Genomic DNA, 57,671 nt, shown 5'->3' with positions numbered 1-57,671 from the left:
GCTTGCTTCAGCAGTCGAGCCTGGAAACCCTCCACTTGCAAATAACACTAATCCTAAGGTAACTACGCCAACCAATAACCACTTTGTTTTGATAATTAACTCACTCCTAGTTCAATTTTATCTATATACTGTTAATAATATCGTATATATACATAAATTGTTAAGATAAATGAGTAATTATAGCATAAATAGGGTACTAAAAACCTAGGTTATTTCGCTCATACAAGGTAATAGAGCACTACTTAATATAATTCCAAGCAGGTAAATACTAGGTTGTGTATTAATGCATGTTACTATTTAGATAATATGAATCTTCTAGAACCAACAACGAGGGGGAATATATAAATGAAAAAATTAATTCCGTTGCTATTTATACTTGTATTTTGTTCGTTGGACTTGTCACATGCCTATGGTGCTGAAACGGATACGAATTCGAATAGTCAGTACAAATTTATTCCTTCAACCATAAGCCATGAAACAGAACAATTAATTATCCAGTTCAATGGGAGGACAACCTATAATACAAAAGAATCGATTTTAGAATCCATACAAGCAAAAGAAATTCAAACCATCCAAAATGGGCATTTCACGCTCGTCTCCCTTCATAAGGGAACGGATTTGCAAGAAGCGGCTGCCTCTCTTAAGAAATGGGATGAGGTCGAATCAGTAGAGCCCAATTACAAAGTGAGAACGAGCTATACTCCAACAGATTCCGGATATTCTAAACAATGGTATGCAAAGAAAATCAATATGGATACAGCCTGGGATCTATCAAAAGGATCACCGGACATTAAAGTGGCAGTCGTTGATGCAGGCATTCAAGCAACTCACCCCGAACTGCAGGGCCACATTATCATGCCATTCAACGCCGTCGATGGAAGCAACAAAACGCTGCCCGCGAATGATCACGGCACACACGTTGCTGGCATTATCGGTGCTTCCCTTAACAATAAAGGAACTGCAGGGATTGCTCCTGAAGTTAAAATAATGCCAATCAATGTTTTTAGTGGCAATGAAGCGGATATTTTCACAATCGTTGATGGGATTGATTATGCGGTTAAATCAGGGGCAGATATCATTAATTTAAGCCTGACAATGGAAGATTACACAGAAGTATTGGACTATTCTATACAAAGTGCATGGAAGAAAGGCATTCTTATCGTTGCTGCGGCTGGAAATGAAGATATAGAGACAGAACAGTACCCGGCAGCCTTAAACCATGTCTTGGGTGTCAGTGCTACAACAAAACAAGATAAGAAAGCCGATTTTTCGAATTATGGTACATATATCGACTTAGCTGCACCTGGGGTTGACATCTATTCTACCATTCCTTGGAATTCGTATGATTTAATGAGCGGGACATCCATGTCTGCACCAGTAGTCAGTGGCATTTCCGCGTTGATATTATCCAAAAATCCGTTTCTTACTCCTTCAGAAGTAACGAAAATCTTACAAACATCCAGCAAGGACCTTGGAGCAATAGGCCGGGATGATTTTTATGGATATGGCCGAGTTGATGCCCATAATGCATTAACACACACTCCGGCGCCTGTATCTGAGTTGACGAAATCCGGCACCAACCTGATTGAAAATGGAACCAATACCCTTTCCCTCTCATTCAGGGCGAAAAAGGGTACGAATATATCCGTTACTATTCTTGATGCCACCAATAAATCCACTAGGAGTCTTGTCACGAATAAACCATCAGATGGGAATGTCTTTTCAACGAAATGGGATGGGAAAATGGATGATGGATCCTATGCGAACGCTGGAAAAGTGAAGGTCACTGTGAAAATTTCCAATAAGAAACACAGTATCTCTAAGAGCACTTATGTCACCATAAAAGATGAAGTAACACCAGACCTTGATCTCAAGCTGACATCGTCCCGCTATTCCCCACTTGGAGGAGCTCAGTTGAGCATTCCTTTCCACCTGAATAAAAGTGCGGCAATAACGGCAACCCTGGTTGACAGTAAAGGCAAGAAAATAGATACATTATCAAAAGCAAAGACCTTTAAAGGCGGGAAAAATACTCTTATCTGGGATGGAAAAGACAGCAGCAATAAGCAAGTAAAGGACGGAACCTATTCTCTCAAAATTTCTCTAAATGATACGGCAAAACGTCAAGGGAAAAAGAAAATGTTACCGATAGTCGTAGATACTAAATCCCCGCAAGCAACCATGAAAAATTCAGGCACTGTCCTTAAAATGACGGGTACCTCTACAATCGGTACGAAGATCACCATAAATGAAAAGGTTGCCTCTACTATTTCTATTATTGATTCAAAAGGAGATACCGTAAAAAACCTGGAATCCGCACAAACCTATTCAAAAGGGAGCCATACGGTTACCTGGGACGGAATTCTATCCAACAATGTTTATGCAAAGGAAGGAACCTACCAGTTTAAAGGAAAACTGGTAGACAGTGCTGGGAATACCAGCACGATTAAAAGTGCCCCATTTACTGTTCTCGACAAAAGAAAATGAATATAACTGACACAGTTTCCCCTTATAAGAATGGAGGAGATAAAGCTCCAATTATAGAAGAAAAATGGAGATATACAATAGTCATCTTTCAACAAAATAAACCAGTAAAATAAACCCATTTTAACCATGTAACATAAATGTAATATAGTATTTTCCATTTAATTTGTTAGAATAGGGAAAAAGACATGTCAGAGGTGACCAACCGTGAAAAAGAGTATCGTTGCATTTTCGACAATTGCTGTTCTTTCTTCGACTTTCGTTTCTCCTGCACTTGCCAATTCATATACAGTAAAAAGCGGGGATACCTTAAGCAAGATCGCCCATAAACATAAAACGACCGTGAATGAGTTAAAACTACTCAATAACTTAAAAACAGATATGATCAAGGTCAATCAAAAAATCATAACATCAAAATCCAAAACGACAACAACCAAAACGGAAACTAAAACAGCTTCAGTTTCCGTGGAAAAAACTCAAAACTCCACCTATACCATCGTACCTGGGGATACGTTAACTAAAATAGCAAACAAACATGACCTCACACTTGCCGAATTAAAGAAGTTAAATAACTTAACGTCCGATACGATTTATGCCGGTAAAAAACTGATCGTTTCCAGCACCAAAACTACCACTACCATCGATTTACCGAGCAGTGCCAAACCAGCGAATGTCACAACGCCTAAACCTGATGCCACTACGAATACATATATTGTTGTAAAGGGCGACACTCTATCTAAAATCGCTAAAAAGACAAACATAACAGTAGCAAATCTCAAATCATTAAATTCATTGAGTTCCGACTTAATTAGAGTAGGCCAAAAATTATCCTTGGTTAAATCAGCTAATCCAGCTTCTACAGATACAAGCGACGACAAAGAAGTTGTTTCGGGTAATAAATTAGATACACTCATTTCTGAAGCGAAAAAGTTAATTGGCACCCCCTATTCTTGGGCGGGAGCTTCCCCTTCCGGATTTGACTGCAGTGGATTCATTTACTATACGTTTAAAAAAGCGGGTTATGATGTGGCCAGACTATCTTCGTCCACCTATTATGATATGGGCAAAAAAGTGTCTTCTCCCAAATCCGGCGATCTCGTCTTCTTTGCCACTGGTTCGAGTAAATCCGTTGTCAGTCATATGGGCATCTATTTAGGAAGTGGCCAATTCATCCATGCCTCATCAAGCAATGGTATTGAGATTAACAACGTGGCCAATTCTTATTACAAAAGCAAAATCGTAGGCTATAGAAGTTTATAATTCCTTTTACCAGACTTCATATTTGAAAGTCTGGTATTTTTTATATTATATTACATAAATTTTCTAGTTATGTATGGTAATATGGTTATTATTAACTAGAAAAGGTGGCACACCATGTCCAAATCTCATATATTTTTACTTTCTTTTCTCTTCCTCATTGGAACGTTCCTATTCTCGGAATCTACTTATGCGCAATCATCCATTGTAAACCCTAACCAAACCTACTCTTATGCCAACATGCAAAAGGATATAAATAAAATAGAAAAAGCTTATCCGGGCCTCGTCAAAAAGGAAGTCATCGGAAAGTCCGAATACGGCCGGAATATTTACGCACTCTCTCTTGGAAAAGGGGAATCCACAGTCTTCATTAATGGATCTCACCATGCCCGTGAATGGATTACAACCAACCTGACTATGAATATGATAGACCAATACGCCGCTGCCTATAAAAGCAGCACCAACATCAACGGCTATAATGTCAAAAAGCTTCTCAACAACACGACGATTTGGTTCGTCCCGATGGTCAACCCGGACGGAGTCACCTTACAACAATCCGGCCTGAAAAACTTCCCAGCAATGGACCATGCAAAAATCATTAAAATGAACGGTGGCAGCAAGAACTTCAAGCGCTGGAAAGCCAACGCGAAAGGCGTTGATTTAAACCGACAATATAGTCCAAATTGGAATTCCCTTGGCGGACCTAAGAGCCCCTACTATAAAAATTACAATGGACCAAAAGTGGCCTCATCATCTGAAACGAAAACCGTTCTCTCATTCGTAGATAAAATCGATCCGGAAATGGCCATTTCCTACCACTCTAGCGGACAAATCATTTTCTGGAAGTATCAGCAAACAGGAAGCCGCTATACACAAGACGCTAAGTATGCAGGCAAGCTGAGTACAATAACCGGCTATAGCTTGGTCAAATCGAAATCGTTTGGTGGAGGTTTCAGTGACTGGTTTTCCAATGTAGAAAAGAAACCAGCCTTCACCATCGAGGTGTCTCCAGCAGTCGGAGAAACGCATGTCCCACTTAGAAATTACGCAAAAATATGGAGTCAAAATGCAAGTATCGGTCTATATACAGCACAAGAAGGGTACAAGCTTTTCGATACCCGCAACTCTGCAGCCGGTGATAAAGTGACCAAGCAAATCAAAACATACAATAAGACAGCAGCCAAACTGAAAAACTATTATTCTACTGACATTAAAAACGAAAGCAAATTGAAAGTGACTAGTGCTCATAAGTCCCTGTACGACAAAACAAGTAAAGAAATAAAAAAACAAGAAAAGGCCATTGCCAAGCTTCCCGCTAAATACCGGACGAAGCCAAATGCAGCCTTAAAAAGAACTAAAACATACCGTGATAACTCCATAGCCTATATGATTGCTACTCAAGCTGGTGATGATCTTATCAAAACAAATAAGAAACTAACGGAATACCTAACAGCAGGCAAAATAAATAACACAACGTTAACCACCTATGAAAAAATGGTCAAACAGACCACTACTACCGAAAGTAAAGTCAAAAAAATGTACAGTAAGAACATTCAAAAACTGGCCACAGCCAAATATATCATCCCTGCTAAAACCAATAAGAAAAATACAGACTATGATATAGCCAGATATGAACTATTATTGGACATGGAAGAGCAATTAGATCATGAACAATACGATAAAGTGAAGAAAAATATCACTAAATACAAAAAACTAAAATCTACTAACATACACACAAAATTAGAAATTAAGTTCAAAAACATGTTAAAAGCAATTGAAGATGAGCTTCTTCTGCTAGAACCAGAAGTTCCGGAACCAACTCCAGAACCAAACCCTGAAGTACCAGAAGATGGCACAGCTGCTTAATAGGAAATACAAAAGAGCGAAGGAATCTTTGTCATTTTGATACCTTCGCTTTTTCGAATGGAAATAGGTAAAAATCTACTCTATGTACAAAAAGAAACTATTCTATTTTTAGTAAAAAAAAGGTATATTAGACATATTAACTAGGTATTTTTTAACATATTTCCATTTAAGTGGAATGGATTAAGGAGGAACAAACGTGAGATCTGACCGTAAAAAAAAGATGAAGAAACGAAAATCGTTAAAAATATTCGGGTTACTCTTTCTTATCCTATTAATTGGCGGAGGTGCTTATTTAGCATCTGTATATCAATCCGTGGTAGGTGCAATCGACACCATGAAGGGAACAGAACACAAAACCGATAAACGTGTCGAAGATATAACATTTAAAAGGCAGGATCCTTTTTCATTACTTATACTTGGGGTAGATGAAAGGAAAAATGATAGTGGCCGTTCGGATACTATGATTGTCATGACAGTAAACCCGAAAAAGGAATCGATTCAATTATTGAGCCTTCCTCGAGATACACGTACGGAGATTATCGGTAGAGGCACGACAGAGAAAATGAATCATGCCTATGCTTACGGCGGTGTGACCATGTCCATTGACACCGTTGAAACCTATTTGGATACGCCCATTGATTATTACGTTAAGATGAACATGGAAGGCTTTCAAGACATTGTGAATGCTGTCGGTGGCATCACAGTTGATAATGATATGGACCTCGTCTATAAGAATTACAGTTTCGCAAAAGGGACAATTGAATTAGATGGTGAAGAAGCCTTGATTTATTCCCGCATCCGAAAAGAGGATCCTCGCGGTGACTATGGCCGGCAACTGAGACAGCGACAAGTTATACAAGCTGTCATAAAAAAAGGATCAAGCTTGTCCACATTAACCAACTATGACGATATCCTCGAAGCCATCGGGAAAAATGTAGAAACAAATTTAACGTTTAATGAAATAGTAAGCATACAAAAAAATTACAAATCCTCACTCAACCATGTCGAACAATATACGCTTACAGGAGAAAATCAACGAATTGAAGGACTCTGGTATAACATCGTATCTGATGAAACAAAACTTGAAGCCCAAAAGCGATTGAAAACTCATCTTGGAATATAAAATGAGGGAGCATTCTACCCTCATTTTTCCACTTAATACACTCATCATAGACCTTTCCTATCTTAATCAAAAAATTGATTAAGATATTACTTCACTAAGAAAACGATTACATAAACACGATTTATTATGTAATCCACCCACAATACAATATAGTGTCAGATAGATATTTTACCTAATAGAAAAAGATAGGTATAATATTAAATGATTGAATTATTAGAAGCATTTAACATAGCTGCCATAACAACGAATATCATTGGAGGGAACAAAGCATAAATGAAGAATCATGACGAAATGAATGATCTATTAAAGAGATTGCAGGAGAATCCTCCTAAAATCATTGGTGGTTATAAGAAGCAAGGATGGGCTGTTAAAACTCTCGAGAAAATAAGTAATCCAGAAGTGGAAAAGGAAGAAAGTAACCTTATTACCGCTAAAGCTATACTTATGGCTAATGATGAAACCTACTATCCTGCATTCTTGACTCTGGACATGGAGAAATATGGACAAATTACGGGCGTGTACCTTATTTCCGAAACGGATGAAGAATTCACTTTAATCCCTTTTGAATTAGCCCTACCTCATACTGGTAAGGAAGAAAATGATTTATTACCCTTAAACTATCGTACCCTAGTTAAAATTGACGGAGATCAATTTCAAAAAAACTGGCCGGAATTTTCTTGATATTACATAAAGCACCTTCCAAACTTAAAAACAAAAGATGCTAACCCCCATTACTATTTATCTCTCATACATATATAGGACAAAAAAGCCCTCAAATTATGAGGGCTTCAGTATATTTATATAGAACTAGGTGGATATACTTTCCAACGTGATAAATCAGGATTCTTCTTTTTCACTAGATCTCCTGGAAAAATAAATGTCCATGGCTTACTTGAATTTGCTTTCACTTCGAAGTTGTCAAGAGAAAACCCACCTTGGCAAACTTGATCTCCATCTGCATCTTCTACAATCAACGGTAATTTTTCAATCTTAATCCCCTTGTCACTACCATTCCGGATTAATATAGTGATGGCTAATTGATCATTTTCTTTAAACGCAGCCTCTAGCCCCATGAAATTCACTTCACCTTGGTTGAGCTTGGGTAACCCGGCAACAAGTTGCTGTAGATTCTCCCGTTGAGCATTTGAAAGCTGCTCTTTCCATGTCGGTGCCAAGTCCAACTCATGTTCTTGTGGTGCTTGATTTTTCAGTTCAAAGGCGATCTTCCAACCATTGTCCGGGATTTTGGCCATGATATCTTCTTCTTCAAATAAGAAACTCCATGGCATACAAGAAACAGCCGGGATTTCACCCATTTCCGATAAATCAAATGATTTCTTCGCCAAAGCCTGGCCATTTTCATTCAATAATAACAAATCCACTACTTCAAAGCGGACCGCTTTATCCAACGTATTACGAATGAATGCCATAATCATGACTTCCTCTTCAAACCTTGATAACTTTACTCCCGAGATGGAAATTTGATTCGGTTTTAATGACGGCAATTGCTGATGATGGAACTGATATACATATTTTTCTTGCTTGGAAAAATCAGATTCATCGTGAAAAACCAAGGTAGTATAGACTGCGTCCTCTGCATGGGAGATGGACTCTTCTGCCGTCGCTGTATTGATTTTGGTTTTTTCTTTTGCTTTACCACTCTTACTAAACAGACCCATCACTCATCTTCCTCCTTCTCATCAAGCTCTTCCTCTTCTTCGTCCCTCTGGCTTTTTACATACTCCATAAAGTGAATACTAATGCCTGATTCAATATGGTCTAACATTTGTTTGAACTGCGATAACGCTTCTTTTTCGAATAAGATATAAGGATCTTGTTGACCGTATCCGCTTAATCCGATGCCTTCCTTCACTCGATTCATTTCGTCTAAATGACTCATCCAATTCGTATCAATTTGCTTCAACATAAAGGCCCGCAGGCGGCTCCCCCACTCAGCATCCTCTTGTAACGTTAACATCACAGGCTCCATTTCAGCGAATGCACTCAGTGCTTTTGCTTCCACTTCAGAGCGATTAAGATCTCGCAGATCGATTTCATTCCAGTCCAATGATAAATAGACGAGGGATAATTCCTTGATAAAGTCCTCCGAATTCGGCTCCTCTATATATTCAGAATAATATTTCGCCACAAGTTTACGGATGTAATTTTCGATATATTCGAAGAGAATCTTAAACATTTGGTCCGTGTCCATTTCCAAAATCCGATCTCTCATCGCGTAGATAATTTTACTTTGCTCATTTAATGGGTGTTCCAGTTTCAATAAATGATTACGGCTAGATTGATGCGTCTGCTCGATTGTTTCCTGTACCATTTTCACGAATTTTTCTGGAGCAGGGCTTACAACCAAGCCTGAATCATCTGTTTTGATTTTCTTGATGTACCGTTCAATCTCTTCTTCTTCGTAGTAGACAAACAAATCATCATCCAAAGAAATGATGAATTGTGTTGAGCCCGGGTCACCTTGACGGCCCGAGCGACCGCGAAGCTGCATATCGATTCGATTACTTTCATGTCGCTCCGTACCAATAATATGAAGCCCACCCAACTCCTTAACATTCTCATCCAGCAAAATGTCCGTTCCTCTTCCAGCCATGTTCGTAGCGAGCATCACTTGACCCTTTTGTCCGGCCTTGGAGATAATATCCGCTTCACCTTCTTCCGTTTTCGCATTAAGGATTTGATGGTGGATTTTTTCTTTCTTCAAATGGATGGATAGTTTCTCCGATTGTTCAATGGAAGTCGTTCCAATCAGGATGGGTCTTCCTTCATTATGGATACGTGTAACATCTGACACGATTTTTTTGATTTTACTAATTTCATCTTTAAAGATTAAATCAGGTTTATCCTGACGTTGAATTGGCTTATTCGTTGGAATTTCAATAACAGGCAACTGATAGGTTTCCCAAAATTCCTTTTTCGATGGCATCGCACTTCCCGTCATCCCTGAAAGCGAATGATATAAACGGAAATAGTTCTGGATGGTAATCGTAGCCTGCGTTTCATTCTCTTCAGAAATCTCCAAGCCTTCTTTTGCTTCAATTGCTTGATGAAGACCTTCGCTAAAGCTTCGACCTTCCATCACCCTTCCAGTGAATTTATCTATCAACGATATCTGTCCATCCTTCACGATATAATCCACATCCAACTTCATGATGGCATGTGCTTTAAGCGCTTGGGTCACATTATGCAATAGCTCTTGGTGCTCTATGTCATACAAGTTATCCACACCAAATGCCATTTCAATCTTGGACGCACCTTGATCCGTTAAAAAGGTAGCTCTTGATTCGTTAGCCACCTCAAAATCTTCATCCTCTTTAAAAGACTTCATGATTTGAGCAGTTATATGAAAAAGCTCAGTTCCATCACTCGATTTGCCTGCAATGATTAACGGTGTCCTTGCTTCGTCAATCAAGATGCTGTCAATTTCGTCGACAATGGCAAAGCGATGGCCTTTTTGCACTTTCTCATCTTTTTGAAACACCATATTGTCCCGAAGGTAATCGAAACCAAATTCCGTTCCTGTTCCATAAGTGATGTCAGCCGCATAGGCTTCCCGTTTGGCAGAAGGCTCCATTTGTGAAACATTCAATCCGACGGTCAGACCTAAAAATTCATGAACCTGCCCCATCAATTCTTTATCCCGGCTGGCGAGATATTCATTTGCGGTGATAATATGGACACCTTTTCCTTCCAAGGCGTGTAAATAACTCGGTAGCGTCGCAACAAGGGTTTTCCCTTCTCCTGTATTCATTTGAGCTATGGCACCCTCATTTAAAACGAATCCACCAACGAGCTGAACATCATAGTGCCGTAGTCCCAGCACACGTTTTGATGCTTCTCGTACCACGGCAAAAGCCTCAGCTTGGATATCCATTAACGTTTTACCTGAAGCTAGCAAACTTTTAAACGTATCCTTCATCCCTCTTAATTCATGATCCGTATATTTTTCAAACTTGTCCTCTAATTGATTTACATTATCTACAAGCTTATAAATTCGCTTTAAGTCTTTAGAACTCTCATTAAATATCTTTTTCATACCAGTTAACATAGGGTTTTCTCTCCTATAATTTCAATTAAACACTTATAGAAATTATATCATATATAGTTATAAAATGGAGTGTTAGCAATAATTACCTATATTAAGAAATTAATAGAATCAAAAGGTTGATTACCACTATATTTTGCATAATTTGACTTTTGTAACAGAAATGTAATGTAAAATGTCGTTTACTGTAACACGACTATATTACTATGTAAGAACCAATATTTGTTTCAGGAGGAAAATTCATTGAAAAAGTTGTTTAGTAGTCTAGCCGTCGCTGCCGTATTATTACTTTCACCTTTACAACATCAAGCATCTGCTAATATTGGTGATCAAACTTTAGAACCGAAAATGAAACATTCTGACGTCCGTCAACTTCAAAAGCTTCTGAAGTTCAAAGGATACTATAATCCGTCAAACTCCTACTCAAATAATTATAATGAATCTACTACAAAGGCAGTAAAAGCTTTTCAAAAAGACCACAAGTTGAAGAAAAACGGGATATCTAACCGATCGACCTTTAATGCCTTGGGCGTTTACAACATAGATAATGATAAATTAATAGAAAAAGCTAAGCAATATATGGGTGTACCTTATAGATGGGGAGGAACCTCACCTAAAGGTTTCGACTGCTCTGGCTTCATCTATTACGTTTTTGAGAAATCACAGGATGTTGTCTTGCCCCGTACGGCAGCACAATTATATTCCCAAGTAGGCTTGAAAACATCCGAACCTGAAGCTGGGGATCTTGTCTTCTTCAAAAGCGGCAAACGTGTGACACACGTTGGGATTTACATAGGCGATAATCAGTTCATTCATTCTGCCTCTTCAAGAGGAGTCAGTATCTCAAGCATGGACAACACCTACTGGAAGCCGAAATTCCTCGGGTCGAAAACCCTATAATATGATAAAATCTGGCTCTCCATTCCGGGGAGCCAGATTTTATACTTTTACCTATTAATCAAACGATTTATTAATAAAACACTCTTTATGAATCATCCGTTATAAAGTACTTTTCAAACTTTATTTTTACCAATCTCTACCTTTTGGGATGCCTAGTTTTTTGCTTCTAACCATCGTTTTTATACTTTTAATGATAAATATTTTTAAATTTATTTATTTTTTTACAGTAACATTTTTTTACGATTTATAAATGATTATCACTTTTGGAATAAATGTATTTGCATATATAATGAATGAATACCCATTCATTGTTCACTTCTCGACAAGATTAAAATATAAATCAGACTTTAGAATCCTTTTCTTGTTAAAAATATTACTATTTCATGAAACTTTCATCCTAAAAATGTCCAAAAGCCCTGTTACTATTTATCATAAATAAGAAGGAATCAGAATAATTAGTCAGAATATACTTATAAAAGTTGGTTGGACGACTCCCAGTCAACTTTTATAAAAAGTATAATAGGGGGTTATGTATGAAAGATTCAGGTTTTCAGTTTGGCGGCTCCCAAAATAGGACGGGATGGATTATTGCCATCATCGCTGTCTTATTAATCCCATTCATTTACGCAGCACTTATTCTAACTGCAAAATGGGGGCCCTACGACAATTTATCCAAACTACCTGTCGCTGTAGTCAATAAGGATCTAGGTGGCACTTCCGGAGGTAAACCCATTAATGTCGGCAATGACTTAGTGGCTGAGTTACGGTCCGGAGACACTCTCGGCTGGGATTTTGTCGATGCTAAAACTGCTCAAAAAGGTTTAGAGAATACCGATTACTATATGGTCGTTGAAATTCCAGAAAACTTCTCACAGAATGTAACAACGGTTTTAGATGAAAACCCGGTTAAACCTGAATTGATCTATACCCAAAATGAAGGGTTGCACTTTATGGCTGCCCAAGTAACAAAAAGTGCTACAGAACGTATTCGTGAAAGCTTAGCCGATAAGGTGACCGCCACTTATACAACAAGCTTGCTCACTCAATTGGGCGAAATTGAAAACGGTTTCAAAGATGGAGCTGATGGCTCACAAAAAATCAATGACGGGGCCGGAGAGCTGAAAAATGGTACGGCTCAAATCCTTGATTCCTTGCAACAGAAGGCACCAGACATTGCAAGGCTTGCAACTGGCGCTGCGGAATTAAAAGCCGGAACAAGTGTCATGTATAGCTCACTTGCCGGTAAACAAGGGGATATCGGAAGATTAGCAGACGGCGCTAAACAAGTAGACACTGGAGCGCAGACTCTTAACGGAGGCGCTAGAAAGTTAAATGCGGGTGCCAATGAATTGAACTCTGGAGCAGGCAAGCTTACTAACGGGGCTCAAGCTCTGAATAGCGGCGCCAAGCAAGTTAATGACGGAGCACTAAAACTGAATGGCGGTGTTAGTCAGGTTAATAACGGCGCTCAAAAATTGAATACGGGTGCCAATTCTTTGAATGATGGGGCTCAAGCTCTAAATGGCGGCGCTAATCAAGTCAATGATGGCGCTCGAAAACTGAATGGCGGGGCCAATCAGGTCAATGATGGAGCGCAGCAATTGAATAACGGAACAAAAGAATTGAAAAATGGAGCCTCTACTTTACAGGGTGGTGCCAAGCAAGTATTAGATGGGTTAACAAGTGCCCAAACAGGTAGTAAGGGTTTAAAAGCTGGACTATCTACACTTGCTGATGGTAGCAAAAATGTATCCTCGGGTGTGGCTGACGTAAACGATGCCGTATCCAAATTAGCACCAGGAGCTCAGGATGTTGCTGATGGTATTGCTCAACTAGGGGAAAAAGTCCCCGCCCTTAAAGCAAGCCCTGATTACCAGAAGTTATTGGCGGGTAGTAAACAGGTTGCTGGCAATTTAGGAGTATTAGCACAAAAAACACCGGTACTAAGTTCGGGTGCAGCTCAGGTTTCAGGAGGGCTAGCCAGTGCTTCAACGGGTGCTAGTGATTTAGACACGGGCCTTACTAGTTTAATTGCCGGGCAAAAACTGGTTTACGGAGGATCACAAAGTTTAGCTAAAGGTGCTAGTGACCTTTCTACTGGAGCTAGCCAGCTTGCAACAGGGACAGATTCATTAGCCAAAGGCAGTAACGACCTTGTAGCTGGAACTGGTTCGCTTGCCAAGGGCAGTAAAGATCTTGCTGCCGGGGCAGGCACGCTTGTCAAAGGCAGTAACGACCTTGCTGCTGGAACCGGCACGCTTGCCAAAGGTAGTCAAGATCTAGCTGCTGGAACCGGCTCTCTTGCTAAAGGTAGTAAGGATCTTGCAGCCGGAGCGGGTACTCTTGCTAATGGTACAAAGACTCTTGCCTCTGGAACAAGTACTCTAGCAGAAGGCGCTGGTAAGCTTGCCTCTGGAACTGGTACGTTATCTGCTGGTAACCAAACGGTGAAAGCCGGATGGAACGAACTTACAATAGGCGCAAGCAAACTGGATAATGGAATGACCCAAGTGAGTGACGGTACGAAAACTGTGAAAACAGGCTGGGTTACCTTATCCGATGGTGTCAAACAAGTAGACGGTGGTGTCGGACAAATCAAAGATGGCAGTAAGACATTGACAACCGGCTTATCTGGCGGTGCTGATAAATTAAGTGCCATTAACACGGATGAAAAGAACATTGCCATGTTCGCAGCACCAGTGGAGTTGAATGGGAAAGCCATTAATACATTCCCTGGTTATCGTTATGCGAATGCACCATATATTCTTTCCTTGGCTCTTTTCGTAGGTGTGTTGGTCATGGCTTGTCTTTTCAATTTACAATTACCAGCGGTGATCGAGGTTTCCGCATTTAGATGGTACGCACTTCAATTCAGAAACATGGCAGTCCTAGCAATAGCCCAGGCGCTCATAGCATCTGTTTTCGCTTCCTTCTATTTAAAGTCAACTTTTACAAATGGGATCATGCTAATCCTATTCGCAGTATTCATCTCTTTAACCTTCTTGGCCATCGTATTCTTCCTGGTGGCTTTAGCAGGAAACATTGGACGCTTTATAGCTTTTGCTTTCTTAGTCTTACAGCTATCTACAACCGGTTCAAGCTTACCGGTCCACATGCTTCCAGAAGGTTTACAAACATTAAGTAATTTCTTACCACTTACGTATACGATTAACGGCTTTAAATCAATTATAACTCTTAATAATTATGATCTTTTCTGGTCAAGTGTCAGCGTTCTCGCCATCTTCCTTGTCCTGTTCGCTGCCCTTTCCCTAGCTGTTATTTGGTTCAAGTCCGGTAAAAATCTTGAACGTTCAGATGTAGCCTAAAAGATTCATACCTTCCTGAAATTCAGGAAGGTTTTTTTTATGAATTTCAACAAATAATAGAAGGACATATATCCAATGGAGGTTTCTATATGACTAAAACAACCAGAAATATCAGGAACTCGTATCGAATAGGACTCGTAACTCTCCTCTTGCTTATTTGTCTAGACTGCCCTGTTCAAGCCCTAGCAAAAAAACCTCCCAAAAATGTAATCCTGCTAATTGGCGATGGCATGGGTGTAGGTGCCATCGAAATAGCCCGCCAATTCGAATATGGAAAATCAGGAGTCCTTCATATGGAAAGATTGGAACATGTCGCCCTGATGCGCACCTACTCCGCTAATAATTATGTCACCGATTCAGCGGCAGGAGGGTCAGCCATTGCCACAGGTATCAAAACCAACAACGAATCGATCGGTGTTGACCCGAATGGTACAGAGGTAGACAGTATTCTTGATGCCTTTCAAGCGAAGGGAAAGAAAGTCGGGCTCATTTCCACTAATATGGTCGTCGATGCCACCCCGGCCGCTTTCGGTGCCAGTGTCAAAAACCGCTGGACGGGTGGTTCCGAGATTGCCCGGCAGCTCTTTGATCATCGAATTGACGTCATCCTTGGCGGAGGCGCTGCCTATTTTGAGAAGGAAAAACAAAATGGTATTGATTTAGTTTCCAAATTTAAAGAAGTCGGTTATGCATGTGCTACAAATGAACAAGAACTCGCTTCCGTCAAACATCCAAAAAAATTGCTGGGGTTATTCCACCCTACCTATATGAATTTCAAGCTTGATAAAGAAGAAGTACACTCACAAGAGCCCACGCTACCCGTGATGACAGCAAAGGCACTTGATGTCTTATCTCAGAGTGATAATGGATTCTTCCTGATGGCTGAAGGGGCACGTATTGATTCGATGGAACATGCCGCAGATTATACGGGGATTTGGAAGGAAACGATTGAGTTTGACCAGACGGTGAAAAAAGCTGTAGAGTGGGCGAAAAAAAGGAAGGATACCTTGATTGTCGTGCTAGCTGACCATGAAACGATGGGAATCTCCGCTTCAGAGACCATGGATATTCCAGCATTGAAGAAAATCAATGTATCTACCGAATACATGGCCAAACAGCTTACCTTTGATAAAAATAATGAGATCGAATTGAAAAGCGTCATCTCTGTATTCAAGAACCATGCCCATATCTCTCTTACAACTGAAGAAGCTCAACAATTCATCCATAACGTAAAAAGTAATAGAACCCTTGTGTATCCTAAGCATCGTATTGATTGGGAAATTGGAAGTACGATTGCGCATCATCATAATGCAGGGGGATCCGACCGCAGTATACGTGCTGCCAGTTCCACAGGCGGGCACACCGCCAATATGATTCCTGTCTTTGCAACTGGACCAGGGAGTGAAGCGTTCGATGGAGTTCTTGATAATACGGACATTTCACAAATTATTACGAAAGTGGCCCGAGTACCCTTTACGCCAGGACAACATCATTCACAAAACTAGAGTTGACACATAGTCAGCCCTAGTTTTTTTGCCTTTCACGATTTAGAGAAAAATGATTGAACATATATTATAATGATTCATATAAGTTTTTAGTAGAAAGGAAAAAGACCATTTTGGAATTGAATATCACGTTATTTAGGATAATTAATGATTTGGGCAAAGAGCACGCCTATCTGAATCCTCTGTTTGTTTTTCTCGCTGAGTATTCATTGTACTTCTTAGCATTGGCTGTTGTTCTTTTCTTTTTTACACGTAGTGGTAGAAACCGGATGATGGTTGTTTGTGCTGGTCTTACGTTTATATTGGCAGAGGTAGTGGGCAAGCTAGTGAGCAACCTTCATACAAATTATCAACCATTTTCCGTACTAAATGATGTGAATAAATTGATAGAGAAGGATATCAATAATTCTTTCCCTAGCGATCACACCATCCTTTTCTTTTCTTTTTGTATGACTTTCTGGTTATTCAGTAAAAGCTCTTTTCGTTTCTTATGGTTAATCGTAGCCGTACTAGTGGGAATTTCTCGTGTAGGAGTAGGTGTCCATTATCCTGCTGATATTCTTGTCGGAGCATTGATCAGTGTCGCCTCCTCACTAATTGTTTACAAAGTTGTTCCTACATTAACGATTACAAAACGTCTATTGCATTCACAAGAGAAAATAGAAACAACCAAATCAGAAGAAGTGTAATCAAAAAAAACCGCCAGTTCGTTCATCTGGCGGTTTTTGCTGACTAAGAATTCTACCTATTTTGCTAACCTACTTTGAGACAAGATAGATTTTTTCGGTATATAAGACATATTCGTTATATTTGTTATTGATTCGGATAAAATCTTCAGCGGTATTTATCGCTATATTGTTCGTAAGATCCTGTTTGTTTTTCTTACTCAATACATTGTAGGTAATATCGTATTGAGAACCTGGTCCTGTATTCTTCCAGGTGGTAAATTGAACGGGTCGGCTAACTTTTTGAAATGTATTATTTTTGAATGTCGGGTTTTTCGCACCACTGGCTAAAATCCCTCGTGTCCCGGGCTCACCGTTTTCTACATTTTTAATTGTATTGTTTATGATCCGTGCATTAGACCAGTTCATAACCCGAATTGCATCGCTACGTGTTTTTTCTATTGTATTATTTTGGATAACGACTTTATCATGGAATTTAGATCCGGAATATTTATGAGTCCCTACCGAACGATCAAGATTTTTGAACGTATTATTTTCAATGGTTACATTTTTATTTGCCGTTTTATCAAATTTACTCCAAGTTTGGCTCCAACCTAGCGTGGTCTTGTCTGGTGTATCAATATTAATCGCTTCTTTATTAACATTTTTGGATACTTTCGAATCCATGAACGTATTTTTTCGTATCATGACAGTATCTGAAGCATCCATTTCAATAAAATGTCCGGAGAACATATTTTTAAAATGGATATTCTCCACTTTGACGTTTTTATTATGACCCATAATGATGGCGATGCTGTCTTCTATATACTTCAAATCGATTGTCACATTACCTTCGCCGATAAAGGAGATATTCTTCTCTCCATTATATTTTCCATATACCCCCTTCTTAGAGGACTTTGTTGCTCTTATAAGCTGGAACATGGATTTGGCTGCATCGAACTGGTTCGTACCCGTTTTACTTCCTTTAACTAGCTTCACGCCGTTCTTCATCTTGATTGTAACGTTCGAAGGAACATAGAGCGTATTACTTATTGTATACGTGCCTTTTTTCAGGACAAGCGTACCGCCCCCATTTTTCTCCAACTCTTCAAGGTATGAACGCAATAAATAATAATGCTTCGTATGCGAGTTATATGTAGAAAAATTCATCATATTATTCTTATAGGTTTTGCTGGATGGTGATATTGTATAAGTTGGTTTTGTCGCTGCCTCTGCTGAATACGTAGGCAAAAACATGCTGACCAATAACATAGCCGACACCCATAAAAATCCAATCCTCTTCTTCATGTAGCAAACTCTCCTTTTTTCCGTATAATCATTTACGTCATTCTTTAACATACTTTCCTATAATATCATTAATTCGTTGCATAATGAGTCGTTTTAGCTATAAAATACCCATTATTTTCTATAAGATAATACAAAAACGCCATCTCTCAATGAAATGGCGTCTCGAATCGTTATTTTTTCACATAGGCTTTTGATACATACCCGATTTTAGTACCGTACTTAACTTTATACCAGTTTCCTTGTTGGGCTAAGATCGTAACGGTTTGACCTTTCTTAAGTTGACCCACGATTTTGGAGGTTGTGCTGGCTTTTTCTCTTATATTTAAAACGGTAGCTGTCACTTTTCCTGTCGTTTTCTTAATCGTAATTTTCATTGTACCGGTTCCTTGATTATCACTACTATCCTTCGCAGTAATGAAGGCTGTATACATGCCATTGGTTACATTTTTAAAATCCCATGTAGCCGATTGATTTCCCATCTTCAATGATTGTTCATTAGCAGGCGTAGCAATCACTTTCCCCTTGCTATTTTTGATTTGCATCGTAACTTTGGCATCTTCGTTTATATGATACGAAATGCTCGCCTTTTCAGTGCTGTAGTTCCCTGATGTATCAATACTTGTAATTTGGGGTGCTATCGTATCTTTGCTTACTTTAATCTTCTTTGTTACCCTACTTCTATTTCCACCTCGATCTGTTGCGATAATTTCTGCGTTATACGTTCCACTACTGACATCTTTTATGTTCCATGTAGCGGACTGACTCCCCTGATTCAAGGATCGTTCACGAACAGGAGTGTCTAAAACATTTCCCTCGCCATCTTTAATCGTTAAGGAAACGATCGCATCTTCATTCAGGCTATACGTAATGCCGATTAGATTATTGGGATAATCAGCCTTCGCTTTTATAGCTGTAATACTCGGTGCTGTTGTATCCCTATTCACCACAGGCTCCAGTTCAGGCTCAGTATCGGCATATTCCTTCACAATAGTAGTGTTCGGGTAATAAAATCCTAAAATCTCTTGATAGGTTTGTCCGAATTCAGCTCTAAATTTCGCGCCATATTGGCTCATCCCGACTCCGTGCCCAAAACCCAGTCCCTCAATGGAAATGTTCTCCGAATTGGTTGGTTTAGAATCCACCACTAAATAGCTCTTCATCTTATCCGTACCCACCATAGCACGGATTTTTGATGCCGCAACATTCATTTCCGTGACCGTTTGCTGCACTAATTGCCCTTTTTCATCGACCATATCCTTCACATAAAAGTTCAATTGAATGGAGCCCTTCGTGACCCGGCCTCCAGAAGTTTTATCCGTTAAGGCTAAAACAGGAATATCCGTAATTTTAATATCCTTTTTGTTATACCCGTTGCTTTGGAGCCAATTTTTCAGATTAGGAACAATCGTCGTATCCTTCTCCTTCACGCTTGTCCACCAATCTCCCGGCTTTGATAAATCTTTTTTGGAAAGATCCATTTGCTGTTTTGCCAGTGCAATCGACCATTTTGTTTTCGAATCAAACGGATCTTCTTTAATGTCCAGATAAGCTAGTGGTTTACCGCTAGTCCAGACATTAGAATTCAATTCCGTCATGCCTCCATTGCTCGAAGAAAAAAGCGCTTCTATCAACTTTCCATCATGTTTGATAACAAGCCCCTTTGTTTCTTCCACCGCCAAATTAGAGCGATCATGTCCATCGGCTCCTCCATATACTTGGTAAGAAACCGTATCATCAATCACCTTAGACTGAAAACGAAGTGCGTACGTTCGGGCTGCGATGGTTTGGGCTTTCAAAGCCTCGATATGCCATAGTGCCGGCATTTCCCTTGGAACGACTCCCTTTACATATTCCTCTATGTGAACGTGGTTGATTGGTCTTATATAACCGCCTTCAACCGTAAACTCCAGTGATCCCGCGTATGGGCGGTTATTGATAGAGAATAATGAATCTTCCTTAACAGGTGTAGCGGTAAACGAAGCAAATGTCTCCAGCTTCTTTGTATTCTTGTATACCGCAAGACTTCCGGCCTCCACTTTAACCGTCAGTTCTTCGCCGCTCTTGATAAAGACTTCACCGGACGTTTGATAGTCACCTGTTGCCGATATCGTCACAGATGTTTGATTACCCAAAAAGTTCTTTAATTTTACTTTCATCTCTGTCGACTCTTCTGCAGCAACTGCTTCATAAGCAGGAAATGTAGAAAAAATAATGAAAAAAGCTAAACACATATTCCTCAAACTTCTCATCTTACTTCAGCCTCATCCCTATTTAGTTTCTAGGTAAATATTAAAAAGATTACTATATTAGTAATATCGGCAAGGTTAGTAGAATTCTAAGAGGTATATAGTAAATTAGTCGCAAAAAAAATTTCTAGGCTAGCTTATAACCTCTTTATATAATTATTTGGAATTTGCAGCTTATCTTTTAATTTCTCGTTAATATCCTGATTATCCTTCTGGAGTACGCTATTATTTATTGGGGATAGCTTTTTTAAAGACTTTCATTATTACTTAATAGAAATCTTTTTTTCTGTTAAACCCAGAGGTAGCACTAGCAACAATCTGGATTTGTATTCGAATTTCCTCACTATTGCTTTGCCGATTTGCTCAATTATTAAATTCCTTCTTTTCTTTTTACTTTTGTTTTTCTCCGCCATGGATTTGATAGTAACATTGTTATTACTATTCCATATTTAAACTTAAGCGTGGGGAAAAGAGCTATCGCTATTGGCTGCGATAACCCTGATTTTATTGTTTAGCTTTTTATAAGTTGTTTCTAATAGAACATTATAGTTTATTTAATTCGGAAGCAGATCACAATTATAAATCCTTATATACAAAGAAAAACAGAGAGCTAAATACTCTCTGTTTTTCTTTTACGCGCCATTCAATTACAGAATTTAAATAGCAACTTTTTAACACTTCAGCTATTTAAACTGGTATAGGGTTAAGAAATTTTTATTATGTTGCTGGTACAACTTTAACTTTAATTTCTTTAGTTGCCGCACCAACTGTTACTTTGAAAGTTACTGTTGATTCTTGAACTCCTGATTTTAATTCTACACTTGCATTAGCTTTACCGTTATTTGTGATTTTTACATCGGCAACTTTTTCAGGTACGATAGTTACTGTTGTTGCACTAGTTGGTACAACCTTTTTATTACCATATTGATCAACAGTTGCTGTATTTACAGTTAACTTTGCTTCGTCTGCTTTTAGATTAGCTACTGTGCTACCTGAAAGTAATGTTGCTTCTGTAACAGCTTTTGCTGTTGCATAATTACCTGTTGCTTCTGTTGTTGTAAAGAAGAAATCAGATACTGTTGGCGCAGCTGGAGAGATCACAAATTTTCGCTCAAGTACTTTACCAGTTGCATTGATAGTCACTTTTAAAGTGAACTCAGTATCAATTGGTGTACCTGCTGCATTAGTATCTAAGGCAGATGCTGCAACATTGAATTTACCATCTGTTAATGAGTCTGCTGATAATTTACCACCAGTGATTGTTGCTGTATATTCATTTTTCGTAAGTGCTACTTTACCATTATTCAGTAAACCATTAACTGTAAATGCTTTATCAGTGGCAACTTGTGTTTTTCCGATTTCAGCAATCTCGTAACCAGTGTATTCTGTACCATCAGTTACTTGTACTTTCACTTCTACATCAGAATCAATTGTTCCGTTTTCCGTTGTTAGTGCAATATTTAATGTTGCTGAACCATTTTTAACAGGAGTGATACTATTACCAGCAACTGTTACAACATCAGTAGTTCCTACTAAAGTAACTCTTACAGGTGCTGAAGAATCTTTCAATACACGGCCATATTGGTCTTCAATGATTAAGTGATCTTCTGCAGTAAGAGTAACAGGTCCTTTTTCAGTTGATAGTACTAATGGATTTTTAAGACCACGAACTACTGTTGGAATAGCTGCTGCTTTTACATTAACAGTAAGTGTAGCTACTTTGTAAGTTGAAGATTGGAAAACTAGTGCTTGAGTACCTTCAGTAGTGAAAGTCTTTTTATAGAACACTTGGCCATCTTTAACTTCTAAATCAGTAGGAGTTACTGGTGTAGTACCTACTTTGATACCTTTAGTAGCATTTGATAATAAAGCTTTATCAGTAATTACATTACCGTCTTTGTCAGTCACAGTTAATGGGATTAAAGTTGCTTCATTAGCAACAGCTATCTCTGGTTGAGAAGCAGAAATTCCGTCAGTTGCTGAAGTTTCAGAAACATTAACAGTATATTTAGTAGATTGACCATTAGTTGTAGAAATTAATAAGATGTCAGTATTACCAGCTTTTTTAATTTCTGAAATTTTAAGTACTAACTGGTTTTTTCCGCCAATTGTTTGTTCGTAAACAGCAGGAGTAGTCGCTAATGTTAAGTTAAATGGATTAGTATTAGTGAGTACTAAACCAGAAGCCAGACCAGCGTTTGTAATTGCTTTACCGTATTGATCTTTAAGGTCTAAAACGATGAATGCTTCATTTGCTTTAGATTTATCAGTTAATGAAACTGCTTCACCTTTAGCATTGAAAATACCTGTTACAGCAATTGAAGATACTGCAGAAGTAGCAGATAATTTTAAAGTTTTAGTAGTCGATGTACCAGTATTTTGGTCGATTAATACAACTGGAACTAAGTCATTAATTCTTTTACCAGCAACTAAAGATGAACCTAATGTAATTACACCATTAGCTTTATTAAAAGTAATATTAGTACTGTCATTTGTAGTTAAATCAGTTGTTTTTGTAATATCAGTACCATATTGGTCCTTTACTACATAACCAACTGTTGCAGTTGTATTAGCAGGGAATACACCTGTTGCAGGAGCAATAGCACTAGACACTACTGCAATTTCGTCTAAAATTGCGATTGAAGCAACTTTTTGAGCTTCAAATTTAACTGAACCAGTCATTACTTCTTTAGTTAATCCAGAAACGTTTACTGTGTAGTCAGCTGCTTGGAAGTTTGTTGCAGCTACTAACTGTACTGATTTTTTGTCAGTTGACCAAGTCGCAGTAACGTTTTGTTTGAAAGCACCTCGTAATACTTCAATAGTAGCTTTTTCAGTATCAACAGCTTTGCTGAATTTAACTTCAATTGTTTTTGCGTTAACCGCACTTACTTCTTTAACTGTAGGAACTTTTGCATCTTCGAGTTTTTTGTTGATTTTAACAACAGCACTTGTGATGTTTTTAGCTAATTTAGTATCTAACTTAGCTACTTTGTCTGCTGAGTCTTTTGTATCAGCGATTAATTTTTCAGCTGCTTCAAGGTCTTTTTTATCAACAAGAACTGAAATTTCTTTGTAAGCTTTGTAAACTGTCATTTCTTCGTTTACAGAGTTAGCAAGTTTGTTTGCTGCATCTGCATATTTAGCGGTTAGAAGGTTACGAGCATCTGGTCCGTAGACTTTTTTAACGTTAGCTTCGAATTCAGCAATTTTTGCTTGGTATGCTTTTTGAGTAGACAATACTTTAGATTGTGTTCCACTAGCTACAGCTTCTGTGAATGCTGTTTTAGTAGGGTTAAGGTTTGTAGTAACTGCTTTCAAGTATAATTCAGCGCGGTCTAGATATTTTTTGTTAGTATCTAGTTTTACTGTAAGTTTCGCTTTTTGAGCTTTAGTGCCGCCTTTTGAAGCGATTTCTTTTGTAGCTGCTTTATAAGCATCTTGAGCTGCTTTCACGTCTTTTTTGATTGTTGATAACGCAGGTAGTTTTTGGTCTTCTCTAGCCGTTTTGTTATAAGTGTTAAATGCTTTTACCATTGATGATGATGCTTTTGTAATCGCTTTGTCAACTGAGCTAGTAGCTGCCTCTGATTGTGTTGGTGCTACTGCTACGAACGCTGATGCGGCAATTGCAGTTGCCGTTGCTAATTTAATTGCTTTCTTTTTTCCCATGTTAGAAAAAACTCCCTTTCAATATCTAAAGTAGTGCGTTAGGCACGCAAGCTCTTTATAGAGCAAAATAACTAACGACTTACAAAAAAACAAATTCATTACTAAATGACCAATTCATAATTCCTACGACAAGTAATAATATCACTAACTAGTTCTATTAAACTAGAGAACTATAATTGGGTTAATTACCAATCCGTTCTACTTAATCTATAATAATACAAGTATTTTGGAATTTCTACCTTTTTGCTAATATTTTTTGTTAAATATATTAGTAATTGTTTCCAATTTTACTTTTATATAGATTTTACTGTAACTTAGATTACAAATAATAGTTTTATCTTCCATAAAAGTTAATAAAATAAATACTGAAGACTTTTTGGAAATAACAAATACCAAAGAACTATTAATTGTTATGATATGTAATTTCATCAATATATTCGTTAGCTAAAATCTTTATTTAAAAAGTTAAACGGATAGAAAGTATTGATTTTTAAATATCCACTTTATTGGTTTTCGTCTGTTAACCAGGCATTTGGATTCACAAAAAAGACACCCATTTCCAATGGGTGTCTTTTTGTGTCACTTCAAATATTTTTTCAAGACCGGCTTCATTTTATCGCTGACCAAATGGCTGCCGCCTCGTCCTTTTACGTCTTCCATCATCCAGGCCATGATAAGCTCTGGGTCTTCGGTATCCATGGCGACTAACCAGCCATTTTCGGTACCAGTGGAGTTCTTGGATGCTTTTGTTTCGGCTGTGCCTGTTTTGGCCGCTAACTTAATCTTAAGATCGTTTAAGTCATGTGCGGTTCCTTTGGGATGTTCCACGACTTGCGTGAGCATCTTTGTGATCGTACTCGCTTGATCTGCTGAGACGATGTTTTCTTTCCATTGTTTCTTTTCTGTTTTATCGCCTGTCACTAATGAAGGCGCGATGATGTTTCCTTCATTAAGGAACGCGGAGTATGTCATCGCCAAATGAAGGGTGCTCATTTGGACTTGAGCTTGTCCGTAGCTTGCGTCCGCTAGGCGCCCTTCGCTATCGAGCTTCCCGATGCTTGATGCTTTAACCGGGTAGTCAAAGTTCAGGGATTCATCAAAGCCGAAGTCTTGGAGCCCTTTTGAAAATTTATCTTTGCCAAGCTTCAGTGCTTGTTGTGCAAAGTAAATATTATCGGAATAGATGAGGGCTTTTTCCATATCAATCGGCACCCCTGGATTGGAGACCCGTGTGATGGAATGGTCTTTCCAACCTGATTTTGCCCACTTTGTTCCTTCTATATTAATAGCAACTTTAGGGTCCACTCCATTTTTGAGTTCAATGGCCGCTGTCAATGCTTTAATCGTCGATCCTGGTGCAAAAGTTGAACTGAACCGGTTCAGAAGTGGCTTGTCCGGATCTTCTTCCAATGCCTTTTGTTCGGCGTTGGTGATGCCGAGGACATATTTGTTCGGATCAAAAGAAGGGCTTGAAACGAGCGCCAGTGCCTCGCCGGTATTCGGATCAAGTGCTGTTGCTGATCCTACTTCGTTATCGTATTGCGTAAAGATATCCTTTTGAAGTTCAGCATCGATGGTTAACGTAATCGTTTCTCCTTCTTCAGCCGGTTTCTCGGCAATGACTTTTTCCTGGCCTTCTTCTGTCTTGATGAAGATCTTGCCGCCTGGCTTCCCTTTTAGGCGTTCTTCTAATATTTGTTCGAGGCCACGTTTACCAATGACGTCATTTGCGGTATATCCCTTGCCTTTCAATTTCTCCAGATCTTCCGCTGACGCCTCGCCCACATATCCGATTAAATGGGCAGTGGCTTTGTTATAAGGGTAGATGCGTTCGTCCGCATTATTCACCGAAACCCCTGGAATGCTTACCAGCTTATTCAAGGTAGCGGTGTCATCTGAGGACATTTGCTTGATGGGCACGAAATAGCTAGGCTGTACCCATGATTGGTTCAATTTCTTTTCCACTTCATCACTTGTCATGTTCAGTATGCCAGCGACTTCATTGATCGTTGCTTTTTCGTTGCCCATTTTCTCTGGGACTATCCCGATTTCAGCAACCATGCCATTCATGGCCAAGCCACGTTCATTCCGGTCGACAATCTCCCCACGAATGGCTGGATAGCTTTCGACCGATATCTTTTCCCCTGCTTTGAGGTCCGGGAAGATATAGCTCTCGTCCCATTTTATATACCAATTCTCTTCCTTGTCTTTCTCTTCTTTAACCAGAATTGCCTTATGGTCCGAACTGACAGCTCCGGCTAGTGTTTCCATATTGACGGTATAGGCCAAGTTCACCTTTTCGTCATCTTTATGTTCCTTTTCTTCTTTTGGCTTTGTATAGCCCACTTTTATTTGGTCGGCTTCAATTCCTTTATAGATTTTTTTATACCGCTCTGCGAATTCATCTGCACTGACTTTTTTCTTCGTGTCCGCTGACAGATAGTCATACATTTTCGTGAAATCTTGTTTATTCCATAGTTTCGTATATGCCGCAAAGCGTTCTTCTGGGCTAGGTTCTTCCGAGCACCCCGCCAAAAATAACACACTCATCAACAAACAGCCGAAAACTAAAGCTAACTTTTTCATAATCTCCTCCTAATGAACAGTAAGAATGATATATATAGTTTATCAAACTCTGGGAGGAAAAGGGGGAATTTGTAATGCGACTTTCCCTCTTTTTGCTATTTTAGCTTATTAGCACAAACAAAAGTCCTGCACAATTGCGCAGGACTGATATTACAGTACTTTCTTTTTTCGGCTCTTTTGTTCACGGAGCCAGCTTTTCAAGAATAAGAAGCCCATGATAAACGAAATGATTAGGCCGGAGATCGTCACGAGGACGGCCACCCACTCTATAAAATTGTAATTCATATAATCTTTCAACGTCAATTTCTCTTTCAAATCTTCTATATGCAGGTTCATCCCGAGTATCCCGGAGATGACTGTATAGATGGTTAAGATTTGCAGCAGGTAATTACTGCTTTTCCCGGAAAGCTTATCTTGATTTTGATATAAGTAAGAAAGGGTTTCTTTCACTTCTTGGTAGAGCGGTTCAATCTTGAAGATTTCTTTCGTTATATGAAAGAGCTCTTTCCCTGTGGAGGTGCTGTTCACTTCGGCAAATAAGTATTTCGCCGAAAATTCGGTGATCATGAAGATTAACAATTCCGTTTCCGATTGGTCTTTTTCCACATCGATTAGGGAATGTTCATGAGCAAGCTTCAATAAAACTATTTTATAGAAGAAATAAATCAGTACTGAATAAAAATACTGACCGTACATTTCACTCGCAAGTTGGGCTTCAAGCTTGCCTGTTGCTCTTGTAACACAGGCAAAATGCCCCTCGCTCGTGACAAAATACGTTTCCTCGCCCCACCTGTCATAGACCCTCTCCTGATAATGCCGATCAATGTATTTCGGATTCAGGGCTCCGACATAGGGTTCTCCATCATTATCATACCCATTTAACTGACTGAGTCTGTATAAGTCGGTTTTTGTTATATCGCGATCTTCCGGAAGCGCTATATAACTTAAGGCAAACATTCGTTCATCCACGAAGAAAGGCAAGCTTCCGAAGTAGGAAGGATGGTCTTCCTCGTGATCAATGAATTTCTCAGCCGGCGGTATCAATTCCTTGAAGATGAAGTCTTTCACGAGATCATACTCATTATTCCGACAGCCGACTTTCATCTCCTTTTCATCATCCGTTATGGGTTCAAGAACCCGAAATGTATCCGTGAAATAAAGGACATCGTTATAGGACAAACGTTCAGGCAGCGTGACCCTGATATTGATCATGCCAATATGAAATGGGCAAATGATAATATCGATTGAATTGATGATAAAACCAGTGTTTAAAAACGGCGTTCGGAAGGTACAACCAAGATCCATTTTTTTAGAGAAACGGCGCATTCCCTCTTTTTTCTTATAGCTATTTGGAAACAGAACAGGAACGAGGTTTGGCATAAAGTATTGCTCTAAATTACGATGTGAAACTTTATGATCCCCGTAAAAATCGTCCTGCAGATCCAGGTCATCTATTTTCAGAAAGACGTAGTCGTCCTTAAGCAAGCGTTTTACAAATCCCTCAATTCTATCTTCTTCAAGCATAAAAGGAAAAATAAACTGTTGGAAGGAGCGCTTTGTCTGGTCCTTTACATTACCCTTTTCCATAATTTTTTCCTCCATCCTGGTTCTCATTCATTGTGCTACTATTCATTTACCCCAGTTCTAACAAATAAACACGAAGCATATTATGGAAAGCAAGCAGACAAGCTTACGTTTCTTACCTCCTCGCGTATTGAAAAGAAGGGGTTTAAATAGCACGAAAACGGGTACAAAAATATTAAGAATAACTAGTAAAGGAGCGACCTCGTGAGTCCTGATAAGAAAAAACATCACTTCGGATTATTAGAACGAGTCAAGCCGTCGGAATCAAGCGATCGAAAGCGCATGGGCGAATTCATAAAAAAAATGAAAACAAATGCAGAGAACTCTCAATTAACGAGCAAAAACTCATGACATATGAGGTGTCATGAGTTTTTTACGTTTCAATATGCTACTTTTTTCTGATGATCTTGTCCGATGCAATTTTCAATGCCGATTACGTCCAAAAAATGCTGAATCTTTTTCATCGAGCTTGCTTGGTATTCATCTACGATGGAAAATTCTTTTATATAAGCGATTTTTTCTTGACTAGTCGAGTCAAGGAGTTCATCTGTATCTATATTATCTTGGTTGTATTTTTTTTCATTTGATTTCTTGCATGTGTAAACCACAGCTTCCCCGACCTTTTTGGCAGCCCTATCAAAATAAAAAGAAAATACAATGGCACATTCATCATCATAAAAAGAGGGTTGAACTTTCATATTAATATCAATCATTATCCTTCCACCTCTCTCTGTTTTGTTATTCTTACTATAACAAACTTTCTACATGCATCCATGTGTTCATATCCACCCTCACGTTTCATCCACATCCCCCTACACCTCCTTATATTGTAAAACGCTAGCTAAATATAACTAGAGGCATATGCGTGAAAGAATAATTTGTATATGAGGACACAAAAAAAGACACCCCATAAGAGGTGTAAATCAAAATTCGTTCATTTATATTTATCAGTTAAGCTTTTTGATGAACTGATGGTAACTCGTGAACACTTGGTAATTCACTTGTTGATACTAAACCACCAACCACGACTACAGCTACTAGAAGAAAGGATACCGCCATCCCTTTAAGACTTTTTTTCATGGGTAATTCCTCCTTATTTTCAATAAAAATATTGGATTTAATAGAAATAAATTCTATAGTTGTATTTAACCATAGTTTCATGAATAACGTTTTCGTCATGATGATACTCATTATATAAAGAAAATAAATCATTCTTATTTATTCTTCTATTTTTCACTAAAAATATAACTCTAGGCATATTTAAGGAGAGTTAACATGGATTTTTCAGCAGTTGGGAAGAAAATAAAAGAACTAAGAAAACAAATCGGACTTTCGCAAGAGGAACTTGCAGAAGGTATTTGTACTCAGGCACAGATCAGCAAAATCGAAAAAGGTGTGGTGTATCCTTACGCCACCACTCTATATATGATTTCGAGAAGACTAGGGGTAGACGTCAATTACTTTTTTGATATAGGAATGACACCTCGGTTAGATTATGTACAGGAAGTCGCCCACCAATTGGAACTAACGCGTAGAACATTGAACTATCACGATATGAGGGATATCGTTAAAACAGAAGAAAATAATCCCCTATTCACTCAAAACAAGCAAAATTATCAATTGTTATTGTGGCATAAAGGGATTTATGAATACATGATGAACAAAAACATGAATAAAGCGATACAGCACCTAGAGGAAGCCATTTCTTTATCTGATATAACCGATAAGGTGTATTCGGAACGGGAAATTGAATATCTGCTAAGCATGGGTGTTATCTATTTCGAAGAGAGACTCTATGAAAAAGCATTATGTACATATAAATTGGCTCTACACCATATGAATCATTTACCATATTTAAATGATAAAAAGATAAAAACTAGGCTTTTCTACAATTCAGCACGGGTTTCCACACGTTTAGAAGACTATGAAGCCTCCATTATGTATTGTACAAAAGCGATTAAATGGAGTTTGGAAGAATACCATATGTACCTTTTAGCTGATCTCCATTACCATCTTGGATATAACTATGAATTGCAAAATAACTATAAGCAAGCAAGAAAATATATGGAACGTGCCCGCCTCATCTTCGATTTACAAAAACAACAACGTTTTGTCACCTTTATCGAAGACAAATTCAAGGTCTGGGAAGCTCTCATAGAATCCAATTAAGACAAAGCCATTCCCAATCCGGGAATGGCTTTTCACAATCAAACAGCAAACATATTCCAAAACCTGTATACAACATTTCAAATTCCAAGCCCAAATGAAGTATAATAAAGAGATGACCTCGAAATGGAGTTGGGAAATAGGGTCTGACCCCCGCATTACGTAAATTTCGTAGTTTTGTGGGGTTTGGAAGTACTGAAGGATGTGTGTGGGGTTGACGTATTTGCTTGGTTTTCCTATATGGAAGGCTTTGTAGCTGCTCCACTTATATTCGGCGGGGTTTTTGACGATATTGGCTTGTACAGGGTTTAAATGAATATAACGGCTTGTGGCAGTGAATTGCTCGATCGATTCGATTAAGACGGAATGGTAACGGCCTTGAAAGAGGTGACCATCATGGTCATGTCGCTTATTGAAGGAGATGGCATAGCGAGAATTCAGCTTATGCATAATATCACTGATCGGGTGTTGTTTCGTTTCGAGGAGTAAATGCACGTGATTCGTCATGAGGCAATAGCTGTGGAGTTCGAAGGAATACCTTTCTTTCGTTTCCTCTAGATAATGCAGGTAACGAGAACGATCCTTGTCGTCTAAAAAAATATCACTGCGGCGGTTGCCGCGGCTAGTAATATGGTACATGGCACCAGGGTACCATATCCTCGGTTTACGAGGCATAAAACATCATCCTTTCCTATGCCGGGAAATAGGGTCTGACCCCCGTCCGGTGTCGTTAAAGTACTGATAGATCAATGATAATACAAAAATATAATTTTGGGAAATGGGGTCTGACCCCCTAAAGGTGACCCTAAAAAGGAGGAGAGTATGGAGCGGGAGTTGTTGTTTGTTGGGGAGCGGATGGCGGAGTTGTTGAATGCCGGTGATTCGGAGGATTTGGAGGTTGTGAATCAGGGCCTTCATTTGTACCGACAGGGGCTTGTTGATCTGAAAGAGGAAGCGGAGGATTCGATTACGGCTGAAGTGCAAGATGTCACTCGCTATAAGGCAAGGTTGAATTTGCTTTTTCCTCAGGATGGAAGCTGCACCTGTGACTCCAGGTTTATATGCCGACACCAAATGGCCGTATTCTTCTCTGGATATTCCGAGTACGCCAGCGTCTCCGATTGGGTTAGCGAATGGAATGCGCCGAAAGCCACACCCACCCAGGCTTTACAGCAAGTAAAGCGGGCAAGTGAAATATTTAAACATACAAAGGAGAAATCCATTATTCTAGATAAAAGCTATCCATCATGGAAGCAATTCGTGCATGATACGTTCACGGAGCAAGTGGAGCCATATATAGAGGAACCACCTTACATGATTGAAAATCATATACAGACCTACTTTAAACGTCTAAGCTCCAAAACCCCGATGGAACGGGAATGGAAGCTGCTTTATCATTTTGTGACCCATTTTTGTACGTTGCAACTGACCATGAGGATGATTCAGCTACATAAAAGTCACACCCAAGCGGTCCGTGTCTTTTATGCACTTGCAGCTGATCTGGCCGAGGAACTTCATGATACGGTACAGCCACTCAGTCGACAGGCACGCCCCTTTGCCTTTGATCCCTTCGTCTTCAGCATTAAAGAAGATGTAGCGAAGCTACTGGATGGCAGTGAAGGGTTAGAATATGAAAAAATCGATCTCTACCGGGAAATCTGGAGCTACCTCTTCACCACAGCTGCTTGGCGTAAAGAGGAACTGAAACGAGTTCAGGAGGAACTGCCCAAGCAATATGAAGGTACGACTGAGCGTATTTCCTATACCCTGGCTACGATTCACCTTTCTCTGATGGAAAATCAAGATCAACAAGCAATCGGACTTCTCCATGAATTGAAGAAAGAAGCCTGTCCGTATATTTTTTATTGGCTGGAGCTCCTTTCTGAATCGGACGACCGGTCCCGTGCCATTCCTTTCATAGAATTCATCAACGCCCATGTCCAGGAATTCTTGAATGATCTTTCCGATTATTATCAACGGGTGGATTTCGTGCGGACCTTTACGACTTTGATCAGCAGCTGTTGCTTTAAATTGAAGCGAAACGACTTGCTTGAGAAATTCTTTCGGGCTACCCTTCCCCACAGCTATTGGAACTATGCTAATTTCCTTTTTGAGCAAGGCCAATATAAAAAGTGGGTGGAGATGCATATATACTCCGAGATCAGCATTGACTTAATAAGCAATGAATCCATCAAGGAAGTCGTTTCCAAGGACCCGGAAGTGATGCTTCCCCTCTATTATCATGCGGTACAGGAAAAAGTGTCGTTAAAAAATAGACCGGCCTATAAACAGGCGGTCCGCTATTTGAAAAAAATGCGAACCATCTATAAAAAGACGAAAAAGGAAGACGTGTTCGAACGTTATATGCAGTATGTAGTCGATTCAACGAAACGACTGCGCGCTTTTCAAGAAGAACTAAAAAGGGGTAAGCTAATCGATGTTTAATACAGGGAAATTAAAAATCAAAATAGCGGCTCTCGAAAACGGGTCCTACGCCCTTGGTGTCGTCAATGAAGAAAACAGCTTCGTCAGCACGAATTATATTCGAAGACTGTTATTCAATTGGGATGACGCCAGTTTTTATGGTACAAAAATGATGACAGATACGATTAACGAAAGCCCTGTTTTCATTCTAGACGCCTGGGGCCTGCTGAACTTTTTCGCGAAGGAGAGCTTTAACTCCTTCATAGAGTGGGAATGGTCCGAGCTCTCCTCCCTTTGTCTGTCAGCGGCCCCCGTTCTTCATGAATCCATCGAAGCGGGGATTCCCGTTCCGGATTTCACGAATTTACAGTTGGATTCCATCGGATGGAAACTACCGGAAGAGGTCGAGGAAGAATTTCTCCCTTCCTTCTGGGAAGAGGAAATCCCTTTGGATCTCCCTTCACCCGAACTGGAAACTAATCGTACCTTCATTGAGAAATGGTATAACGGCGCCGCTAATATGTATTTGAAAACCTATTCGCCCATGCACAATAAGTGGAGCGAAGCTGTCGGGGCATTAAAGGATTCAAGGCTTTCTCCGGAAGAATTGCAGGCCTTTTTTGATCAAGACAGCTGGCAGGAATGGCTTGGCGTTAAACCGGATCCAAAACCCTTCACCATCGGTCTGCGATTGACCGAGCCGCCTGAAGGGGATGGACCATGGAAGCTGGAGGTCACACTCCGCTCCAAAAGAGATGAAAGCATCATTGAAACATATACAGGTAAAAAGTTGCCTCGTGGCTGGAATAAGTATGCAAGTGAAGTAGTAAAGGCCACCAAACGCTGGCAGCTCGTCGTTCCATGGATCGGGGAAAAAGGACGTTTGAAAAGTGAGCTTTCCGAAACCGATGCCTGGGAGTTTTTGACCGATGCGAGTGAAAAGCTGCTCTTTCTCGGCGTTGAAATCCTCCTTCCATCCTGGTGGCTTGCTTTGAAGGAATCCTCCCTCAAAGTGAAGGCAAAAGTGAAAAGCCAATCGAACCGCGGACCTTCTTACGTGGGGCTGAAAGCATTGATGGACTTCGACTGGCGGTTCTCACTGAACGGCAAAGAGCTCACTGAGTCGGAATTCGAGGAGCTCGTCAATGAAAAACGCAGACTTGTCTATATCCGCGGTCAATGGGTCAAGCTCGACCCCGCGTTCATTAAGCAAATCCAGACCCTAATGGAAACAGCCAATGAAAAGGGCATACAGCTGACCGATTTGTTGCAACAGGAGCTTTTGAATAACGAGGGCGAAATGGTCGAGGATGATTCAGAAAACGGCGAAATGCTCCGAATTCAATTTGAATTGAACCAGGAGCTTAAAAAAATGGTAGGGCGATTGCGGGAAACCAAGAACATTTCGATCAGGCCGGTCCCCCGGACGCTGGAAGGTGATTTGCGTCCCTATCAGGAACTTGGCATGAGCTGGCTCCTGTTTTTAAGAGAGCATGGTTTTGGCGCATGTCTCGCAGACGATATGGGACTTGGGAAAACGGTTCAGATGATTGCCTACCTCCTTTACGTCAAGAATGCCGAAGCGACAGCCAAGGAGCTCCCTACCCAGGAAGAGAATGCACAAACGAGCGAACCGATCATTGTCGATGAAGAAAGTGAGAAGGAAAGTAGCGATGAGGTCGAAGTCATCACCTCCTCACCCGTTTCAGTTCCTGTTCAGGCCGCGCTGATTGTCTGTCCGACTTCCGTGTTAGGCAATTGGCAAAAAGAGTTGGAAAAGTTCGCTCCGACACTCAAGGTCCATCTTCATTATGGCTCGAGTCGGGCTAAGGGTGAGGCGTTCATCAAGAAAGCTGCCGCTCACGACATCATCTTGACTTCATATGGCCTGACTCATCAGGATGTGGAGGAATTGTCCTCCATCCATTGGAGCAGTGTCATCCTTGATGAAGCACAGAATATCAAGAACGCCCAGACGAAGCAATCAAGGGCTGTCCGCAAGCTCGATGGGCGTCATCACATTGCCTTAACGGGCACCCCGATGGAAAACCGCTTAAGCGAGTTATGGGCCATCTTTGATTTCATTAACAAAGGGTACCTGGGATCGCTTGGTCAATTCCAAGAAAAATACGTGACGACCATTGAACGAGAAGAACAAAAAGATAAAATTAAAGAACTGCAACGCTTAATTCAGCCCTTCTTGCTCCGCCGGACAAAACGCGATAAAGAGGTCGCTTTGAACCTTCCGGATAAGCAGGAGCAAAAAGAATTTGTTCCACTTACCACTGAGCAGGCTTCACTATATGAACAGCTAATCAAGGATACCTTTGCCGATATCGAGCAGTTGTCCAGCTTTGAACGTAAAGGAATCATTCTGGCGATGCTAAATAAATTAAAGCAGCTTTGCAATCACCCTGCCCTTTACTTAAAGGAAACGGAAAAAGAAAATATCACGATGGCGGCTAGCCGCTCCGGAAAGCTTGAAAAACTAACTGAGATCATTGACGCTGTCCGCGAGCAGGATGAAAGCTGCCTCATTTTCACCCAATATATCGGAATGGGTAATATGATGAAAAAGCTGCTTGAAAAGCGCTATGGTTTCGAAGTTCCCTTCCTGAACGGAAGTGCGAACAAGAAACAGCGTGATGATATGATTACCCGCTTCCAAAATGGTGATTTCCCCATCTTCATCCTCTCGCTGAAGGCTGGGGGAACAGGGCTGAATTTAACGGCTGCCAACCACGTCATTCACTATGATCGCTGGTGGAATCCTGCAGTGGAAAACCAAGCCACTGACCGGGCCTATCGCATTGGACAGCAACGGTTCGTTCACGTTCATAAATTAATATGTACCGGGACGCTTGAAGAAAAAATTGACCAAATGCTTGATAAAAAACAGGCCTTAAACGACGAAATCATCAGCAGTGATAACTGGATCACAGACCTATCCACTGATGAAATCAAAGATCTAGTATCTCTTCACTAAGCCTCTCTGATAACCACTCATAGCAGCCCTGATCATTGGGGCTTTATGCTATGGGTGGTTTTTCTTTTTGTGTTCCAGTCTTTCGGATTGACGATAAAAAAAGATTGATATTCTCCATGATTAATCAAAATATGTTCCAATGCTTTTGTAAGCGCTTCACCTTTATTGGACAAATATTTCTCTGAACGTTCTTCAAGGATTATTTTTTCTCTACGGGGATCATAGGTTATGGAAGTCTTAGCTGTATCCTTTTCAAATAGCGAAAGGGTCACACCCGGGATAAGCGGATATTCTTGATAGGATGAATCTTTCCGGGGTTCCTTTTTAAATGGAGAGTTAGCCAGTTGAAGTGCATCAAAGAAACTCGTTTTTGCTAGTGACATATCATATGTTTCATATTTAACCGTTATACCACGTCCATAATCCTTCTTAATCAAATCCTTTTTAATATTCATGGATTTCCTCCTCCAGTTTAGTTCCATATACCTATTTCGTTACCATCTTTTATTTTCCTTCTTGAATTTCCAAAAAAAGGACCCCTCACAGAGATTTCGTTATAAACAACGTGATAACTACTTAAAGCATGTATGACTAAAAGGTACATATTGCTTAAAAAATGAGAAAAGTGGGGTCTCATAATTCCTTTTTCGAGTAAAATAACGCAAAATTGAAGAAGCAGAAATGTTGTTAAATCAACATTTCTGCCTCTCTCTATTTATTCAATTTAGGCTTACCTACCCTTTTGGGGACAGCCCCTTTTCTTTATCTTTTTGCTTTATAAACGTAGATGGTTTTTTTCGTCTCGTTTCCGGCAAGATCCGTGACCTTCCATTCGAATGTATTGTTGCCCACATCAAGTGGCAGTTCCACATCCTCTATCGTTTCTTTGAATGAACGCATTTTGTATGGTTCCTTAAATTCATGGAAGAATACTTCGCTTCCGTTCAAGTAAAGGCGGATTTCATCGAAGTTGTCTTCGACTGTCACATCCACTTTTGGATTCGGGCTTTTTGCCCCCACAATCAGTGACGCACCTTTAACCTTCAAACTCGGTTTCTTTGTATCCACCATGAACATCCGTTTAAAGGAAATCGTGTTCCCGACTGTATCTGTTGCTTTAACCATGAAACTCTGGACGCCGTCGTTGTATTTCTTTTTAAACGAGAATTCGTATTGTTTCTTTTCTGTATTATATTTCACCGGAACATTTTGATTGTCTATCTTGAATTCCTTGATTCCCGACGATTCTTTAATAAATCCGGTAATTATCATATTCTTCGTGTTGTTCACGCTCAATGCTTCAGGACTCGTGATATATACGGATGGCGCCACTTTATCTTTTTCAACCGGCACCGTATCTTCGTTCAAGTCTGCTTCAGCTATCTTTTTATTCCCAGCGAAGTCTACAGCAACAACCTGTACTTTTTCACCCTTCACATCCGGCAATGTATATTCCTTTGTATCCGCTGCTAATGGATCTGTTATGAGCGACTTTCCATCGATTTGCACGTCATAATACGCTAAACCTGATCCATCGGCATTGTCCGATCCTTGAATGCTAATCACCTTGTCGGTTTTTGAAATCTTGACTGTTGGTGCCACCGTATCGACTTTGACAGGGATTTTATATGTCTGCCACTTAGCACCCTCATAATCTATCACTGCTTTTATTTCATAGAAATAGACACCATCTTTAGCAAGCGCATTTTTGATTTTGCCATCCCATTTACGGGCTGGATCTAGCGTATAGGTCGTCCCTTGCCCGCTGTCGTAATAGTCTTTTTGAACCTGATTTTCTGTACGGATTTTCCGGACGGGCTCACTCGAAGCATTCAATATATTGAACTCCACATTTTTCGCATTCCTCAAGAATGATAGCATCGGGATCAGATCATCCTGGGCCCCATCGCCATTCGGGGATATCGCGATATATTTTTCATCGAAGGTCTTTCCAACTGGTTCATAGCCCAAGTAGGTATATTCTTCCCCTGCAGTTGTCACAGCCCCAGCCATGCCGTAGTATGAATCTTCATCATATTTCGTTCCGTCCAGGATCGGTGCCTTGTCCCATTCCCCTTTGAAACCTACGTAGGGGACACTTAATTTCGGATGCTTGTCAGCAGGATTTTTTAGTGTCACGAACCCTTCGACAAAGTAGCCGTTCGGGAAGACCTTATCGATGGCAACTGGTGTTTCGAGGTCATCGCCGAGCACCTTAGCTTTGGAAAGGTCGACCTTCACTTCAACATTAACCGATTTCTTAGCTGGGACGGTAATTTCTTCTTGATTATGGTTATTAATTTTTATTGAAGCATCCTGTATTTCCTGTGCTTCTAATTGATTTGCTGCATAACCAAGTTGTCCTTGGATGGCATAGTCTGTTTGGATATTCCCCAATACATCATATATAACTGCTTCATCACTCAAATTTTCAACCTTTAAAGTAAAGGCAAATGTATTTCCCACCTCTTTCAACGCAACTTTTGCCACATTGGTGAACGCCTCGGTCACCACCACGGGTGTAGCCAACGCTGAATTCAATTGCATGATTCCAGCTCCTTGCCTACGCGGCGAGTAGGGAATATCCCATCCATAAGCATGATTGACCATGCCTTGATCGATTACAGGCTGAGAAGTATTCATCATCAGGTTTTTGGCCAAGTTTGCCCTCTCAAAACCATTCGCATTCAAGTCTTTATCGACTCTTTCCAGGACGAGGGCAGATCCGCCTGATACATGGGGCGCTGCCATCGACGTCCCGCTCATCATGCCATATTCATCATTGTTCAACGTAGAATAAATCTGTCCCCCTGGTGCTGTGATCTCTGGTTTGAAATCGAGATTCGGTGCGACGCCCCAAGAAGTGAAAGCACTCATTTTCCCAGCCTCGGGATTGGCTGATTTCAACTTATCCCTATTGAAAGTGATCGTCACTTCTTCCCCTTCCGATAAGGCAGCCTGCAACTTCGCACCATCCGATTTAAGCATGAATAGCTGGGGAATCGTTATGCTTGGTTCCGTAGCCATGGATATATATCCATCGGCATTGTTATAAATAATGACGCCTGCCGCTCCAGCACTCTGGGCGTTTTGCGTTTTTTCAATAAAGGTTATTCCTCCGCGCTCGATGAGGGCAAACTTGCCTTTTACATCCACCTTAGCCAGCTCCTCGGGGGTTCCAAGGCCTGCATCGACTAACTGATGCGTTTTTTCCTTTAAATCGTTAGGATGTACGCTCGAAGCCGACATGAACGGCGCTTTCCCTTCCTGCTCGTTAATCTTATAGGTAGCTGCATCTAAATCCAGATAGTTATTTTCAATCGATGCCACTTGAAGAGAATCATAAGCAAGTCCAGGTGCACCGGCGATACCGATATCAGGATTCGATGCCCGCGGGTTGGCGAACCCGTTTCCGAAATGGGCCGAGTTCCCTGCTGAAATCGACATCACGATCCCATTTTGTACGGCTCTTGAAACGGCCTGCTGCTCAGGGTCTTCCTCTGAGACAAAGCCTGCTGTCGAACCAAGGCTCATGTTCAAGACATCTGCACCGAGAATAATGGCATCATCAATCGCCTTGATATAAATATCCCCCCAGGTCGTCTTCACATCAGGGTCATTCCCAAACACCTTCAACGCTAGCAGCTGCGCTTCAGGAGCCACCCCTTTAATGCCGCCATTCTCTTCATCCCCATTAGCCGCTGCGGTCCCGGCAACGTGCATCCCATGCATCGAAGCTCCCTCAGCGAGGTCGAGGATCTCTTGATTATCATCCATATAGTTATATCCGTAAGGGACCTTTTCCGTATAATACTTTCCAAGTAAATGATTGGCTTCTATCATTTCACTGACTTCCGTTTTCGTCAGTTCCCCCTTTGAAGCATCACTAAGAATCATGTCACGATGAGACGGGTCAATCCCGGTATCAATGATTCCGACGACCATTCCCTCTCCCGTATATCCATATTCCCGCCAAGCTTCCTGGGCTTGGATCAGTTCCTTGCTATATACCATATCCGGCTTTTCAACAGGTCGTTCATATTCATTCACAATATGTACGTCAGCCACTTCAGGCATTGCCGCCACTTTTTCGACCTCACCATATTGCAGCTCTGCACTGAACCCATTCAGAACCGTCGTAAAACTTTCAAGTTCCTTGAAATCTATCTTTTTGTCTTTTACTTTCTTTTTCACGTTCTTCTGTGCAGATAGTTTGTTAGACTTCAATTCGGCCCTTTTACTTTTAGTTAGCTCTTTAAAGCGTTTGCCTTCCTTAGATGCATATTCTATGGCTGGGGCTTCCTTCATCTCTACGATTACCCTGACCTTGTCATTGCTTTTGTATTTCTTTTCCTTCTCTTCTTTGTTCAACTTCAATATGCTTTCCTGATTTTTCTTTCCCTTGTTCGTTCCGATTGAGGGATCAGGAAGATTAGCAGCGGAAACAGTTGCTGTAAAGACCAATAAAAAGATTGCTAGAATGGGCAAGATACGTTTTATCAATGAACGATTCCTCCTCTAAAATAGTAAATTTCTATAATTTTCCTTATAGGTATAAAAGTATCATAAATTTTAGCGTGATTTTAAGAGATAATAGTCACTTTTTTCCTATAGCAATCTAGTATAATAGGTTTATTTTCAATAAAAGCAATAATTACTACTTATATGTAAAATATATAAAAACGGAAAAAAGGCAATGGTTTTCGAAAGAAACCATCGCCTTTTTCCTCTAGTTTTTCATTCTTGGATCCAATGCATCACGCAAACCATCTCCCATTAGGTTGAAACCAAGTACCGTCAACATAATGGCGATTCCTGGGAAAAGCACGGTCCAAGGAGCCTGAATGATGAACTGGCGTGAATCCGCAAGCATCTTACCCCATTCTGGTGATGGTGGTTGTGCACCGAGACCAAGGAACCCGAGCGCCGCACACTCAATGATGGCCGTCGCTATCGCTAAAGTCCCTTGGACAATGATTGGCGCGAGGCTGTTCGGAAGGACGTGATGAAGTAATATCCTGACATCCCCCATTCCAATCGCCTTAGCAGCCGTTACGTATTCCTCTTCTTTTACGGTCAAAACTCGTGAGCGCAAAAGTCTTCCGAACGTTGGGACATTGACGATTGCAATCGCGATGAGTGCATTGCGTAGGGACGGTCCCAATACCGCTACAACCGCTATCGCTAGCAGAATGCTCGGAAACGCCAGTACAATGTCAAACAGTCTCGAAATAATCGTATCAATCCACTTACCGTAATACCCGGCAATGATGCCGAGGAAAGACCCGACCACTACAGAACCAGCCACTGATAAAAAGCCTACCCATAGCGATAATCGCGAGCCATAGATGATCCGGCTCAAGATATCACGGCCAAACTCGTCGGTGCCGAACCAATGATCAGCCGAAGGAGCCAAATGTTTGTCACTTAGCTTCTGCCCTTCAAATGAATAGGGGGCAATGAGCGGGGCGAAAATAGCCAGTATAATGAAAAATAGGACAATCCCCAGGCCAACCAGGGCAACCTTATTTTTCTTGAAGCTTTTCCAACCTTCCTTCCAGGGAGAAATGGCTTTTTCCTCTACCTCTTGAGGAGGAATGATCGGCGGTGTATTCGTTGCAATTTCAGCCATGAGATATCCTCCCTATTTATATTTAATCCTAGGATCAATCGCTGCATACAAAAGGTCCACAATCAAGTTAATCATGACGAACAAAAAGGCGATGACGAGAATTCCCGATTGAATGACCGGATAATCCCGGTAAAGGATAGCTTCATAGATATATGTTCCAATACCTGGCCATCCAAAGATGGTTTCCGTTAAAATCGCCCCGCCCAATAGTAGACCCGTTTGCAGACCGATAACGGTGACCACTGGAATTAAAGCATTTTTCAAGGAGTGCTTATAAACCACCCAGAACATTTTCATGCCCTTCGCGCGAGCCGTCCGGATGAAATCGGCCCTCATGATTTCAAGCATAGATGAGCGTGTCATTCTCGCAATGATCGCCATTGGGATGGTTGCAAGTGCAATTCCCGGTAAGATAAGATGTTTCACTACTTCTATGAATTGATCGAATCTACCAGAAACAAGAGTATCTATTAAATAAAAGCCCGTCATCGCTGCTACAGGGTCTCTGATATTATCCCGACCTGTCGTTGGGAGCAGATCCCACTGAATTGCGACTAAATACTGTTCCATAAGGCCAAGCCAGAATATCGGCATCGATACTCCAACCAAGGCAATGATCATAGCCGTATAATCAAACCAGGAATTCTGGAACCATGCCGAGATAATCCCAGCATTTACGCCGATGATGACCGCAATGATCATGGCAACCAGCGCCAATTCCATCGTGGCCGTCAAGTAAGGCCATATTTCCTCTGAAACAGGGGTATTCGTTTTTAGAGAAACCCCTAGATTGCCTGTTAACAGGCCAATTAAGTAATCCCAGAACTGAATGAACCAAGGTTGGTCCAAACCAAGCTCCTTTGTCATGGCAGCGACGGCTTCTTTCGTTGCCTGCTGCCCTAATATAACCTGGGCGGGGTTTCCCGGTATCGCCCGAATCATCATGAATACAATAAACGCCATTCCGAGAAGCACCGGAATAAGTGAACCTAAACGTCTTATGGTATAGGAAAACAAAATAGTCACCTGCCTTTTTTACACATGGGCTTTTTAATCGCCCTTCATTCTTTACCTCTTTAAACTTCGCATGACAAAACCGGGGAGCATACCTTCATACCCCCCGGTCCGTACAATTAATTTTCGATTGACACGTTAATTAGAGACTGAGAACCTGTAGGATGCGGAACGAATCCTTTGATTGTCTTAGTACCAGCTAATTGTGGCAATGAATGTACAAGTGGTACCCAAGGTGCTTCTTCATGTATGATTTCCTGTGCTTTTCCGTATAGCTCATTACGTTTCGCTTCATCTGCAGTAGATTGAGCTTCAATCAATAATTTATGGACTTCTTCGTTTGCATAGCGAGAGTAGTTGTTCGAGCCGATCGTATCTTTATCCAATAATGTATACAGGAAGTTATCGGCATCTCCATTATCGCCAGTCCAGCCAAGCATGAACGATGGAGCTTCACCGGCTTGTACTTTTTCCAAGTATGCAGCCCACTCATACGTCATGATATTGGCTTCAATATTGACTTGTTTCAGACTTGCTTGAATGGCTTCAGCGACTTTTTGTCCATCAGGCATATATGGACGTGGTACCGGCATGGCCCATAGATCCATTTTGAATCCTTTTTCAAGTCCAGCCTTTTTCAATAGTTCTTTTGCTTTTTCAACGTCGTATTCATAATCTTTGATGTTGTCGTTGTATCCAGAAACGGATGGTGGCATCGGATTCTTCGCAGGCTCAGCCGTTCCTTCAAAGAAGTTATCGATGATTTCCTGTTTGTTGATCAAATGGGAAATGGCTTGACGCACTTCTTTTTTATCAAATGGCGCTTTTTCAACATTGAATCCAAAGTAGCCAACGTTCATGGATGGACGTTCAAAGATTTGAAGGTTTTTGTCCCCTGTCACTTTGCTGATGTCACTTGGGTTCAATCCGTCCATTAGGTCAACTTCACCTTTGATTGCCGCATTCAAACGAGCAGAGTTATCTTTGATGACTTTAAAAGTGATGCCATCAAGTTTTGGTAATCCTTCTTGCCAATAGTCTTCATTTTTCACGACTTCAATCGTGTCGCCTGGTTTCCATGATTTAAATTTGAAAGGACCTGTTCCAGACGGATTCTTGCCAAAATTGTCTCCGCCTTTTTCAACGGCAGTCGGACTTGCAATGGCAAATGGTGACATCGCCACGTTTTTCAAGAATGGTGCTTGCGGACGTACTAGCGTGAATTCCACTGTGCTATCATCAAGAGCTTTTACTTCTTTGATAACGTGGCCTTCGTCGCCTTCAAAACCACCGAACATGGAAGCATAATAAGCAAACTTCGCTTCATCCTTACTTTTTGCCCAGCGCTGGAAGTTCTTGACGACCGCTTCAGCGTTGAAGTCAGTGCCATCATGGAACTTGATGCCTGTTTTCAACTTGAACGTGTACGTTTTCGCATCTTTGGAAACTTCCCATGACTCTGCAAGTCCTGGTTCGATTTCTGTATTATCTTCTCCGTATTTCACAAGTGTTTCATAGATTTGCTGTGTGACGATGTAAGACTCGCCATCCGTTACGATAGCGGGATCAAGTGAAACTGCATCTCCGCCTTTACCGTAGATTAAAACCCCGCCACCTTTTGCTTCTCCTGAGCCGCCTTTATCATCTTTATCTTTCGATGTCGATGATGAACAGCCAGCAAGAGCAAGTGAAATTGCTAAAATACTGGTTAACAATAAAGCCATTGTCTTCTTCATATTCTTCCCCCTTGTTTTCTATGAATATATATATACGTCCAGTCAAATCAATTATATAAATGACAAGAGACGTAGTGACCTGGTTTATGTTCCTGTAAAACCGGTTTTACTGTACTGCATTCTGCCATCGCTTTTGGACATCTTGTATGGAATGGGCAGCCACTCGGTGGATTGGATGGACTAGGGACATCTCCCTGCAATATGACCCTATCTCCCTTATACTCAACATCCGGAATCGGTACTGCCGATAATAAGGCCTGTGTATAGGGGTGCAGCGGGTCTTCATAAAGTCCTTCGCTTTCTGTCAGCTCAACAATATGTCCAAGATACATGACGCCAACACGATCTGAGATATGCCTCACGACGCCAAGATCATGTGCAATGAATAGATAGGTGAGGTCAAAATCCTTTTGCAAATCTTGAAGGAGATTCAACACCTGCGCTTGAATGGATACATCCAATGCCGAAACAGGCTCATCCGCGATTATCAGCTTCGGATTAACGGCTAGCGCCCTGGCGATGCCTATACGTTGCCTTTGACCACCACTGAACTGATGTGGGTACCGCTTGGCGTGGTAACTGCTTAAACCCACAACTTTGAGTAGCTCCTGCACACGCTTTTTTCGTTCTTTCTTATCTTTGACACCATGAACGATTAGCGGTTCTTCCAGTATCTTTTCGACTGTGTGCCTCGGATTAAGCGAAGCGAATGGGTCTTGAAAGACCATTTGCATTTCACGGCGCATCCTCCTCATTTCACGGGTGGATAGTTTCGTCAGGTCCTTGCCTTCGAAATAAACATTGCCTTCACTAGGCTCAAGTAATCGAAGCAAAAGCCTTCCCGTCGTAGACTTACCGCATCCGCTTTCACCAACAAGGCCCAGCGTCTCCCCTTTGTGAATGGAGAATGACAAGCCATCAACAGCCTTCACTTCACCTATCGTTTTCCCAAGCACCCCCCCTTTGATTGGGAAATGCTTCTTTAGGTTTTCTACCTTAACTAACGGTTGAGTCATGCAATGGTGCTCCTTTCGCATCTTCATACAGCCAACAACGCACTTGTTGCCCTTCTTCAAATGTCCGCAGAGACGGGGTTTCACTCAAGCATTGCTCCATCGCATGAGAACAGCGAGGGGCAAACTGACAGCCCAGCTTGCTAGAACCTGGTTTAGGCACATTTCCGGGGATTGAATATAGCCGATCCTTCTTTATGCGCATATCGGGGATTGATTGCAGAAGGCCGATTGTATACGGGTGCTTAGGATTTTGAAAAACCGTTTGCACTTTTCCTTCTTCGACTACCCTCCCGGCATACATCACAATGACACGCTGACACATTTGTGCCACTACGCCAAGGTCATGAGTAATCATCATGATGGCTGTATCTGTTTCTTTATTCAAATTCTTCATCAATTCTAGGATCTGGGCTTGTATCGTGACATCCAAGGCTGTAGTCGGTTCGTCTGCTATGAGAAGCTTTGGTTCACAAATCATAGCCATGGCAATCATGACACGCTGTCTCATCCCACCCGAAAGTTGATGTGGGTATTCATCAATCAATTCTTCAGCTCGTCCAAGTCCAACCAATTTCAACATATCCACCGCTCTTTGGCGGGCCTGTTTTTTATTCCATTTTCTATGTATTCGGAGTGTCTCTACCAATTGTTCTCCGATTGTAAAGACGGGATTCAAGCTTGTCATCGGTTCCTGAAAAATCATTGCGATTTCATTTCCACGAATCTTTCGCATTTTGGCTTCAGATGCGTTGGCTATATTACTTCCTTTAAACTTTATTTCTCCCTCTACCTTCCCGGTAGGCGAAGGAACAAGTCCCATAATGGACAAGGAGGTTACACTTTTCCCACAGCCCGACTCCCCGACAATCCCTAACACCTCACCAGGATTAACATGAAAATCGATGGAATTCACGACAGGTATTTCTCCGTCGTCAGTAAGAAAGCTGGTCCGTAACCCATTGACCTCAATAATTGGAACGCTCATAACATCACTTCCTATATATCTTTAGTTTACATTTTTTAATATTATTTGGTTTATTATTACATCAAACTTAAAATTTTACAATATATTTTCTTAAAATTCTAACTTAACAGAATAATATTTCAAATTAGTTCTTTGGTATTAACTTAAAAAATAAAAAATGACTGTAAGGTTACAGTCATTTTTTAAGAGGGGAATCAAGCCTAATTGATTCCATTTAGGGGAAGAGACGGAGGTAATCCGGGGCAAAAGCCAGGTCGGCTTTGGGGAACGTGAGACATATAAGGACCTGTTCAATATTATGCTTTTTGAAGATAACTATTTTCTGTAAATTTACTGTTATGTTCTAAATGTTTAATCCTTTTTTCTAATTTTTCATTATGCTCATATAAATACTTGTTATGCGATTCTAATTGGGCCACCTTCATCTTAAGGTGATGCAGTTCATCTTCATTCACTTTTGTCTGCACATGCGTCTTCGCAACATGACGAATTAAATCACCGATGAGTTCTTCCAGCCGCTGCTTGTCCTGTACCGAGCTGAAAAGGAGAGGGATTCTTGCCTGTCCACCGGGAAGCTTTTTATTTCCTTCACTCATGTTTCACCTCCAAGTAACTATAAGCCAATATGCTCGAAGTCCTTTGTCTTTTCTTCTTTTTGCTGTTTAGTCCCTATGAATTGAACCAACTCGGCAACGACTTCCGTGACATACACTTTTTTACCTTCTTGGTTGTCATACCTCCTCGTTTGGATTCTGCCAGTAACGCCAATAATCGAGCCTTTCTTGCAATACTGTGCTGTGTTTTCAGCTGTTTTTTTCCAAATGGTGCAATGTACAAAGTCAGCCTCGTAGTCCCCTTCGTTATTTCGAAAGTTACGGTTCACAGCTAGCGTGATATTGGATACCGCCTTGCCATCCGGTGTGTACCTTAAATCGGGGTCCTTCGTTAATCGTCCGACAAGGGTTACTTGATTGATCATCTTTTTCCTCCTTTCCCTTTCATGCTCTTATCATAATGACTTCTTTTCAAAAGGGGAAATCGATAAAATATTGATTCATACACATTTCGGCTCCAATAAAACCGTTTTCACATATCCTAAAAGTCGTTTTCAGGGAAGTAATACTAAGAAAATGAAAAAATGAACAGAATCCAACTTTTTTTACTTTTACCATCAATTAGGTTTTTAATTTTAAAATTCACAATATTCTAGTATGATATAATTACCTGTAAAAGGGTATACAGGTAGAAACTATACATTTGATTGTCTCTGCTTCATATGGCAAAGGAATGGAGGTATTTAATGAAATCTTTCAAATTAATCTATCTACAAATAGTTACAGAGGATTCACGATTAATTGATATACCATTAGCCGATGGACTCATTATTAATAAAGAAAATGAGGTCAGCACTTGGCTCCTTGAAGCCTTTGTGGCAGAAAGCCAGTATAACGAGTTTGCGTCCTCTCTTCCCGCTATAGATGGAGAAGTGACGATTCAGGCCGTTATTACTAAAAAAGACAATGAACCCGCTCTATTCAATACCAACTTGCGTACCGTAAAAAAAGTCGGCGATCACTATAGCCTCCTTTTTGTCGGTCATATCAAAAAAAATCGCACAAAATATGCAGAACTTCTTCTTGAGGATTTAGTTCACAAAGGGTTAGAAGGCGAAGAGTTGATTAAAGAGTTCAAGGAAAAGATCAAATCCAGGCCTAAACTGGCCACTTATAATTAGTCCTTAAAAGAAAAAACTGGCTTTAGCTGAAGGGATTTTCTCCCTCCTTCGCTAAGCCAGTCTTCTTTACTGTTCCAAATTATTTCATTTCATCTTCGCCTTTTCTCTCAGCGTCTTCAATCATTCCATCTGTTTTGTTTTCATCTTCATTAATCGTATCATCGTTTTCAATCATTCCGTCATTATCTGTATCCAGGTTATTTCCATCGTTACCGTTTTGATTTTCTTCGATCATGTTATCATTTTCAGGTGCTGGATTGTTATCATCATCATTCGTTCCACAACCGGCAAGGAACATAGCAGACATCAAAGTTCCCCCGATTAGCGCAAAAAGTTTTTTCTTCATCATGTTTGGCAACCTCCCTTCTTTCTTAATCATTAGGTATTTTGCCCGAATGTAAAAATAACTTGCGCCTTATTTTAAATTAGTAAAAAATGCATGTACCTTAAAACACAAATAAAAGATGCCGGACATATATGCCCGGCATCAAAGGGAGAATAAAAGAAATGGTTTAAAAAAACCAACTGCAATTAATGTAGCTAACATCTGCATCGTATATGTATTATTTACACTTAATTGGGTAAACTTAAGCATTTTATGCTAAAACGGTGAATTCCATTAATCCTTTTGCTTATTTATCTCCAAAAGCAAACATGATTTCCGTTTCACAAGCAACCTCGCCGTCTACTGTCGCAACCGCTTTTCCCTTACCAACCGTTCCTCTTAGACGTAATATTTCCACTTCGAGTCGAAGTTGATCGCCGGGTCTTACCTGACGCTTGAATCGGCAATTATCAATTCCCGCAAAAAAGGCCAAACGCCCTTTGAATTCCTCTTGTTTCAAAACGGCTACAGCACCTACTTGCGCCAAAGCCTCTACAATTAATACACCAGGCATAACAGGGTAATCCGGAAAGTGCCCATTAAAAAATTCTTCATTGGCTGAAACATTTTTCAACCCTACAGCTCTTTTTCCTTCTTCAACTTCAATAATTCGGTCCACCAATAAAAAAGGGTACCGATGGGGAATGATGTCCTTTATTTCAGTAATGTCTAACATTTCGATTCCTCCTAATAATGTTTGCTGGTCTTTAACGAAAATTCGCCCCTCCCGTAATGAGGAAGAGGCACGTACAATTGGAATATTAAACAATAGGCCCTATGACGACGGACTGTTTCTATGCGCCCTCATTTACAATATCGATAATATGGGTCCACGTGGATTTTTTAAAAACATCCGTTGCTTGCCCTCCACCAATCACACTATACCCTATAAGCGAACCAGCTATTAAAGCAATGATAATCAATCCCATGATAATAAGCAAACGAAGCCAAATCGGCAAAAACCGGACCCTGATTCTCTGGTTTGGTTGTGTTCCTTTGACTTCTTTGACTTCTTCATTCACTTCTTGTCTCATTACACTTTTTTGTTCCATACAGATACAAAAGCTCCTTTTTCTCAGAAAACTCGCCGAATAATAAGGGTCTCTAGCTTACATTCCATCACATGTTATATCAAAATGTATGAGCGTCAACGATCCTCTTTGCTAAAGTATAAATGAAAAACGCTTCAATATGAAACCTAAAGTCATGATTTAATCCTATCCCGCTCACCGAATCCCATTAATGAGTCCACCCATTTGATCGGCCATCGTAATTGCCCTCGATTGAAATTGATATTGACGTTGGGCAGTAATTAAATCCGTCATCTCTTTAGAAAGATCGACGTTTGAAGACTCCAGTGAGCCTTGTTTAACTGCGATTTCTCTACGATCATCACCCGTCAATAACGTCATGATACCCTCTTCCGTAACGTCCATTCCTTCAAGGTTGGCGGGAAGTCCAAGTAGATTGCCGCCTAACTGTTCAAGGAATTGCGGTTTGTTTACAGAAACCACACCAAGACCATAGCTTTGCTCTCCATATTCTTCTGTATCCACCGTCATTATACCTTCTTCTGATACTTTTATATCTTTGATGCTTCCATCAATAAGAATCGGGTCTCCATATTCATCAAGTACTTGATTCCCTGCAGAGGTAACGAGCATCATTTGGTCTGGATTCCCCTCATTAGGGGATAAGTAAAAAGCTCCATCCCTCGTTAAACGGGTATTGGTCCCTTCTTCATCCTGTACATTTATCGTGAAGAATAAATCTTCCTTCGTCAATGCCACATCCAGGTTGCGGTCGGTATTCTTCAAAGACCCTTGTGTCAGCACGATTTGGGATGGGTTCAGTCTGGCACCCGTTCCTTGTCGAATTCCAGGCGTTGTCAACCGTCCAATTTCCTTCGTCTCGCTCGGCTGGTTGTTAAAGCTTTGAGTTAACAAATCACTAAAGCTGGTTTGTGTCTTTTTATAGGCCGTCGTATCCACATTGGCAATATTATTACTGATTTGATCGATTTGACTTTGAATTTGATTAAGTGTATTCGTCGCTGTTAGCATAGTTCGATTCATGGACATTCCCCTACCTGTTCAAATTTCCGAAGACCTCTTCTACACATCAATGAATTAGAGCTTACCCACTTCATTAACCGCTTTGTCCAGACTCTTATCATAGGCTTGAAGGACTTTTTGATTCGCTTCAAAGGAGCGGTACGCTGACATCATTTCCGTCATTGTCCTTGATTGGTCGACATTTGAACCCTCCAGGAAACCTTGTTTCGTCGAGAAGTCCAGCTCTTCAGTAGCATAAGCACTCGGTAAAGGATCATCAACAGCTCGGTATAGTCCTTCGCCATCTTTCACAAGCTGATTAGATGGATTGTCTGAATACCCAACGCCAAGGCGGGCCGTTTGAATATTCCCTTCTAAAATAGCGCCGTTATCGGTCACCGTGAATCGATCACTCTCAAGTTGGATCCGTTCATTATTCTCATCCAGTACATAATAGCCTCTAGGAGTCGTTAAATAACCTTGTCCATCCAGTGTAAAACTGCCGTCTCTCGTATAACGTAATTGGCCGTCATTATCTTGAACGGTAAAAAGGACCGACCCGGTCTTCCCCGTTTCTTCATTGATCGGAAGATTTTCGTCTGCTAAGGCAATATCCGTATTAAGCTCCGTTTCTTCAAGCGTACCCTGTGTGAATAAAGGATTCGCTTCTTGTACGTAAACGCCTGTACTAAGGCTGCCCACTTGAGACATCTTAGGCATACTTAATTTATTATCAGTAGGAATTGCATTACTTTGCATATTACCTAGTAACAATTCCGGAAAAGATCGTACGCTCGTTTGATCGGCTTTATACCCTGTAGTATTCGCATTGGATATATTATTTGTCAGCATCTCTGTCCGTCTTTGCTGTGTAAGCATTCCAGAAGCCGCTGTATAAAAACCTCTTAACATTTTTTCACTCCTCATTCTACAAATATATTCCGTTCATTTCTTATATCTATCTTATCGGATATAAACGTCTATATTTAAGCGAAAAAGAAAATGCGTTGGAGCAGAAGGATTCATCTATTATTTTAGGCTAGGTCAGATTTAAAGGAATAGTGTTAAATGTTCAAATAAAAGAAGAGGGTCTATTGCTCATAAGTACGAGAACTGCACGGACTTTCACTATGCTTCTGTGTGTCTGAACCTTAGACCCTTATCTTATAATGCAGATTTTTACGTCCGCTTTTTAATTGAATTTGCGTCGTGGCAATTTGTCCATATTATCTAGCATGATTCCCGTTCCAATCGCTACGCAATCCATTGGCCGTTCTGCCACTAGTACAGGGACTTTAAGTTCTTCTGCTAAAAGCAGGTCGATTCCATGAAGCAAGGCCCCTCCGCCCGTTAAAATGACGCCACGGTCAATGATATCGGCAGAAAGTTCTGGTGGTGTCCGTTCAAGCACAGCTTTCGCAGCTTGTACGATAATGGAAACTTGTTCCCTCAGCGCTTCCTCGATTTCTTCCGAATTAACGGAGATGGTCCTTGGTAATCCTGAAACCATATCACGTCCACGTATATCAATTTCTTCGTTGCGTGAACCAGGGAAGACCGTTGCAACCTGCATTTTGATATTTTCCGCTGTACGTTCCCCGATTAGGAGCTTATACTTACGTTTAACGTAATTTAAGATTTCATTATCGAATTTGTCACCAGCCATTTTGATGGAAGAAGATGTGACGATATCGCCCATTGAAAGAACCGCGATGTCCGTTGTTCCACCACCAATATCTACGACCATGTTACCGCTTGGTTGGAAAATATCCATGCCGGCGCCGATAGCTGCCACTTTAGGCTCTTCTTCAAGGAATACTTTCTTTCCACCGCTTTTTTCTGCAGCCTCTTTGATTGCTTTCTGTTCAACACTTGTAATGTTTGTTGGACAGCAAATCAAAATTCTTGGCTTAGAAAGAAAGCCTTTCACATTTAACTTATTTATAAAATGCTTAAGCATCATTTCCGTTACATCGAAATCAGCAATGACACCATCTTTTAGAGGGCGAATTGCAACAATATTTCCAGGTGTCCGGCCTACCATTTTACGAGCCTCTTCACCGACGGCAAGAACTCGATTTGAATTCTTATCAATCGCTACTACCGAAGGCTCATTTAACACGATTCCTTTACCTTTGACATGTATTAGAACATTGGCTGTTCCAAGATCTATCCCAATATCTCTAGCAAACATTTCTTAAATCCTCCTTGAATATCCTCACATAAAACCTACTTCTGTCCTAATTGTTTATTTTACCATATCGCCAGTTCACAAAGTAGTATGAAATATAAATAAATTCAAAACCTCTACTGATTATTTAATTAAACATAGGTATATTAAGGATTTCCATATTAACAAAATTAATCCATTAAAAAATTCCGGGTTGGAGATTCTTAAGTAAGGATGAAAAAAGGAATCACAAATTTATGCAGTCCTTTGTCCATACCCCAAATCTTCAGAATCATTTCCAATTTCCGGAATCTTTTTTTAAATGATTTACTTAGCTATTTCCTCTTCTTGTTCTGTTCGTTTATATTTTAGCTTTGTCGCTTCTCCACCCCGAAGGTGACGAATGGATTTATGGTAATCCAATATATCCTTCACTTCGTTAGCCAATTCAGGATTAATTTCCGGAAGTCTCTCCGTTAAGTCTTTATGGACTGTACTCTTAGAGACACCGAATTCTTTAGCAATGACGCGGACCGTTTTTCTAGTTTCCACGATATACTTGCCTATCTTGATAGTTCTTTCTTTGATGTAATCGTGCACACCACTCGACCTCCCCAAATTGGATGTGAGAAGTGTGAAATGAGATTCGTATTTTTCGAATCGAATACCCCTGTCTTATAAACAATGAAAGATAGAATGATCAACTATTAGGTTTTTTGTAATAAACGATTCCTCACCTCAAACACTCTCTTTGCATGGTTTATAACATCTTATTAGCTTGGTTAAGAATATATGCCTAATGGGACAGAGCTTTTCGCTTTATTTATCGTATTCAACCAGTTACCTTTCTAAAAACCACATTATTTCCCGAGAAATTTGTCAGAAGTTCAGATTTCTTCTTGTAAATACCACTATTTTCTCGAATTAAAAATCGCATGCATGGCCTTTGCTTATTCACCAAAAGAAGGAGCCGTTCATGTAGAACGGCTCCCCCTTTACCAATTTTTCAGTTGTTGTACATCTTAACATGGTTTATGTTTTGCTTGTATTTTTTATTAATTTGCTTCTTTTAACGAATCCTCTACAGTGTCGCTTTTCTCGGAAGAGTCTTCATCCGGAATGGCGTTTCCATCTTCTGTGCCCTTTTCTAACTCAGTACCTGCATCTGATTCATCAACGGCTGGAGATTCCTCCGCACCTTTTTCAGAATCCTCGACGGCTGGTGCTTCTTCTTTGTCAGCTGAGTCATCCGTGCTATCTTTTGTTTCTTCAGTTGCTGTTTGAATAGCGGATGCTTGTTTTTCAATGAAATCAACTGGGTTCAACGCGATGCCATCTTTTCTGATTTCGAAATGAACGTGGACGCCTGCCTCTTCATTGATCTGGCTTTTACCTGAAGTAGCGATAGCTTGTCCCTGTTTCACTTTGTCCCCAACGGCAACCTTGATGTCCTTAACGGATTGATAACGTGTGACCACACCATCTTCATGCTCAACTTCAATTAAATTGCCAAGAAGGGCGTCTTCTTGCACTTTCGCTACATTTCCGCTTAATGATGCTTTTACATCGAAAGATTTTCCATCTTCCATGGCGATGTCGATCCCTTTGTTCTGCTCATATCTATTGTTGTAGAAAACTAACGCGTCTTCTTGTGCCTTTTCATCTGCATTCACATCATAGAATTGTTTTTTGATGACTGTTTTAGCGGCATTGGCTACAGGCATCTTAACGGTTTCCAGATCACTATTGACTTCGACTGAAGGCTGATCATAGTTTTTTCCGGTTTCAGCTAAATCCTTTTTCTCATCCTTAGCTGAATCATCAAAACTATTTTGTAATAAAAAGGCCGCGGCTAAGATTATGGCTGCACTTGCGATGTAGATTGCTGATAATGCCCAACGCTTTTTAAGTATACGTTGGATTTTGGAAGTTGGTCTTTTTTCTTCCTCTCTCATATTAATCACCTCAGCAACCATTCTGAACATTTTGCCAAGAATATATACATCTTAGGTAAAAAAATTTTAGATTTATTTTATGAAAAAGAATCCGATTTTATTCGTAGAATGGTAAAATGTTTGGTATCTCACTGTTGAAGGATGTTTGATTGATGAAAAAAACCCTTAAGATCTTAGTAACGATTCTACCTTTTCTATATATGATTGCCATTTGGACTATGTCCAGTCAACCCGATGATATCATTCTCGACCTTCCTTCATCATCCATTGACCGGTTTATTAAAGAGGCCCTCCATTTAGTTGAATTTGCGATTTTGTATATATTATTCGTTTCTGCACTTGCTGTAAATCAAAAGTTGAAGCCTGGATTTAGTTTGGTAGCCGCAATCGTTGCCGGTCTTTACGGTATCGTTGATGAATATCACCAGTCATTCATCCCATACCGCTCTGCATCCTTGATTGATGTGGCAAAGGACATCATCGGAGTGCTAGCCGTCTATTTTCATGTGCAATATCATTACTTCAAACACAAACGTGGCTTCTTGACCCTTATAGAAAAATTCGGCAAAAAAAAATGAGAGATGGGTAATCCCTTCTCTCATTTTTTTGCGGTCATGGTATTGATCCACTTACTTGATGACTGCACTTTAACACCTTTGTAATAGTACTTCACGATATCCTCATAGTTTTTTCCTTCACGAGCCATTCCATTAGCACCATACTGGCTCATTCCCACTCCATGACCATATCCTTTTGTCGTAATGACGATTTGATTGCCTTGACGCTCCCAGTCAAAGTCGGAGGAATTCAACCCGAGTTTTTCCCGGATTTGCATACCCGTCAATTTCTTCCCTCCAATTTCAACTAGAGCCACTCGATTTCCGGTTGTCCTTTGAACGACTGTACCGATTGTCGTCCCCGATGATAAACTTACGCCTAACTTCCTCTCGAAATCCCCCGCATCGACCACCATCTTATTATAGAATTTCGGCGATTCTTTATCCCATGGACTGGACACGCTTTTCAAATAGGGGAACTCTGCCTGCCAATACTCCTCGGAATTCTCTGTGTAGCCATTACTAGTGGAAAAGAAGGTAGCAGTAATGGGATTTCCTTTATAAGTTAGTATCTTACCTTCCGTTTCCTTAATGGCTTTATCTATTTTCTTCATCTTCCATTTATAATCAGAGCCCCACTGCTTCTTCAGCTCATTATCATTTTTATAAACTTGGTGCATGACCGTATCCCCTACATCAGCTCCTTTTGGCAACCCCCGGCGATTATTGCTCATCAACTGATTCACGATGTAGGTCCTTGCCGTCAACGCTTGCGCCTTCAACGCCTCTTCCTCGAAATCTGCAGGCATTTCTGCTGCCACTACACCAGATAGATATGTCTCAAGTGGGAGCTTTTGAATCTCTTTGGTAACTGATCTATAGACAGCCACATCAATGGAACTCATTTCATTTGCAGTCACTTCTTTTCCTTCTTCCTTCTCTTTTTTCTCTACTTGTTCAGCTAACTTTCCACTTGTAGCATCATTGGAAAACGGAAGCACAAGCACTGCTGGAATCATGATTATGACGAATGCTACGGCTATGGATAGTATAATCACAGGTTTCATTGCTTTCAAATTCCTGGGCCTCCCTACACTTGTTCTCTGCTGCATGCACTTTTAGGCAGCAGGTTTCTCTACATGATAAATGTATGTCGAAGGACAAGCTTTTATGAATAGAAAAGTGGCAGGAAGGTAGGTTAGTGATCTTATTACAGGGCACAACAAAAAACCCATCCGGTTTCAATGACTGAAACCGAATGGGTTTATAGGTAATCTTATGCGTTCAAATCAGCTATCGTTTTTGTTTCTACTGGGACCTCTTCATTGATACGTTCCACATCAGCACCCAAAGATGCTAATTTACCATGGAAATTCACGTATCCTCTGTCAAGATGCTTCAATTCTGTAACACGCGTAACTCCCTCTGCAACCAACCCAGTCAGGATAAGCGCAGCAGCAGCACGCAAGTCAGTGGCAGATACTTCTGCCCCTTGAAGATTAGTTGGACCGTTAACGATAACAGAACGACCTTCTATTTTAACGTTGGCATTCATGCGGCGGAATTCTTCAACATGCATGAAACGGTTCTCAAAGACTGTTTCCGTAATCATACTTGTTCCTTCAGCACGCAATAACAAAGCCATCATTTGGGATTGCATATCAGTCGGGAAACCAGGATGTGGCATTGTTTTAATATCGATGGCCTTCAAGGTTTTTGGACCAATTACGCGCAATCCATCTTGTTCTTCAATGATTGTAATACCCATCTCTTCCATTTTCGCAATAAGGGAAGTTAGATGCTCAGGAACCGCACCTTGAACAAGTACGTTACCACCGGTAAGTGCGGCAGCTGTCATAAATGTTCCAGCCTCGATGCGGTCAGGTATAATTGAATGTTCAGCCCCATATAATTTATGGACACCTTCAATTTTCATTGTACCCGTACCAGCGCCTTTAACCTTGGCACCCATTTTATTAAGGAAGTTAGCTAGATCCACGATTTCAGGCTCTTTCGCCACGTTTTCCAGTATTGTCGTACCTTCAGCAAGTGTCGCTGCCATCATAATGTTTTCTGTGGCACCTACACTTGGGAAATCAAGGTACACTCTTGCTCCCTTAAGTCTGCCTTCTACTTCAGCGTCAATGAAGCCGTTGCCGACCTTCACTTTTGCTCCCATCGCTTCAAAACCTTTTAAATGTTGATCGATAGGACGGGAACCGATGGCACAGCCACCCGGTAAAGCGACACGGGCCCGGCCATTCCTTG

At 40.6% G+C, this 57,671-nt stretch carries 44 protein-coding genes (2 of these 44 running past the window's edge); 14 read left to right on the top strand and 30 right to left on the bottom strand.

The annotated features are described in order from the left end of the window. Nucleotides 1-48, bottom strand: the 5' portion of a protein-coding gene (locus ACIQXN_RS04595; protein WP_402962297.1) for a PA14 domain-containing protein. 2,130 nt of this gene lie to the left of the window's left edge; only the first 48 of its 2,178 coding nucleotides appear in the window; the start codon lies at nucleotides 46-48; its stop codon lies off the left edge, out of view. A 297-nt stretch (nucleotides 49-345) separates the two neighbouring features. Between ACIQXN_RS04595 and ACIQXN_RS04590 the strand changes: the two genes are divergently transcribed. From ACIQXN_RS04590 to ACIQXN_RS04570, 5 genes are all read left to right on the top strand, one after another. Next, nucleotides 346-2,487 carry a S8 family serine peptidase gene (locus ACIQXN_RS04590; RefSeq protein ID WP_402962295.1) on the top strand — a complete coding sequence of 714 codons (2,142 nt, stop codon included), beginning with the start codon at nucleotides 346-348 and terminating at the stop codon, nucleotides 2,485-2,487. Nucleotides 2,488-2,691: 204 nt separating this feature from the next. Next, nucleotides 2,692-3,744: a C40 family peptidase gene (locus ACIQXN_RS04585; protein WP_402962293.1), complete on the top strand. Its 1,053-nt coding sequence runs from the start codon at nucleotides 2,692-2,694 to the stop codon at nucleotides 3,742-3,744. A 114-nt stretch (nucleotides 3,745-3,858) separates the two neighbouring features. Next, nucleotides 3,859-5,607 (top strand): M14 family zinc carboxypeptidase, encoded by a 1,749-nt coding sequence (locus ACIQXN_RS04580; RefSeq protein WP_402962291.1) that lies wholly within the window; start codon nucleotides 3,859-3,861, stop codon nucleotides 5,605-5,607. Nucleotides 5,608-5,803: 196 nt separating this feature from the next. Continuing rightward, nucleotides 5,804-6,730 (top strand): LCP family glycopolymer transferase, encoded by a 927-nt coding sequence (locus tag ACIQXN_RS04575; RefSeq protein WP_402962289.1) that lies wholly within the window; start codon nucleotides 5,804-5,806, stop codon nucleotides 6,728-6,730. 273 nt (nucleotides 6,731-7,003) lie between these two features. Next, nucleotides 7,004-7,411, top strand: coding sequence for a hypothetical protein (locus ACIQXN_RS04570; protein WP_402962287.1), 408 nt, complete (start codon nucleotides 7,004-7,006; stop codon nucleotides 7,409-7,411). Nucleotides 7,412-7,527: 116 nt separating this feature from the next. Here the strand turns inward: ACIQXN_RS04570 and ACIQXN_RS04565 are convergent, their stop codons facing one another. Continuing rightward, on the bottom strand, nucleotides 7,528-8,409 hold the full coding sequence (locus ACIQXN_RS04565; RefSeq protein ID WP_402963332.1) for an accessory Sec system S-layer assembly protein: 882 nt from the start codon (nucleotides 8,407-8,409) through the stop codon (nucleotides 7,528-7,530). Further along, nucleotides 8,409-10,799 (bottom strand): accessory Sec system translocase SecA2, encoded by a 2,391-nt coding sequence (secA2, locus tag ACIQXN_RS04560; protein ID WP_402962285.1) that lies wholly within the window; start codon nucleotides 10,797-10,799, stop codon nucleotides 8,409-8,411. Before secA2 ends, ACIQXN_RS04565 begins: the two co-directional genes overlap by 1 nt. Before the next feature lie 240 nt (nucleotides 10,800-11,039). On the opposite strand from secA2, the gene ACIQXN_RS04555 reads away from it, so the two are divergent. From ACIQXN_RS04555 to ACIQXN_RS04540, 4 genes are all read left to right on the top strand, one after another. Continuing rightward, on the top strand, nucleotides 11,040-11,696 hold the full coding sequence (locus ACIQXN_RS04555) for a C40 family peptidase (RefSeq protein ID WP_402962282.1): 657 nt from the start codon (nucleotides 11,040-11,042) through the stop codon (nucleotides 11,694-11,696). Between the two features lie 533 nt (nucleotides 11,697-12,229). Next, on the top strand, nucleotides 12,230-15,022 hold the full coding sequence (locus ACIQXN_RS04550; RefSeq protein WP_402962280.1) for a YhgE/Pip family protein: 2,793 nt from the start codon (nucleotides 12,230-12,232) through the stop codon (nucleotides 15,020-15,022). 89 nt (nucleotides 15,023-15,111) lie between these two features. Next, on the top strand, nucleotides 15,112-16,527 hold the full coding sequence (locus tag ACIQXN_RS04545) for an alkaline phosphatase (RefSeq protein WP_402962278.1): 1,416 nt from the start codon (nucleotides 15,112-15,114) through the stop codon (nucleotides 16,525-16,527). 113 nt (nucleotides 16,528-16,640) lie between these two features. Beyond that, nucleotides 16,641-17,216, top strand: coding sequence for an undecaprenyl-diphosphatase (locus ACIQXN_RS04540; protein ID WP_402962276.1), 576 nt, complete (start codon nucleotides 16,641-16,643; stop codon nucleotides 17,214-17,216). Nucleotides 17,217-17,285: 69 nt separating this feature from the next. On the opposite strand, the gene ACIQXN_RS04535 is transcribed toward ACIQXN_RS04540, so the two are convergent. From ACIQXN_RS04535 to ACIQXN_RS04505, 7 genes are all read right to left on the bottom strand, one after another. Further along, nucleotides 17,286-18,500 carry a right-handed parallel beta-helix repeat-containing protein gene (locus ACIQXN_RS04535; RefSeq protein WP_402962274.1) on the bottom strand — a complete coding sequence of 405 codons (1,215 nt, stop codon included), beginning with the start codon at nucleotides 18,498-18,500 and terminating at the stop codon, nucleotides 17,286-17,288. Between the two features lie 170 nt (nucleotides 18,501-18,670). Continuing rightward, nucleotides 18,671-20,731 (bottom strand): SpoIID/LytB domain-containing protein, encoded by a 2,061-nt coding sequence (locus tag ACIQXN_RS04530; protein ID WP_402962272.1) that lies wholly within the window; start codon nucleotides 20,729-20,731, stop codon nucleotides 18,671-18,673. A 732-nt stretch (nucleotides 20,732-21,463) separates the two neighbouring features. Further along, nucleotides 21,464-24,418 carry a hypothetical protein gene (locus tag ACIQXN_RS04525; RefSeq protein ID WP_402962270.1) on the bottom strand — a complete coding sequence of 985 codons (2,955 nt, stop codon included), beginning with the start codon at nucleotides 24,416-24,418 and terminating at the stop codon, nucleotides 21,464-21,466. Between the two features lie 579 nt (nucleotides 24,419-24,997). Beyond that, nucleotides 24,998-27,004 carry a penicillin-binding transpeptidase domain-containing protein gene (locus tag ACIQXN_RS04520; RefSeq protein ID WP_402962268.1) on the bottom strand — a complete coding sequence of 669 codons (2,007 nt, stop codon included), beginning with the start codon at nucleotides 27,002-27,004 and terminating at the stop codon, nucleotides 24,998-25,000. A gap of 150 nt (nucleotides 27,005-27,154) precedes the next feature. Next, a complete protein-coding gene (locus tag ACIQXN_RS04515; protein ID WP_402962266.1) occupies nucleotides 27,155-28,591 on the bottom strand; it encodes a hypothetical protein in 1,437 nt (478 codons plus the stop codon). A gap of 377 nt (nucleotides 28,592-28,968) precedes the next feature. Then, a complete protein-coding gene (locus ACIQXN_RS04510; protein ID WP_402962264.1) occupies nucleotides 28,969-29,301 on the bottom strand; it encodes a hypothetical protein in 333 nt (110 codons plus the stop codon). 238 nt (nucleotides 29,302-29,539) lie between these two features. Next, nucleotides 29,540-29,767 (bottom strand): hypothetical protein, encoded by a 228-nt coding sequence (locus tag ACIQXN_RS04505; protein WP_402962262.1) that lies wholly within the window; start codon nucleotides 29,765-29,767, stop codon nucleotides 29,540-29,542. Between the two features lie 96 nt (nucleotides 29,768-29,863). Between ACIQXN_RS04505 and ACIQXN_RS04500 the strand changes: the two genes are divergently transcribed. After that, a complete protein-coding gene (locus ACIQXN_RS04500) occupies nucleotides 29,864-30,757 on the top strand; it encodes a helix-turn-helix domain-containing protein (protein WP_402962260.1) in 894 nt (297 codons plus the stop codon). Here the strand turns inward: ACIQXN_RS04500 and ACIQXN_RS04495 are convergent. Continuing rightward, on the bottom strand, nucleotides 30,680-31,429 hold the full coding sequence (locus tag ACIQXN_RS04495) for an REP-associated tyrosine transposase (RefSeq protein WP_402962258.1): 750 nt from the start codon (nucleotides 31,427-31,429) through the stop codon (nucleotides 30,680-30,682). The genes ACIQXN_RS04500 and ACIQXN_RS04495 overlap by 78 nt on opposite strands. 147 nt (nucleotides 31,430-31,576) lie before the next feature. Between ACIQXN_RS04495 and ACIQXN_RS04490 the strand changes: the two genes are divergently transcribed. Together ACIQXN_RS04490 and ACIQXN_RS04485 are read left to right on the top strand one after the other, a co-directional pair. Then, nucleotides 31,577-33,199: a hypothetical protein gene (locus ACIQXN_RS04490; protein WP_402962256.1), complete on the top strand. Its 1,623-nt coding sequence runs from the start codon at nucleotides 31,577-31,579 to the stop codon at nucleotides 33,197-33,199. Further along, the gene (locus tag ACIQXN_RS04485) at nucleotides 33,192-36,164 is read left to right on the top strand and encodes a DEAD/DEAH box helicase (RefSeq protein WP_402962254.1); all 2,973 of its coding nucleotides are present in this window, start codon (nucleotides 33,192-33,194) and stop codon (nucleotides 36,162-36,164) included. The genes ACIQXN_RS04490 and ACIQXN_RS04485 overlap by 8 nt, the downstream gene beginning before the upstream one ends. A gap of 32 nt (nucleotides 36,165-36,196) precedes the next feature. Here the strand turns inward: ACIQXN_RS04485 and ACIQXN_RS04480 are convergent, their stop codons facing one another. The 9 genes from ACIQXN_RS04480 to ssb form a co-directional block, all read right to left on the bottom strand. Beyond that, nucleotides 36,197-36,619 carry a hypothetical protein gene (locus ACIQXN_RS04480; protein WP_402962252.1) on the bottom strand — a complete coding sequence of 141 codons (423 nt, stop codon included), beginning with the start codon at nucleotides 36,617-36,619 and terminating at the stop codon, nucleotides 36,197-36,199. A 307-nt stretch (nucleotides 36,620-36,926) separates the two neighbouring features. Further along, nucleotides 36,927-40,667 carry a S8 family serine peptidase gene (locus ACIQXN_RS04475; protein WP_402962250.1) on the bottom strand — a complete coding sequence of 1,247 codons (3,741 nt, stop codon included), beginning with the start codon at nucleotides 40,665-40,667 and terminating at the stop codon, nucleotides 36,927-36,929. 226 nt (nucleotides 40,668-40,893) lie between these two features. After that, on the bottom strand, nucleotides 40,894-41,796 hold the full coding sequence (locus ACIQXN_RS04470) for an ABC transporter permease (RefSeq protein WP_402962248.1): 903 nt from the start codon (nucleotides 41,794-41,796) through the stop codon (nucleotides 40,894-40,896). 12 nt (nucleotides 41,797-41,808) lie between these two features. Next, entirely contained in the window at nucleotides 41,809-42,813 is a 1,005-nt protein-coding gene (locus tag ACIQXN_RS04465; RefSeq protein WP_402962246.1) for an ABC transporter permease, read from the bottom strand. 116 nt (nucleotides 42,814-42,929) lie between these two features. Next, nucleotides 42,930-44,546, bottom strand: coding sequence for an ABC transporter substrate-binding protein (locus ACIQXN_RS04460; protein WP_402962244.1), 1,617 nt, complete (start codon nucleotides 44,544-44,546; stop codon nucleotides 42,930-42,932). A 47-nt stretch (nucleotides 44,547-44,593) separates the two neighbouring features. Then, nucleotides 44,594-45,562, bottom strand: coding sequence for an ABC transporter ATP-binding protein (locus ACIQXN_RS04455; RefSeq protein ID WP_402962242.1), 969 nt, complete (start codon nucleotides 45,560-45,562; stop codon nucleotides 44,594-44,596). Beyond that, complete coding sequence (locus ACIQXN_RS04450; RefSeq protein WP_402962240.1) at nucleotides 45,543-46,547, bottom strand: ABC transporter ATP-binding protein; 1,005 nt, start codon at nucleotides 46,545-46,547, stop codon at nucleotides 45,543-45,545. Before ACIQXN_RS04450 ends, ACIQXN_RS04455 begins: the two co-directional genes overlap by 20 nt. Nucleotides 46,548-46,843: 296 nt before the next feature. Then, nucleotides 46,844-47,143, bottom strand: a complete 300-nt coding sequence (locus tag ACIQXN_RS04445; protein WP_402962238.1) for a hypothetical protein — start codon at nucleotides 47,141-47,143, stop codon at nucleotides 46,844-46,846. A gap of 17 nt (nucleotides 47,144-47,160) precedes the next feature. Then, nucleotides 47,161-47,526 (bottom strand): single-stranded DNA-binding protein, encoded by a 366-nt coding sequence (ssb, locus tag ACIQXN_RS04440; protein WP_402962236.1) that lies wholly within the window; start codon nucleotides 47,524-47,526, stop codon nucleotides 47,161-47,163. 321 nt (nucleotides 47,527-47,847) lie between these two features. Between ssb and ACIQXN_RS04435 the strand changes: the two genes are divergently transcribed. Continuing rightward, on the top strand, nucleotides 47,848-48,282 hold the full coding sequence (locus ACIQXN_RS04435; protein ID WP_402962234.1) for a YwpF family protein: 435 nt from the start codon (nucleotides 47,848-47,850) through the stop codon (nucleotides 48,280-48,282). 79 nt (nucleotides 48,283-48,361) lie between these two features. On the opposite strand, the gene ACIQXN_RS04430 is transcribed toward ACIQXN_RS04435, so the two are convergent. The 8 genes from ACIQXN_RS04430 to spoIIQ all read right to left on the bottom strand — a co-directional run bounded on the left by ACIQXN_RS04430 (nucleotide 48,362) and on the right by spoIIQ (nucleotide 54,846). After that, the gene (locus tag ACIQXN_RS04430; RefSeq protein ID WP_402962232.1) at nucleotides 48,362-48,631 is read right to left on the bottom strand and encodes a hypothetical protein; all 270 of its coding nucleotides are present in this window, start codon (nucleotides 48,629-48,631) and stop codon (nucleotides 48,362-48,364) included. A 283-nt stretch (nucleotides 48,632-48,914) separates the two neighbouring features. Further along, nucleotides 48,915-49,343 (bottom strand): 3-hydroxyacyl-ACP dehydratase FabZ, encoded by a 429-nt coding sequence (gene fabZ, locus ACIQXN_RS04425; RefSeq protein WP_402962230.1) that lies wholly within the window; start codon nucleotides 49,341-49,343, stop codon nucleotides 48,915-48,917. 118 nt (nucleotides 49,344-49,461) lie between these two features. Continuing rightward, on the bottom strand, nucleotides 49,462-49,719 hold the full coding sequence (locus ACIQXN_RS04420; protein WP_402962228.1) for a DNA-directed RNA polymerase subunit beta: 258 nt from the start codon (nucleotides 49,717-49,719) through the stop codon (nucleotides 49,462-49,464). Between the two features lie 174 nt (nucleotides 49,720-49,893). Then, on the bottom strand, nucleotides 49,894-50,742 hold the full coding sequence (locus ACIQXN_RS04415) for a flagellar hook-basal body protein (RefSeq protein WP_402962226.1): 849 nt from the start codon (nucleotides 50,740-50,742) through the stop codon (nucleotides 49,894-49,896). A gap of 54 nt (nucleotides 50,743-50,796) precedes the next feature. Next, nucleotides 50,797-51,633 carry a flagellar hook-basal body protein gene (locus tag ACIQXN_RS04410; RefSeq protein WP_402962224.1) on the bottom strand — a complete coding sequence of 279 codons (837 nt, stop codon included), beginning with the start codon at nucleotides 51,631-51,633 and terminating at the stop codon, nucleotides 50,797-50,799. Nucleotides 51,634-51,913: 280 nt separating this feature from the next. After that, nucleotides 51,914-52,915: a rod shape-determining protein gene (mreB, locus tag ACIQXN_RS04405; protein WP_402962222.1), complete on the bottom strand. Its 1,002-nt coding sequence runs from the start codon at nucleotides 52,913-52,915 to the stop codon at nucleotides 51,914-51,916. Nucleotides 52,916-53,218: 303 nt separating this feature from the next. Beyond that, nucleotides 53,219-53,491 carry a sporulation transcriptional regulator SpoIIID gene (spoIIID, locus tag ACIQXN_RS04400; protein ID WP_402962220.1) on the bottom strand — a complete coding sequence of 91 codons (273 nt, stop codon included), beginning with the start codon at nucleotides 53,489-53,491 and terminating at the stop codon, nucleotides 53,219-53,221. 455 nt (nucleotides 53,492-53,946) lie between these two features. Then, the gene (gene spoIIQ, locus ACIQXN_RS04395; protein ID WP_402962218.1) at nucleotides 53,947-54,846 is read right to left on the bottom strand and encodes a stage II sporulation protein SpoIIQ; all 900 of its coding nucleotides are present in this window, start codon (nucleotides 54,844-54,846) and stop codon (nucleotides 53,947-53,949) included. Between the two features lie 152 nt (nucleotides 54,847-54,998). Between spoIIQ and ACIQXN_RS04390 the strand changes: the two genes are divergently transcribed. Continuing rightward, complete coding sequence (locus ACIQXN_RS04390) at nucleotides 54,999-55,424, top strand: VanZ family protein (RefSeq protein WP_402962216.1); 426 nt, start codon at nucleotides 54,999-55,001, stop codon at nucleotides 55,422-55,424. A gap of 20 nt (nucleotides 55,425-55,444) precedes the next feature. On the opposite strand, the gene spoIID is transcribed toward ACIQXN_RS04390, so the two are convergent. Both spoIID and murA read right to left on the bottom strand, forming a co-directional pair. Continuing rightward, on the bottom strand, nucleotides 55,445-56,479 hold the full coding sequence (gene spoIID / locus ACIQXN_RS04385) for a stage II sporulation protein D (RefSeq protein WP_402962214.1): 1,035 nt from the start codon (nucleotides 56,477-56,479) through the stop codon (nucleotides 55,445-55,447). Between the two features lie 200 nt (nucleotides 56,480-56,679). Next, on the bottom strand, nucleotides 56,680-57,671 hold the 3' portion of the coding sequence (murA, locus tag ACIQXN_RS04380; RefSeq protein ID WP_402962212.1) for a UDP-N-acetylglucosamine 1-carboxyvinyltransferase. It continues 310 nt past the right edge of the window; the window shows 992 of its 1,302 coding nt (coding positions 311-1,302); its start codon lies beyond the right edge, outside the window; its stop codon occupies nucleotides 56,680-56,682.

This window comes from Peribacillus sp. NPDC097295, from assembly GCF_044761665.1.
Taxonomy (GTDB): domain Bacteria; phylum Bacillota; class Bacilli; order Bacillales; family DSM-1321; genus Peribacillus.
Note: the sequence above shows the minus strand (reverse complement) of the source record. Positions and strands in the feature narration are given on the sequence as shown.

Coding starts and splice junctions, on each gene's coding strand:
- ACIQXN_RS04590 (WP_402962295.1), top strand. CDS start 346: ATGAAAAAATTAATTCCGTTGCTATTTATACTTGTATTTTGTTCGTTG.
- ACIQXN_RS04580 (WP_402962291.1), top strand. CDS start 3,859: ATGTCCAAATCTCATATATTTTTACTTTCTTTTCTCTTCCTCATTGGA.
- ACIQXN_RS04570 (WP_402962287.1), top strand. CDS start 7,004: ATGAAGAATCATGACGAAATGAATGATCTATTAAAGAGATTGCAGGAG.
- ACIQXN_RS04565 (WP_402963332.1), bottom strand. CDS start 8,409: ATGGGTCTGTTTAGTAAGAGTGGTAAAGCAAAAGAAAAAACCAAAATC.
- secA2 (WP_402962285.1), bottom strand. CDS start 10,799: ATGTTAACTGGTATGAAAAAGATATTTAATGAGAGTTCTAAAGACTTA.
- ACIQXN_RS04550 (WP_402962280.1), top strand. CDS start 12,230: ATGAAAGATTCAGGTTTTCAGTTTGGCGGCTCCCAAAATAGGACGGGA.
- ACIQXN_RS04545 (WP_402962278.1), top strand. CDS start 15,112: ATGACTAAAACAACCAGAAATATCAGGAACTCGTATCGAATAGGACTC.
- ACIQXN_RS04535 (WP_402962274.1), bottom strand. CDS start 18,500: ATGAAGAAGAGGATTGGATTTTTATGGGTGTCGGCTATGTTATTGGTC.
- ACIQXN_RS04530 (WP_402962272.1), bottom strand. CDS start 20,731: ATGTGTTTAGCTTTTTTCATTATTTTTTCTACATTTCCTGCTTATGAA.
- ACIQXN_RS04525 (WP_402962270.1), bottom strand. CDS start 24,418: ATGGGAAAAAAGAAAGCAATTAAATTAGCAACGGCAACTGCAATTGCC.
- ACIQXN_RS04520 (WP_402962268.1), bottom strand. CDS start 27,004: ATGAAAAAGTTAGCTTTAGTTTTCGGCTGTTTGTTGATGAGTGTGTTA.
- ACIQXN_RS04515 (WP_402962266.1), bottom strand. CDS start 28,591: ATGGAAAAGGGTAATGTAAAGGACCAGACAAAGCGCTCCTTCCAACAG.
- ACIQXN_RS04510 (WP_402962264.1), bottom strand. CDS start 29,301: ATGATTGATATTAATATGAAAGTTCAACCCTCTTTTTATGATGATGAA.
- ACIQXN_RS04505 (WP_402962262.1), bottom strand. CDS start 29,767: ATGACGAAAACGTTATTCATGAAACTATGGTTAAATACAACTATAGAA.
- ACIQXN_RS04500 (WP_402962260.1), top strand. CDS start 29,864: ATGGATTTTTCAGCAGTTGGGAAGAAAATAAAAGAACTAAGAAAACAA.
- ACIQXN_RS04495 (WP_402962258.1), bottom strand. CDS start 31,429: ATGCCTCGTAAACCGAGGATATGGTACCCTGGTGCCATGTACCATATT.
- ACIQXN_RS04490 (WP_402962256.1), top strand. CDS start 31,577: ATGGAGCGGGAGTTGTTGTTTGTTGGGGAGCGGATGGCGGAGTTGTTG.
- ACIQXN_RS04485 (WP_402962254.1), top strand. CDS start 33,192: ATGTTTAATACAGGGAAATTAAAAATCAAAATAGCGGCTCTCGAAAAC.
- ACIQXN_RS04480 (WP_402962252.1), bottom strand. CDS start 36,619: ATGAATATTAAAAAGGATTTGATTAAGAAGGATTATGGACGTGGTATA.
- ACIQXN_RS04470 (WP_402962248.1), bottom strand. CDS start 41,796: ATGGCTGAAATTGCAACGAATACACCGCCGATCATTCCTCCTCAAGAG.
- ACIQXN_RS04460 (WP_402962244.1), bottom strand. CDS start 44,546: ATGAAGAAGACAATGGCTTTATTGTTAACCAGTATTTTAGCAATTTCA.
- ACIQXN_RS04455 (WP_402962242.1), bottom strand. CDS start 45,562: ATGACTCAACCGTTAGTTAAGGTAGAAAACCTAAAGAAGCATTTCCCA.
- ACIQXN_RS04450 (WP_402962240.1), bottom strand. CDS start 46,547: ATGAGCGTTCCAATTATTGAGGTCAATGGGTTACGGACCAGCTTTCTT.
- ACIQXN_RS04445 (WP_402962238.1), bottom strand. CDS start 47,143: ATGAGTGAAGGAAATAAAAAGCTTCCCGGTGGACAGGCAAGAATCCCT.
- ssb (WP_402962236.1), bottom strand. CDS start 47,526: ATGATCAATCAAGTAACCCTTGTCGGACGATTAACGAAGGACCCCGAT.
- ACIQXN_RS04435 (WP_402962234.1), top strand. CDS start 47,848: ATGAAATCTTTCAAATTAATCTATCTACAAATAGTTACAGAGGATTCA.
- ACIQXN_RS04430 (WP_402962232.1), bottom strand. CDS start 48,631: ATGATGAAGAAAAAACTTTTTGCGCTAATCGGGGGAACTTTGATGTCT.
- fabZ (WP_402962230.1), bottom strand. CDS start 49,343: ATGTTAGACATTACTGAAATAAAGGACATCATTCCCCATCGGTACCCT.
- ACIQXN_RS04420 (WP_402962228.1), bottom strand. CDS start 49,719: ATGGAACAAAAAAGTGTAATGAGACAAGAAGTGAATGAAGAAGTCAAA.
- ACIQXN_RS04415 (WP_402962226.1), bottom strand. CDS start 50,742: ATGAATCGAACTATGCTAACAGCGACGAATACACTTAATCAAATTCAA.
- ACIQXN_RS04410 (WP_402962224.1), bottom strand. CDS start 51,633: ATGTTAAGAGGTTTTTATACAGCGGCTTCTGGAATGCTTACACAGCAA.
- mreB (WP_402962222.1), bottom strand. CDS start 52,915: ATGTTTGCTAGAGATATTGGGATAGATCTTGGAACAGCCAATGTTCTA.
- spoIIQ (WP_402962218.1), bottom strand. CDS start 54,846: ATGAGAGAGGAAGAAAAAAGACCAACTTCCAAAATCCAACGTATACTT.
- ACIQXN_RS04390 (WP_402962216.1), top strand. CDS start 54,999: ATGAAAAAAACCCTTAAGATCTTAGTAACGATTCTACCTTTTCTATAT.